The organism is Teichococcus aestuarii (assembly GCF_042651065.1).
Taxonomy (GTDB): domain Bacteria; phylum Pseudomonadota; class Alphaproteobacteria; order Acetobacterales; family Acetobacteraceae; genus Pseudoroseomonas; species Pseudoroseomonas aestuarii.
Genome location: NZ_JBHSCH010000036.1, coordinates 1 through 44,095, shown reverse-complemented (window position 1 = coordinate 44,095; position 44,095 = coordinate 1). Strand labels below are relative to the sequence as shown.

Here is a 44,095-nt window from a genome sequence, read left to right as displayed (position 1 = left end):
GGGGCGCTCCGCGCGGCGGGCGGCCCCGACCGCCGCCGTGCCGCCCCGGCAGGCGCCGCCGGGGCCGAGGCCGCGCTGCTGGACCGCGCTTCCGGCCCGGTGCTCACCGAGCGTGAGGCCAAGGCCGTGCTCGCCGCCTATGGCGTGCCCGTGGTGGCCGAGACGCTGGTGAACGATGCCGAGGCCGCCGTGGCCGCCGCCGAGGCCGCCGGCTACCCGGTGGTGCTGAAGGTCGAATCCCCCGACCTGCCGCACAAGACGGAGGCCGGTGTCATCCGCCTCAACCTGGGCGACGCCGCGGCGGTGCGCGCCGCCCATGCCGAGGTGATGGCCAACGCCGCCCGCGCGGCGCCCGGTGCGCGCCTCAACGGCGTGCTGGTGCAGCCCATGGTGCCGGCTGGCATCGAGATGGTGGTGGGCGCCGTGCGCGACCCGCTCTTCGGCCCAACCGTGCTGGTGGGCCTGGGCGGGATCCTGGTGGAACTGCTGCGCGACAGCGCCGTGGCCCTCGCCCCGGTGGGCCATGCCGAGGCGCGGGCGATGCTGGTGCGGCTGAAGGGCGCGAAGCTGCTGGAGGGCTTCCGCAACCTGCCCGCCGTGGATCTCGACACCCTGGCCGGCATCGTCCAGCGCGTCTCGGAGCTGGCGGCGGACCATGCGGACCGCATCGCCGAGATCGACGTGAACCCGGTGATCTGCAACGGCACCCGTCAGCTGGCGGTGGACGCGCTCATCGCGCTGCGGCCTCCGGAGACGGCGCCGCGTGGGTGAGCAGCACCAGCTTGCCCGTGGCGCGCCGCGCGGCGAGCGCTTCCAGCGCCTCGGCGGCCTGCTCCAGCGGATAGGTGGCGGAGATGTGCGGCGCGAGCCGCCCTGCCGCCACCCAGGCGAACAGCTCGGCCAGCAGCGCGCGGTTGGCCTCCGGCTCGCGCCGCGCGAAGTCGCCGTAGAACACGCCGACGATGGCGCAGCCCTTCAGCAGCGCGAGGTTGAAGGGCAGGCGCGGGATCTCGCCGCTCGCGAAGCCCACCACCAGGTAGCGCCCGCGCCACGCCGTGGAGCGCAGCGCCGGCTCGGCCTGCGCGCCGCCGACGGGATCGAACACCACGTCCACGCCGCGCCCGCCGGTGAGGGCGCGCAATTCGTCGCGCCAGCCCTCGGCGGTGTAGTCGATGGCGGCCTCGGCGCCCTGCGCCAGGCAGGCCGCGCGCTTCTCGGCCGTGGAGGCGGCGGCGATGACGCGCGCGCCGAGCAGCCGGCCGATCTGGATGGCCGCCATGCCGGTGCCGCCCGCCGCGCCCAGCACCAGCAGCGTCTCGCCGGGCTGCAGGGCACCGCGGTCGCGCAGGGCGTGCAGCACCGTGCCGTAGGCAAGGCAGATGGAGGCCGCCGCCGCCGGCGCCACGCCCTCCGGCACCGGCACGATGCGCGCCGCCTCCACCGCCACGGCCTCGGCGAAGCCGCCCCAGGTGATCAGCGCCGCCACGCGGGTGCCGATGGGCGGCCGCGCCACGCCCTCGCCCAGCGCCGCCACGGTGCCGCACACCTCGCCGCCCGGCGCGAAGGGAAGGGGCGGCTTCTGCTGGTATCGCCCCTCGATCAGCAGCGTGTCGGGGAAGTTCACGCCGCAGGCCTCGACATGCAGCAGCACCTCGCCAGGGCCGGCCACCGGCTCCGGCAGCTCCCCGGCGCGCAGGCCGGAAGGGGGACCATAGGCGTGGCAGAGCATGGCTTTCATCGGCGGCGTTCTCCCGGGCGATCCTTGGCGCCCAGCCTGGACACGCGGCGGCATCCGCGCAAGCCTGTGCGCCACACCCAATCGACCTGAACGAAGAGACGGAGCGGAACGGATGGATTTCAGTCACTCGCCGAAGGTGGCGGCGCTGCGGGAGCGGCTGCTCGCCTTCGTGGACGAGCACATCGCGCCGAACGACCACCTGCACCACGAGCAGCAGGCGGCGATGACCGACCGCTGGCAGCCGGTGCCGATCACCGAGGCGCTGAAGCCCAAGGCGCGCGAGGCGGGGCTGTGGAACCTCTTCCTGCCCGAATCGGGCCATGGCGCCGGCCTCACCAACCTCGAATACGCGCCGCTGGCCGAGATCATGGGCCGCTACCCGTGGTCGAGCGAGGTGTTCAACTGCTCCGCGCCCGACACGGGCAACATGGAGACGCTGGAGCGCTACGCGACCGAGGAGCACAAGGAGCGCTGGCTGAAGCCGCTGCTGGCCGGCGAGATCCGTTCCTGCTTCGCCATGACGGAGCCGGATGTCGCCTCGTCGGATGCCACCAACATCCAGACGCGCATCGTGCGGGATGGCGACCACTACGTCATCAACGGCCGCAAGTGGTGGTCCTCGGGCGCGGGCGATCCGCGCTGCGCCATCTTCATCGTCATGGGCAAGACCGACCCGGAGGCGGAGAAGCACAAGCAGCAATCGATGATCCTGGTGCCGCGCGACACGCCGGGCGTCACCATCAAGCGCATGCTGCCGGTGTTCGGCTTCGACGACGCGCCGCATGGCCATGCCGAGATCCTGTTCGAGAATGTGCGCGTGCCGGCCGGCAACATCCTGCTCGGCGAGGGCCGCGGCTTCGAGATCGCGCAGGGGCGGCTTGGCCCGGGGCGCATCCACCACTGCATGCGCGCCATCGGCCTGGCCGAGCGGGCGCTCGAGATGATGTGCCGCCGCTCGCTGGAGCGCCGCCCCTTCGGCAAGCCGCTCGCCGACCAGGGCGTCATCATCGACCGCATCGCGCAGTCGCGCATCCTGATCGACCAGTGCCGGCTGCTGACGCTGCACGCGGCGTGGCGGATGGACACGGTGGGCAACAAGGTGGCGCGCACCGAGATCGCCGAGATCAAGGTGGCGGCGCCGGACATGGCCTGCCAGGTGATCGACTGGGCGATCCAGGCGCATGGCGCGGCCGGCGTCACCGAGGATTTCGGGCTGGCCTACATGTACAAGATCGCCCGCACACTGCGCATCGTCGACGGGCCGGACGAGGTGCACAAGTTCCAGCTCGGCCGCATGGAGCTGAACAAGTACCGCGCCCCGCGCAACGCCCGCCCGGGAGAATCCGTGTGAACACCGCCATGGACCGCTCGCTCTTCGACCTCACCGGGCAGGTGGCGATCGTCACCGGCGCCTCGCGCGGCATCGGCCGCGCCATCGCCGAGCGCATGGCGCAGCAGGGCGCGAAGGTCGTCGTCTCCTCCCGCAAGCTCGATGCCTGCCAGGAGGTGGTGGACGGCATCAACGCGCGCGGCGGCGAGGCCTTCGCCCATGCCTGCAACATCGGCCGCAAGCCGGAATTGCAGGCGCTGGTCGATGCCACCATGGCGCGCTGGGGCCGCATCGACACGCTGGTCTGCAACGCCGCGGTGAACCCCTATTTCGGCCCGGCCATCGACATGCCGGACGAGGCCTTCGACAAGATCATGGGCTCCAATGTCCGCTCCAACCTGTGGCTGGCCCACATGGTGATGCCGGGCATGGCGGAGCGCGGCGGCGGCACGGTGGTCGTCATCTCCTCCATCGCCGGGCTGCGCGGCTCGCCGGTGCTGGGCGGCTATGCCATCTCCAAGGCGGCCGACATGCAGCTCGTGCGCAACATCGCGGTGGAATGGGGGCCGCGCAACGTGCGCGCCAACTGCATCGCCCCCGGCCTGGTGCGCACCGACTTCGCCCGCGCGCTGTGGGAGGACCCCGAGATCTACCGCAAGCGCACGCGGGACACGCCGTTGCAGCGCATCGGCGAGCCGGACGAGATCGCCGGCGCGGCGGTGTTCCTGGCCTCCGCGGCCGGCAGCTTCATGACGGGGCAGACCATCGTCATCGATGGCGGGATCGTCGCGGGCTCGCCGGCCACCGGGGAGGAGTAGGGCCATGCCAGAGAGCGCGCTGGCCGGCACGCCCGCGCTGGTGCCCGTGCTGGAGAACCACCGCTTCGACGAGGCGGCGCTGCGGCGCCACCTCGCCGGGCGGCTGCCGGGCTTCGAGGGGGCGGTGGCCATCCGCCAGTTCCAGGGCGGCCAGTCCAACCCCACCTTCCATGTGGCGACGGATGCGGGCGACTACGTGCTGCGCAAGAAGCCGCCCGGCAAGCTGCTGCCGAGCGCCCACGCCGTGGAGCGCGAATACCGCGTGATGCGCGCGCTGGAGGGCAGCGGCGTGCCGGTGCCCGCCATGCGCTGGCTCTGCGAGGATGCGGATGTCATCGGCACCCCCTTCTTCCTGATGGACCACGTCCCCGGCCGCATCTTCCCCGACCGGGTGATGCGCAGCGGAGACCCGGCCGAGCGCGCCGCCATCTATGCGGACCTCGCCCGGGTGCTGGCGGCGCTGCACGCGGTGGACTGGCGCGCCGCGGGCCTCGGCGATTTCGGCAAGCCGGAGGGCTACATGGCCCGCCAGGTGGCGCGCTGGACCAAGCAGTGGCACGCCGCGCAGGTGGAGGAGATGCCGGAGATGGAGAAGCTGGCCGAATGGCTGCCGCGCCATCTGCCGGCGGATGACGAGACGACGCTCGCGCATGGCGATTTCCGCCTGGGCAACGTCATCATCCACCCCACCGAGCCGCGCGTGGTGGCGGTGCTGGACTGGGAGCTGGCCACCCTCGGCCACCCGCTGGCCGATCTCGGCTATGCCTGCCTCACCTACCACATGCCGCCCGGCCCGAGCGGGGCCACCGGCCTGCTGGGCGAGGATTTCGCCGTGAGCGGGATTCCGGACCAGGAAAGCTTCGTGGCGGAGTACGCGCGGGCGGCAGGGCGGCCGGTGCCGCGCGACCTCGACGTGTTCATCATCTTCTCCATGTTCCGCCTGGCCTCGATCGTGGCGGGCGTCTGGAAGCGGGCGCTGGACGGCAACGCCGCCGACCCCCGCGCGATCGGCTATCGGGACCGCTACCGCGGCATGGCAGAGGGCGGCTGGGCCATCGCCCAAAGGTTGAGCTGACGCTGGGTTGCACTATTTCGCAGTGTGCTCTTGCTCCGTCCCCGTGCGGCATGGCATGGCTGCCCTTGCCCGCTCGCCTGTGTGAATGCGGGCTGAATGTGGCAGATGACGCAGCCGGATCGGCCTGGAGAGCACAAAGCGGGCATTCAGGCCGGGGCGGGGCGGGAACGCTGGCTGCCAGGCCTGCGCGCCTATCTGATCGCCTTCGCCATGGCCCTCCTGCTGCCTGCCCTGGGTATCGGTGGTGCCGTGGCCTGGCAGGCCATCCAGGCCTATCGCGGCGCCTTCGAGGGGCGGCTGCAGGACACGGCACGGGCGCTGGCGCTGGCGCTCGACCGCGAGATCGGCGCCTATGAGGCGACACTGGCCGGCCTGGCCGCGGCGCCGGAGCTGGACGAGGGAGCAGGCGAGGCGGCCCTCGCCCGGTTCCGCGCCCGGGCCCACGCCATCGCGGCGGCCATGGATAGCTGGGTGGTGGTGCAGGGCCCCGGACCCGACTATGCGATGCTGCTGCATACCCTGGCGCCGGCCGCGCAGCCATTGGGCAGCGGGCTGCGCCTGCCGGAGCCGGATGCCCCGGTGCCCCGGGTCTTCCGCACCGGCCGGCCCGCCGTGGGCAGCCTGGCACGGGGACTGCGCTCAGGGCGGCAGGTGGCTTTCGTCTTCGCCCCGGTCACGCGCCAGGGGCGCGTCATCCGCGCCATCGGCATGGCGCTGGACCCCGCCCGCATCGCCCGGCTGCTGGAGCGGCACAACCTGCCCCCCACCGCCTTCGCCGTGGTGACGGACCAGCACGACATGGTCGTCGCCCGTTCCCGCAACCATGCGCGGTATGTCGGGCGCGCCGCGCCAGGCTGGTATGCCGCCGGCAAGGCCGGGCGCACCAGCGGCTTCCTCACAGGGCAGGCCCTGGAGGGGCAGCCCGTGGTGCTCGGCTTCGCCACGCTCGCCGCCGCGCCGGGCTGGAGCATCGCCGTCAGCGAGGCCGCGGCGGCCTATGAGGCGAGCTGGCGCCGGCCGATGCAGGCGTTGGCCGTGGGCGCGGCCCTGGCGCTGCTGCTAGGCCTGGCTCTTGCGCTCTGGCTGGGAGGGCGGCTGCTGCGCCCGGTGCGGGCGCTGACCGCCGACGCGGCGACGGTGACGCGCCCCGGCGCCACGCCGCCGCTGCGCGCGGTGCCGATGGCCGTGGCGGAGTTCGAGACGTTGCGCCGCCACCTCGGCGCGGCCGACGCCACGCTGCGCCTGCAGGCGGCGGAGGCGCGCGCCGGCGAGGCCCGGCTGCGAACCGCGCAGGCGGTGGGGCAGCTCGGCGTGTTCGAATACGATGTCGCCCGCGACCGTTTCTGGCGCTCGGAGGAACAGCAGCGCCTGCACGGGCTGGACGCCGGCGCCCCTCAGCCAGACCTGGCCGGCTATCTGGCGCAGGTGCACCCGCAGGACCGGCCCGGCTTCGCCCGGAAGATTGAGGCGGCCTTTCTGGGAAGGGAGGGGGTCTCCACGGTCCATCACGTCTTCCGCTTCCACCGCTTCGACACCGGCGCCGAGCGCTGGCTCGCCGTGGATGCGGAGGTCACGGAGCGCGACCGCGCGACCGGCCGTGCCCTGCGGGTCAATGGCACCACGCGCGACATCACCGAGCACCAGCGAGCGGTCCTTGCGCTGGCGGCCAGCGAGGAGCGCCTGCGGCTGGCCATCGAGGGCACCGGCATGGGCAGCTGGGATCTCGACATCGCCAGCGGCCGGCTCATCTTCTCGCGCCATGTCTTCCTGATGCTGGGCCGCACGCCGCCGCCGGGCGGCGAGACGACGCTGGAGGCCTGGCGCACCCATGTCCACCCTGAGGATCTACCGGTTCTGCGCGGCGCCTGGCGGCAGGCCGAGCAGGAGGGCAGCCTGTATCACGCCACCTACCGCATCCGCCGCGCCAATGATGGCATGGAGCGCTGGATGGAATCCTATGGCCGCTTCATCCACGCCGCCGGGGCCACCGGCCCGCGCTTCGTCGGCGTCATGTTCGACGTGACGGCGCGGCGCCAGACGGAGGAACGCCAGGGGCTGCTGATGCGCGAGGTGGACCACCGCGCCAAGAACGTGCTGGCCGTTGTGCTCTCCGTGGTGCGGCTCAGCCGCAACGACGATCCGCGTGCCTTCGCGGAGGCCGTGGAGGGAAGAGTGGCCGCGCTGGCGCGGACCCATGAGCTGCTGGCGCGGGAGAAGTGGAGCGGCGCGACCCTGCGGGCCCTGGCCGAGGAGGAACTCGCCGCCTATCGTGGCGCCGCCGCGGGGCGGGAGCGCATCCTGCTGGACGGGCCGCCGCTGCGCCTTGAGGCCTCGGCGGTGCAGCCGCTCTCGATGGCGCTGCATGAGCTGGCGACCAATGCGGCGCGCCATGGCAGCCTGTCCCGCCCGGAGGGGCAGGTGGTGCTGCGCTGGCGGCAGCATGAGGACGGCATGCTCCGGCTGTGCTGGAGCGAACGGGGAGGGCCGGCCATCCCGGGGCGGCCCACCCGGCAGGGCTTCGGCAGCCGCCTGCTGCGCACGGCGATCACCGGGCAGCTGGACGGCACCGCGGAGCTCGACTGGGACGAGGGCGGGCTGCGCTGCACGATCGCCGTGCCCGGCACGCTGGTTTCCCTGGCGGCGGAGGAGCAGGCCGCCTCCCCGGACGCGGCACCGGCGCCGGGGGAGATGCCGCCTGCCGCCCCTGCGCTGCAGGGGGTGCGGGTGCTGGTGGTCGAGGATGAGGCCCTGATCGCCGAGGATACCGCCCAGATCCTGGCCGCGCTGGGCTGCACCGTGCTGGGCCCCGCGGCGACGCCGGAGGCCGCCCTGGGCCTCCTCGGCAGGGAGGCGCGGCCCGATGTGGCGCTGCTCGATGTCAACCTGGCCGGACGCAGCTCGTTTTCCGTGGCGGAGAAACTGGCCTCACAGGGCGTCCCGGTGGTCTTCATGAGCGGCTACAGCGATCTCGGCGACTGGCGGGGCAAGGCGGCCGCCGTCCTGTGCAAGCCGGTGACGCCGGCGGAGATCGCCTCGGCGTTGCACCGCACAGTGGGGCGGATGCTGGCCTGAACGCCCCGGCGGCCGGGCCGGGGCCTCAGCCGCCTGGGAGTTTTCCGGGCGGCAGGAAGCGGAAGGAGACCCGGTGCCGCCCGGTTTCCCCCGGTTGCAGCCAGCGCATCGAGGGCTTCTCGGCCAGCTCTCCGCTGAATCCTTCCGGATCGCCATGCCCGGTCCAGGCTTCCAGGCAGAGGAAGGGCGCGCCGGCCGGGGACCAGAGGGCCAGGTGCGGGAAGTTCTCCAGCCGCAGGGCGATGCGGCCCCGCGCGCCGTTGTGAAAGCACACGGCCCGGCTGCGCAGCCCCAGGAAGCAGAGCGCCTCCCGCGCCAGCAGGCCGGGGCTCAGGCGCAGGCGGCGGCCTTCCAGCGGCACCGGCCGGTGCCGCGCCGAGAACAGCCCGCCCGGGGCGATCTCTGGCACCTCCGGCCGCTCCGCGCGGCTGAAGTGCAGCACATGGCCCCCGGCGCCCGGCACCGTCGGGTCCCAGGCGAAGCCGGGATGCAGGCCCAGCGCATAGGGCAGGGGCACGGCGCCCGGATTGTGGATGGCGAACCCGGCCGAGAAGCCCCGCGCCATCAGCCGGTAGGACACCGTCAGGCAGAAGGCGAAGGGGAAGCGGGCGCGGCTTTCCGCCGTGTCCCGCAGGCGGAGCCGCGCCTCCGCCGGACCTTGCGACACCGCCTCGAACAGGCTGGCGGCGGCGAAGCCGTGCACGCCCATCGGGTAGCGCCGGCCCTCGTGACGGATCTCCCCGCCCCGCGTCCAGCCGACCACGGGGAACAGGATGGGCGAGGTCTGCGGCCACCAGGCCGGGTCGGCGTTCCAGAGAAGCTCCTGTCCCTCCACGCACCAGGAACGCGGCTCGGCGCCATAGCGGGCCAGGGCGAGGCTGGCGCCGCCATGGCGCAGCAGGAGGGGCTTGTCATCCATGGGGCGGTGTCCTTCCGGCGGCGTGAGTCCGCCGGGGCACCGGAAACAGCAACCGCCCGCCGAAGGCAAGACGGCAAGGCCGGGCGACCCCTGCGGTGCCCGGCCCGCCACTTCCCTCAGGCGGCGCGGGCGGCGATGGCGCGGGCACGCGCCAGCAGCGCCTCGGCGCGGCGGATGATCGGGATGTCGATCATCTTGCCGTCGATGGCGAAGGAGCCGCGCCCCTGCGCCGCCGCCTCACGGTCCAGCACGATCATCCGCTCCGCCGCCGCCACCTTCTCGGGCGAGGGGCTGAAGCCGGCGTTCAGCACCGGCACCTGCGCCGGGTGGATCGCCGAGGCGCCGACGAAGCCGAAGGCCGCCGAGCGCCGCACCACCCGCTCATAGGCCGCGAGGTCCGAATAATCGGCCACGGTGCTGATGGTGCCGAGCGGCATCAGCCCGGCGGCCACCGCCGCCTGCAAAATCTGCTGCTTGGGCATCAGCAGCACCTCCTCGGTCGGCTCGCCGCCGATCGCCGTGGCGTAGTCCTCGGCGCCGAGCGAGAGGCCCACGGTGCGCGGCGTGGCGCGGGCGATGGCATGCGCCTGCGCCAGCGGACCCGGCGCCTCGATCAGCGCCACGAAGCGGATGCCGCCCTCCGGCAGGCCGCGCTGCTGCTCCAGGCGCGAGACCAGCTCGTCCAGCAGCCGCAGATGGTCCGGCCCCTCCACCTTCGTCACCATGATGGCGGCGACGCCGGGGATCACCGCTGCCTCGATGTCGCGCACCGCATCCTCCAGCGGCTGGTTGATGCGCACCAGGATGTCGGCGCGCGCCTCGCGCTTCAGCCGGGCCACGGCGGCCTCCACCTTGCGGCGGGCCTCCGGCTTGTCGGCGGGGGCGATGCTGTCCTCCAGGTCGAGCTGGATGGCGTCGGCGCCGCGCTCATGCGCGCGGGCCAGGAAGCGCTCGACGTTCACCGGCACGAACAGGCCGGAGCGCCACACCGGGTGCGGGCGCGGGCTCATGGCGCCATCACCAGGCCGGCGGCGGCGGCGGCCTCGATCTCGGCGGCCGAGAAGCCGCCCGCCGCCAGGATGTCCCGGCTGTGCTGGCCGAGGCGCGGCGCCGGGGCGCGGATGGCGCCCGGCGTGCCGGAGAGGCGGGCCGGGATGGCGTGCATCGGGAACTGCCCCATCTCCTCGTCCGGATACTCGGCCAGCAGGCCGCGCGCCTGCACATGCCGGTCCGCCATGAAGCGGACGATGTCGTTGACCGGGCCGATGGTGACCTCGGCGGCTTCGAAGAAGGCCACGTTTTCCTCCAATGTCTTCTGGGCGACGAAGGCACCGATGATGGCGTCCAGCTCCTCGCCATGCGCCACGCGCTGCTCGTTGGTGCGGAAGCGCGGGTCCTCGACCAGCTCGCCGCGCCCGATGGAGCGCAGCACCCGCTCCGCCATGCCCTGGGTGGAGGCGGAGAGGCAGACCCAGCCGCCATCCCTGGTGCGATACACGTTGCGCGGCGCCGCGCCGGTGGAGCGGCTGCCGGTGCGCGGCTTGGTCTTTCCCGTGAGGCGGTAGTTGGCCGCCTGCGGGCCGAGCGCGGTGAACAGCGGGTCCAGCAGCGGCAGGTCGATCACCTGGCCCTGGCCGCCGCGCATCTCCACCGCGCGCAGCGCCGCCATGGCGGCGAAGGCGCCGGTGAGGCCGGCGATGGTGTCGGCCAGGTACATGGGCGGCAGCACCGGCTCGCGGTCGGCGAAGCCGTTCATGTCGGCGAAGCCGGCGAAGCCCTCCACCAGCGTGCCAAAGCCGGGGCGGCGGGAATAGGGCCCGTCCTGCCCCCAGCCGGAGATGCGGACGATGATCAGCCGCGGCTCCAGCTTCAGCAATTCCTCCGGCGGCAGGCCCATCGCCTCCAGCGTGCCGGGGCGGAAGCTTTCCACCAGGATGGCGGCGCCGGGGACCAGGCGGCGGATCAGCGGCACCGCCTCGGGGTGGCGGAAGTCGATGCAGAGGCTGCGCTTGCCGCGGCCATGCACCTTCCAGGCGGTTTCCACCCCGCGCACCCGCCAGCCGCGCAGCGTGTCGCCGTCGCGCGGCTCCACCTTGTCCACCGTGGCGCCGAAATCGGCCAGGTGCTGCGTCAGCGTGTTGCCGGCGACGAGGCGGGAAAGGTCCAGCACCCGCACGCCGTCCAGCGGGCCGGAGGCGCCGGGCGTGTAGTCGGCATGGGGCAGGCCGGCGGCCCGCGCGGTATCAAGCGGCGACATCGGCGCCTCCCCGGAACAGGATGCCGCCCGCATGGGGCAGCCAGAGATCGAGCCGGTCCTCGGCCGGGGGCTGGCGCGCCTCCAGCCGCAGCGCGGCACCCGCCAGCTCCAGCCCCACCTGCCAGTTGCCGCCGACATAGGAGCGGCTGGTGACGCGCGTGGCCAGCACGGAGCCGCCCTCCGGCGCGGTGCCCGGCGGCGCCACCTGCATCTGCTCGGGGCGGAAGGCGAGGGTGACGCGGCTGCCGCCGGGGGCGGCGCGCTCGGCCACCGCCTCCAGCCGCTGGCCGTCGGCCAGTTCCAGCAGGGCGCGGCCGCCGGCCGGCGCATCGCCCACCACGCGGGCGGGCAGGAAGTTGGTGGTGCCGATGAAATCCGCCACGAAGGGATCGGCCGGCCGCTCGTAGATCTCCTGCGGCGTGCCGATCTGCGCGATGCGCCCGCCATTCATCACCACGATGCGGTCGGAGAGCGAGAGCGCCTCGATCTGGTCGTGGGTGACGTAGATGGTGGTGAGGCCGAGCCGCGTGCGCAGCTCGGCCAGCCAGGCGCGGGCGCGGTCGCGCAGCTTGGCGTCGAGGTTGGAGAGCGGCTCGTCCAGCAGCAGGATGGCCGGGCGGTACACCAGCGTGCGCGCCAGCGCCACGCGCTGCTGCTGCCCGCCCGAAAGCTCGTGCGGGTAGCGGCCGGCGTAGCGCTCCATCTCGACCAGCGCCAGCACCTCGTCGATCCGGCGCTTCCGCTCCGCCGCCGCCACCTTGCGGAGGGTGAGCGGGAAGGCGACGTTGTCGGCCACCGTCATGTGCGGCCACAGCGCGTAGCTCTGGAAGACGAGGCCGCAGCTGCGCGCCTCGGGCGGCAGGTAGATGCCGCGCGCGGCGTCGAAATACACCGTGCCGCCCACCTGGATGCGGCCGCCATCGGCGCGGTCGAGCCCCGCCACGGCGGCGAGGGTGGTGGACTTGCCGCAGCCCGAGGGGCCGAGCAGGGTGACGAACTCGCCATCCGCCACGTGCAGGTTGACGTCATCGACGGCGGTGACGCCGCCGAAGCGCTTGGTCAGCCCCTGGATGGTCAGGTCAGCCATGCAGCTTCACTCCGAAGATGCCGCGCACGGCGGCGACGCAGACGGCGATGACCGCCACCTGGATGGTCGCCAGCGCGGCGACGAGGCCCACCTCCCCCTGCACCCACAGCTGCAGCAGCGTGGTGCCGATGACCTCGCTGCCGGGGGCGAAGAGGAAGATCGCGGTCGAGTATTCCTTGAAGAAGGAGATGAAGAGGATGGTGAAGCAGCCGACCAGGGCGGGGCGCATCAGCGGCAGCAGGATGCGGCGGCTGGTCGTCCACCAATCGGCGCCCTGCACGCGGGCCGCGCGGTCGAGATCGTGGCTCACCTGCAGCAGCATGGGCGCCACGGCGCCGATGCCGGCCGGGATGAAGCGCATGGTGAAGGCGATCACCAGGATCCAGATGGAGTTGCGCAGGAAGCCGAGCCCGGGCAGCAGCGCGAAGGCGTAGAAGAAGCCGATGCCCGCCACCACCCCCGGCACCGCGCGCGGGAACAGCGCCAGGTATTGCAGCGCGCCGCGAAAGCGGAATTCCGAGCGGTGCACGATGATGGCCACCAGCCCGATCAGCGCCGTGGCGATGGCGCCGCCCACCAGGCTGACCACGAAGGAGTTCCACACCGCGCGGGAATAGACGGGGTACTCGAAGATCTGCACGAAGTTGCCGGTGGTCAGCACCTCCGAGAGCGGGATCATCGGCGAGAGGAAGGCGGTGAAGGCGCGCAGCACCAGCACGCCGATCGGCGCGATGACGGTGGCCAGGATGTAGAGCGCGGCCAGGATGAACAGCGGCCAGCGCAGCCCGCCCAGGCGGAAGGGGCGGGGCCGCGTCGCCTTGCCGCCGAGCGTGATGAAGCGGCGCGTGTTGCCCAGCATCCGCCCCTGCAGCCAGACCAGGAAGCACACCACCGCCAGCATCAACGCCGCCGCCGTGGCCACCAGCCCATGGTCGGGCCGCGGCGAGGAGATGCCGTTGTTGAACAGGAAGGTGGTGAGCACGGTGATGCCCGCCGGGTCGCCGAAGATCAGCGGGATGGAGAGCAGCTCCAGCCCCACGGTGAAGTTCAGCACGGCGCTGTAGGCGATGGCCGGCTTCATCAGCGGCAGGGTGATGCGCCACAGCGTGCGGAAGGTGCCGGCGCCGGAGACGCGCGCCGCCTCCTCCAGCGAGGGGTCGGTGATGCTGGCGGAGGAGAGGCAGTAGATATAGGCCAGCGGCGCCTGCGACACGCCGGCGATGACCGCCATGCCGGCCAGCGAATAGAGCGTCCAGGGCGCCTCGCCCAGCACCGACTGCCACAGCATGGTGAGGTAGCCCGCCGGGCCATAGACGGCGTACCAGCCGAAGGAGAGCACCAGCGCCGAGAGGTAGAGCGGCCAGAGGAAGAACTCGCTCATCACCCGCGCCAGGGGCAGGTCGGTGCGGCCGAACAGGATGGCGGCCAGCGTGCCCACGAACTGCGCCACCAGCGTGGTCAGCGCCGCCAGCACGACCGTGTTCAGCAGCACCAGCCCGAAGCCCTCGGTGCGGGCCAAGCGGGCGAAATTGGCGAGCGTCAAATTGTACTCGGCGTCGTAGAGCGCGCCGTCGAGCACCGATTGCAACAGCACGGGCAGCAGCGGCCCCGCCACCAGCACGAGCACCAGCAGCGCGGTGCCGTACTGGATCGGCGCGGCGCGCGGGATGGCCGGCGGCGCGGGCGGCGCCTCCGGCCGGGACATGGCCAGGCTCATCGGCTCAGCTCACGCCGTAGGCCTGCTTCCAGCGGTCGATGAAGGGCTGGTACTGCTCCAGCATCGCCGGGTTGTAGTCGATGAAGGCGATGTTCTTCTCGCCGCCCACCGCCTCGCTGATCGAGCTGAAGGTGTGGCGGATGCCCTCGCCGGGGCGGATGTCGGGGCGCGCCGGCGTCAGCCCGCCGCGGCCGAAGGCACGCTGCCCCTCGGCGGAGGCGATGTAATCCAGCATCAGCTTGGCCGCGTTGACATTGCGCGCCCCCTTCGGGATGGCCATGCCGCGCAGGATGACAAGCTGCCCGTCCTCGATGAAGTTCCAGCCCAGCACGCGCGCCCGCGCCGGGTCGTTCAGCCGGGGCCAGAAGGTGATGGCGGAGACGAACCAGCCGGCGGCGTATTCGCCCGAGGTGACCTTCTCGGTCATCGGCCCGCCGGAGCGTTCCCAGCGCGGCTGGGCGGGGGCGATCTGCTTGAACCACTCCCAGGCCTGATCGCCATGCTTCTGCACGAAGCCGAAATTGGCCGAGTAGCCGAAGCCGCCATTGTGCGCGCCGTAGCTGGTCAGCTTGTTGCGCCAGCGAGCGCGGTTCTCCTGCGCCAGGTTGGCGAATTGCGCGAAGCTCTTCGGCTGCTGCGCCTCCGGCACCAGCATCTTGTTGTAGATGAACACCAGCGGGTCGGCCGAGACGGTGTAGACGCCGGGCCAGGGCTTCGACCAGGCGGGCCAGGCGGCGGCCTCGGGGCTTTCATAGGGCATCACCTCGCCGCGCTGCTGGAACTCGATCCAGCCCGAGGGGTCGGCGGTGGCCAGCAGGTCGGCGGTGCGGCTGTTGGTGCCGCGCTCGGCGAGGTAGCGCTCGAACACCTCGCGCGAGTTCGGCAGGTCGAGCGTCTCCACCTTGATCTTGGGGTAGCGGCGGTTGAACCCCTCCAGCACCGGCCGCCAGTTCTCGGCCGACATGATGGAGGAGATCAGCAGGCTTCCCTCGCGCTCCGCGCCCGCCACCACCTCCTGGTAGCCCTGCGGGTAGCCGGCGGGGGCTCCTGTCGCGTTCGCCTGCGCCCGCAGCCCGGCGGGCAGCAGCAGGGCGGGCAGGGCAAAGGTCGTGCGGCGTCCGATCCGGTTCATGGACATGTCCTCTCCCGATGGGGTCCGCCGGAAACGGCGCTCTCGACCCCGGCGCTCTTTGGCGCAATTATTGGCGCCAATACGCTAGGGCTGCTGTTCCGCCCCTGACAACCCTCTTTCAGCACAGGAACGATCACGAATGGCCCGACCGCCCCGCCCGCGCCGCGCCCTGGCCGCCGAGATCGCGGCCGCCATCCGCGGCGGCGCCTACCGCGCCGGCGAGTGGCTGCGCCAGGTGGACCTGGAGGAGCGCTTCGGCGCCACGCGCTTCGACATCCGCGCGGCGCTGGCCGAGCTGGCGCTGCGGCAGACGGTGGAGCATGTGCCCAACCGCGGCTTCCGCGTCGCCACGCCGGACCGCCAGCGCATCCGCGACATGCTGGCGGTGCGTGCCCTGCTGGAGGTGGAGGCGGCGCTCACCGCCCTGCCGCAGCTGGACGCCGCCGCCCTGCGCCTGCTGGAAGCGAAGGCCGACGCCTTCGACCGCGCCGTGGCCGAGGGCACCCCGGCGAGCCAGAGCGCCACCAATCTCGACTTCCACGACACGCTCTACGGCTTCTCGCCCAACCGCGCCCTGGTGGAGGTGGCGACCGAGACGCGCGACCGCGCCCGGCTCTGGCCGCTGGTGCTATGGCCTTCCATGCAGTCGCTGCGGCGCAGCGCGGAGGGCCACCGCGAGATCCTGGCCGCGCTGCGCGCGGGCGACGCCGCGCGGGTGGCCGCCAGCGTGCGGTCGCACATCCTGGGCTCGGCCGCCAACCAGCCTGTGGAGGAGGGCTGACCCGCGCTACTGCGCGTAGTCGGGCTCCTCGCGGCCCAGGATGCGGTGCCAGGCGTCGAGGTGCAGCCGCGCATCCAGCTTCTCGCCCCAGGGGCCATGGTGGTGGCGGCGCAGCCCCTCGGGCAGGCGGTGCAGCGGCTGGCCGGTCTGCATCGCCGTCATCTGGTACATGGCCGTGCGCTCGGCGATGTAGCATTCGTCGAAGGCATCATGCACGGTGGGGCCGACCACGGTGACACCATGGCCGCGCATCACCATCACGCTCTTCTCGCCCATCAGCCGGGCGATGCGGTCGCCTTCCTCGTTCACATGCACCGGCTCGTCGCCCTCGCGGTCATAGACGATGCGGTCGTTGAGCAGGAGGTTGTTGTGGTGCGAGAGCGCCAGCTCGGCATCCCGCAGCAGCGAGAGCGCGGTGAGCCAGCGCGGATGCACATGCACCACGCAGGCCGCCGCCGGGTTCTGCAGGTGGATGCGCGCATGGATGTGGAAGGCCACCTTGCGCAGCTCGCCGCGCCCCTGCAGCACGCGCCCCTCGAGGTCGCAGACGATGAGGTCGCTCGCCCGAAGCTCCTGGAACAGGTAGCCGCGCGGGTTGATCAGGAAGCGCGTGGCGCTGCCCGGCAGCATCAGGCTGTTGTGGTTGCCGATATGCTCGTTCCAGCCCAGCCGCGCGGCGACGCGGAACACGGCCGCCATGTCGCGGCGCAGGGCCCACTCCGCCTCCTCGTCGGCGCTGCGGCTGAGGCTCTCGATCGTCGCGGCCATGCGGGTCTCCTCCGCGGGCAGCCGGTTCAAGGCGCCCCTGCTGGAATACCGTCCGGGAACGAAAGGGTCCACGAGACGGGAAGGAATGGCAAGGCACAATCGGAGGCCTTCGCAACTTTGCCGGCAGCAGCGGGAACGTTCCCAAATGGCAGGATTCCTTGACGGCCCCTGCGTTCCGGGTCGCCCTGCAATCGGGCAGGCCGTCCAGCCCTTGTGCAATGCAGCGTCCTCACCGGGCGCCGCGGCATCGCTTCCCCGCGCATTCGCAATGAATTCCGGTTGACGGGCCGCACCACTGACCGGCAGCCTTCCGGGCGCCGTGCTCCGGCGATCCCATCCAGCGACTGGGGGAATTGACGATGAAGCGTGCCTTCACGACCGGATGCGCCCTGCCGGCGCTGTTCGCAGCCACCCTCCCGCTCCTGACCGCGGGGCCGGCCGCCGCCGCGCCCTTCGCCTGCCCGAACCGGGGCGGGAACCTGGTGTTCGGCCAGGAGGCCAACGTCAACAGCCTGGACCAGATGACGTCCAGCACCATCTCCACCCGCAACATCGCGATGAACATCTACGAGTCGCTCGTCACGCGAGACGAGAACAACAAGCCCATCGCCGAGCTGGCCGAGAGCTTCGAGGAATCGCCCGACAGGCTCGCCTACACCTTCCGGCTGCGGCAGGGCATCACCTTCCACAACGGCAAGCCGATGACCTCGGCCGATGTGGCGGCCTCCTTCGATCGCTACAAGCGCATCGGGCTGCAGCGCAGCACGCTGGACAACGTGGCGGGCTGGGAGACGCCGGATGCCGGCACCTTCGTCATCCGCATGGCGCGCGCGCAGCCCACCTTCATCGAGGCGCTCTCCTCCTTCAGCGTGCCGATCGTCATCATCCCCGCCGAGCACAAGGATGATGCGCCGCAGCAGCTCCGCCCCGTGGGCACCGGGCCGTTCCGCCTGGTGGAGTTCACGCCCGGCAGCCATGCCCGCCTCGCGCGGTACGACGGCTACAAGCCCAACACCGCCTATGAGCAGGCCACCGGCTTCGGCGGCTACAAGCTGGCCTGCCTGGACAGCGTGACCTTCCGCATCGTCACCGAGGCCTCGGCCCGCGTGGCCGGGCTGGAGACGGGCGAGCTGCAGGGGGTGGAGGACATCCCGACGCAGTCGGTCGAGGCGATGCGGAAGAACCCGAACGTCACGGTGCTGCCGCTGAAGAACTGGTGGATCCAGATCGCGCTGCCCAATGTCGCCCACCCGCCGACCGACAACCTCAAGTTCCGCCAGGCCGTGCAGGCCGTGCTGGGCATGGAGGACATCATGGATGCGGCGACAGACAACAACTACACGCTGAATGTCGGTTTCCAGTTCCCCAACCAGCCCAGCTACACGGATGCGGGGAAGGAGACCTACAACATCAACGACCCGGACCGGGCGAAGCGGCTGCTGCGCGAATCCGGCTACAAGGGCGAGCCCATCGTCATCCTGACCAACCGCGACTATGCGCCGATGTACAATGCGGCGCTGGTCATGCAGCAGCAGATGCAGGCTGTCGGCATCAAGGCCGAGCTGAAGGTGGTGGACTGGCCGACCTCGGTGCAGATGTCGCAGAAGGTGAACAGCACCGAGTGGCACTTCTTCCACAGCGGCTGGGGCACGCAGCCGGCGCTCGGCGCGCTCGCCACCATGCAGTTCCTGGCCGCCCCCGGCGCCAACTACCGCCCGCGCGACGACAAGCCGGACCCGGATGTCGAGGCCGCCTGGTCGGACATGAACACCAAGCCCACCGAGGCCGAGCGCAACGCCGCCTTCGCGCGGATGCAGAAGCTGGTGCTGGAGCGGGCCTATGCCTACCCCTTCGGCTCGCTCACCAAGGTGCAGGCGGTGCGCGCCAATGTGCAGAACTTCCGCCCCTTCCGCATCCCGCGCTTCAGCAATGTCTGGATCAAGCCATGAGGGCTGAGCGGGGGAGGCGGATGCGGTGATCGGCGTCGCCCTGCGCCGCATCGGCAGCGCCGTGCCGGTGCTGCTGCTGGTCAGCCTCATCACCTTCGGGATGATGCGGCTGATCCCGGGCGACCCGGCGGCGGCCATCGCCGGGCTTTCCGCCACCCAGCGCGAGATCGAGCAGATCCGCGCCGATCTCGGGCTGAACGAGCCCTTCCTGGTGCAGCTGCTGCGCTGGTATGGCGGGCTGCTGCAGGGTGATCTCGGCCGCTCCATCCTGATGGGCAAGGGCGTCGTCGCCGTCACCTTCGAGCGGCTCCCGGTGACGCTCGGCCTTTCCGCCTATGCGCTGGTGCTGACGCTGGCCATCGGCCTGCTGGCGGGCATCCTCGCCGCGCTGCGGCAGAACACGCTGATCGACCAGCTGGCGATGATGTTCGCGATGATCGGCATCTCGGTGCCGAGCTTCTTTCTCGGCCTGCTGATGATCATCCTGTTCTCGGTGCGGCTCGGCTGGCTGCCCACCGGCGGCTACATCCCCTTCGGCGAGGACCCGTGGGGCTGGTTCCGCAGCGCCACCATGCCGGCCATCTCGCTGGCGCTGCTGCAGGCGGGGCTGCTGGCGCGCATCACCCGTTCCACCATGCTGGAGGTGATGCGGCAGGACTACATCCGCACCGCCCGCGCCAAGGGGCTGCCGGGGCGGCAGGTGGTGTTCAAGCACGCCCTCGCCAACGCGATGATCCCGATCACCACCGTCATCGGCATCATCATCAGCCTGCTGCTCTCCGGCGCGGTGGTGACGGAGGCGCTGTTCTCCATCCCCGGCATCGGCGGGTTGCTGACGCAGGCGGTGCTGAACCGCGACTACCCGCTGGTGCAGGGCGGGCTGCTGCTGGTCACTGCCTTCCTCGTCCTCGTCAACATCGGCATCGACATGCTCTATGCCTGGCTCGATCCGCGGGTGCGCTATGAGTGAGACGGGTGCCCTGCCGCTGGAAGCCACCCTGGCCGCGCCGGAGACCGAGCCGCGGCGCCGCCATCCGGCCTGGGCCACGCTGCGGCGGCTGTTCCGGCACCGGCTCTTCGTCACCGGGCTGGTGCTGTTCGGCATCATCGCCTTCATGGCCGCCGCCGCGCCGTGGATCACCGACGCCAACCCGAACCGCCTCTCCATGCGCAACAAGTTCCAGCCGCCGGGCGGGGACTGGGTGTTCGGCACGGACAATTTCGGCCGCAGCCTGTGGTCGCGCGTCGTCTGGGGGGCGCAGCTCTCGGTGATGATCGGCCTGTCCGTCGTCGCGCTGAACGCCGTGTTCGGCACGCTGATCGGCGCCCTGGCCGGCTATTTCCGCCGGCTCGACAACATCCTGATGCGGGTCAACGACGCGCTGATGGCCTTCCCCGCCATCCTGCTCGCCATCGGCGTCACCGCCATGCTGGGGCCATCCACCTTCAACGTCATCCTGGCGCTCGGCATCGTCTACATCCCGCGCACGGCCCGCATCGTCCGCGCCTCGGTCATCGTGCTGCGGGAGATGGAGTATGTGCAGGCCGCCGTCGCGGCGGGGGCGGGGCACTGGCGCATCCTGCGCCACCACATCCTGCCCAACGCCATGGCGCCGATGATCGTGCAGCTCTCCTTCCTCTTCGCCTATGCGGTGCTGTCCGAGGCCACGCTCTCCTTCCTCGGCCTCGGCGCGGTGCCGCCGACGCCCACCTGGGGCAACATCATGGCCGAGGGGCGGGACTTCATGCGCGACGCGCCCTGGATCATCGCCATCCCCGGCGTGACGCTGATGATCACCGTGCTCGGCCTCAACATGCTGGGCGACGGGCTGCGCGACGTGCTCGACCCCCGGCTGAGGATCCAGCAATGAGCCTGCTCGACATCCGCGGCCTGACCACCGCCTTCCAGACCGAGCGCGGCGAGATCACCGCCGTCGAGGACATCAGCTTCAGCCTGGAGGAGGGCGAGATCCTCGGCATCGTGGGCGAGAGCGGCAGCGGCAAGAGCGTCACGGCGCTCACCGTCATGGGGCTGCTGCCGCGGCCGCCGGCGCGCATCGTCTCGGGCTCGGTGCGCTTCGCCGGGCAGGAGCTGACCGGCCTCTCCGAGCGGCAGATGCAGAAGGTGCGCGGCCCCGGCATCGCCATGATCTTCCAGGAGCCGATGACCTCGCTCAACCCGGTGTTCCGCATCGGCGAGCAGATCACGGAGACGATCCGCGCGCATGAGCGCCTCTCCACCCGGGCGCTGCGCGACCGCGCGGTGCGGATGCTGGAGAAGGTCGGCATCCCGTCCCCCGCGCGGCGGCTCGACGACTATCCGCACCAGCTCTCCGGCGGGCAGCGCCAGCGCGTGATGATCGCCATGGCGCTGGCCTGCAACCCGCGCCTGCTGATCGCCGACGAGCCGACCACCGCGCTTGACGTGACGATCCAGGCGCAGATCCTCGACCTGCTGATGGACCTGCGCGACGAGTTCGGCATGGCCATCATGATCATCACCCACAACATGGGCGTCGTCGCCGAGACGGCGGACCGGGTGATGGTGATGTATGCCGGCCGCGTGGTGGAGGAGGCGCCGGTCGGCACGGTCTTCGACGCGCCGCTGCACCCCTACACCCGGGGGCTGCTCGATTGCGTGCCCTCGCTCTCGGCCGCGAAGCCAAGGCTGGTGGCCATCCCCGGCAACCTGCCGGAGCCGGCGCGCCGTCCCTCGGGCTGCCGCTTCCGGCCGCGCTGCGGGCTGGCGGTGCCGGCCTGCGCCGCCGCCATCCCGCCGCTCGACCCGCACGGGCCGGAGCACCGCGTGGCCTGTATCCGCGCCACGGCCGAGGTGGCGGCATGACGCGCCCGCTGGTCGAGGCGGCGGCGCTCTCCAAGCACTTCACCCTCGGCGGCGGCGGGCTGTTCCGCCGCCCGGGCGAGACGCTGCGCGCCGTGGACGGCGTGGATCTGCGCATCATGGAGGGCGAGACGCTGGGGCTGGTGGGGGAATCCGGCTGCGGCAAGTCCACCCTCGGCCGGCTGCTGATCCGGCTGATCGAGGCCTCGGACGGCCAGGTGCTGTTCGACGGCGCCGACATCACCGGCCTGCCGCCGGCCAAGCTGCGCAGCCTGCGCCGCGCCATGCAGATCATCTTCCAGGACCCCTATGGCGCCCTCAACCCGCGCATGGCGGTGGAGGACATCGTCATGGAGCCGATGGTGATCCACGGCGCGAAGCCCGACGCCGCGGCGCGGCAGCGCGTGGCGGCGATGCTGGAGCTGGTCGGCCTGCCGCGCCAGGCGGCGCTGCGCTTCCCGCACGAATTCTCCGGCGGCCAGCGGCAGCGCATCGGCATAGCCCGCGCGCTCGTGCTGCGGCCGCGCTTCATCGTCTGCGACGAGGCGGTCTCGGCCCTCGATGTCTCGGTGCAGGCGCAGATCGTCAACCTGCTGCAGGACCTGCAGGGGGAGATGGGGCTGACCTACCTGTTCATCGCGCACGACCTCTCGGTGGTGCGCCACATCTCGGACCGGGTCGCGGTGATGTATCTCGGGCGGGTTGTGGAGATCGCTCCCAAGGCCGCCATCTACGACGCCCCGATGCATCCCTACACCCAGGCGCTGATCGCCGCCGTGCCGGCGCCGCATCCGGCCGGGCGCGCCGCGCGCCGCGCCGCCCGGCTGCGGGTGGAGGGCGAGATGCCGAGCGCGCTCAACCTGCCGCCCGGCTGCCGCTTCCACACGCGCTGCCCGCACGCCATGGCGGTCTGCCGCAGCGTCTCCCCGCCGCTGCGCGAATACGCGCCCGGCCACAGCACCGCCTGCCACCTGCACGACCCGCAGCACCGCCCGGCAGCCACCGAGGAATTCGCCGCATGAGCCAGACCGCCCGCACCCGCATCCTCTGCGATGTCGATTTCGAGCGGGACGGGATGCAGACCGGCTATCTGCGCCTGTTCCACTCCTCGCACGCCTCCGCCTATGGCTTCCTGCCCATCCCGATCGTGGTGATCCGCAATGGCGAGGGGCCCACGGCGCTGTTCGTCTCCGGCAACCATGGCGACGAGTATGAGGGGCAGGTGGCGCTCGCCAATCTCGTCCAGGCCCTGAAGCCCGAGCAGATCCGGGGCCGCGTCATCATCCTGCCCACCGCCAACTATCCGGCGGCCATGGCCGGCAACCGCGTCTCGCCGGTGGACAACCTCAACCTCAACCGCATCTTCCCCGGCGATCCGGATGGCAGCGTCACCCAGCAGATCGCCTGGTTCATCAGCGAGCAGCTCATCCCGCGCGCCGACCTGGTGTGCGACCTGCATTCGGGCGGCTCCTCGCTGCTCTACACGCCCTGCGCGCTCACCGGCCGCACGGCGGACCCGGCGCTCTACGAGAGGCAGCTCGCGGCGCTGAAGGCCTTCGGCGCGCCGCTGGCCTATGTGCAGGGCCGCGCCCAGGGGCAGGGGGGCAACCAGACGCTGGGCGGCATCGCCGAGCGGCACGGCATCCCGAGCCTCGGCACCGAGCTGGGCGGGGCGGGCGCCGTCTCCCGCGAGGGGCTGGCCATCGCCGAGCGGGGGGTGCGCAACCTGCTGGTCCATCTTGGCATCCTGCCGCCCGAGGCGCGGATCGCCGCGCCGGAGACGCGCATCGTCGGCCTGGGCGGGCAGGACCACTTCGTCTATGCCGAGGAGCCGGGGCTGTTCGAGCCGCTGGTGGAGCTGGGCGAGGCAGTGCGGGCCGGCCAGCCCGCGGCCCTGCTGCACACGCCGGAGACGCCGTGGAAGCCGCCGCTGGAGCACCGCTTCCCGATCGACGGCCTGGTGCTCTGCAAGCGGCAGCCCGGCCGCAGCCAGCGCGGCGACTGCCTGTTCGTGCTGGGCGGCGCCCTGCCGGGCTGAGCCCGGCCTTCAGCCGCCGAGGCGGGCGGCGACCTGGCGGATCATCTCCAGCAGGCGCGGGCCAGCCGCCTCCAGCCGCCCTTCCTCCGCCGCGGCGCCGATGGTCGAGCAGCTGAAGCTGAACACGCCCTGGCCGCGCGGGTCGATCAGCGGCGCGCCCACCGCCGCCACATCCGGGCGCAGCTGGCCGATGACGATGCAGAAGCCCTGCCGCTCCAGCTGTGCGAAGGAGTACCGGACCGCCGCCTGCTCCGCCGGCCAGGCCGCGCCGGCCCGCTGCCGCAGCCGCTCCAGCGTCTCCGCCTGCTGGCGGCGCTCCATGGCGAACAGCGCCGCATGGCCCAGCGCCGTGCGGGCGATGGGGAGGCGCGCGCCCATCTCGCTCGCCACCACCACCTGCCCGGCCATCTGCGCCAGTTCGAAATGCAGCATCTCGTCGCCCACCGGCATGGCGAGGTCCACCGGCAGGTCGATCGCCTCGCTCAGCGCCCGCATCAGCGGCGCCGCGACGCTGCGGATGTCGAGATGCGCCAGCCGCGACAGGCCCAGCCGCAGCGCCGCCGGGCCGAGCTGCCAGCCGCCGCGCTCCAGCCGCTCCAGATAGCCCATCGCCGCCAGGCTCAGCGCTAGGCGCGAGAGGGTGGAGCGCGTCAGCCCCAGCCGCTCCGCGAGCGCCTGACCGGAGAGCGGGCGCGGCGCGGCGGCGACGGCTTCCAGGATCTGGAAGCTCTTGCGCACGGCGGTCGGCACGGTGTCGGCGTCAGGGGTGGTCACAGGCGGAGGATAGCAGGCCGGGCCTCGCGGTAAATCCTGTATTTTGGGAAGCGATCCTGCATATTGACATCGTTGTTCAGCCGTCCTGTCCTGTCGCCGCAGCCTCGCATGCGTGAAAGGGCACCATGACCGTCCCGCTGACCGGCTATCTCGACCGCATCTCCGCCCGCCCCGGCGAGAGGCTGGCGGTGAAGGTCTCCTCCACCCTTCCGGGCGATTACGAGGCCGATCTGGTGCGGGTCATCTCGGGCGACCCCAACCCGGCCGGTCCCGGCCTGATCCTGCGGCCGGTGCCGGCGGCTTTCGCGGGGCGCTATCCCGGCCGCTTCCAGCCGACGCATCTCGGCTCCTGCGCCCTGGTGGCGGCGATGGAGGGGATGGCGCTGCCCCCCGACCCGAGACGGGGCCTGACGCTGGGCCTGCGGGTGCAGCCCTGGCTGCTGACCGACCAGCCCGCCGTGCTGATGGCGCGGCAGGATGCGGCCGGCCATGGCTGGCGCCTCAGCCTCTCCAAGGCCGGCCCGGTCTTCGAGGCGCAGTGGCCCGGCGGCCATGCAAGCTGCGCGCTGGCGGCACCGCCGCTGCCCCGCGCCTGGTACGCGCTGACGGTCGAGATCCATGACGGCACCGTGCGCCTCAGCCAGGCGCCGCTGCGCCAGGTCTGGGGCGCGGGCGGCGATGCCGGCGCGGCCGAGGCCGCCGGCTTCCGGCTGGACACGCTGCCCGCCGCGCCGCTCAGCATCGGCGCCGCCTGGCGCGACGGCGCCCCGCAGGCGGTGTTCGACGGCCGCCTCGAAGACCCCTTCCTGTGCACGGGCGAGGCGCCGCCGGCCGGGCCGGCGGAAGGCCCCGGCCTGCTGGCCTGGTGGGATTTCTCCATCGGCATCGACACGCAGTCGGTGGTCGACCGCGGCCCGCGCGGCCTGCACGGCCGGCTGGTGAACCTGCCCACCCGCGCCGTGCGCGGCTCCCGCTGGGATGGCAGCGCCATGGCCTGGACCCAGGCGCCGCGCCACTACGCCGCCATCCACTTCCACGCCGATGACCTCGCCGATTGCCGATGGGAGACAGATTTCCACGTGGAGATCCCCGCCGGCCTGCCCAGCGGCGCCTATGGCGTGCGGCTGCGCGCCGGAGGGCAGGAGGACATCATCCCCTTCTATGTGCTGCCGCCGCGCGGCACGGCGACGGCGCGCGTGGCGTTCCTGGCCTCCAGCTTCACCTACCAGGCCTATGCCAACCATGCGCGTGGCAATGCCGACGCGGCCTACCGCGCCCGCCGGGACGCATGGGGCGCCTATCCGCACAATCCGGACGACCACCGCGACTACGCCCACTCCACCTACAACCGCCACCCGGACAACAGCGGCGTGGCGCTCTCCTCGCGGCTGCGGCCCATCCTCACCTGGCGGCCCGGCTTCCTCACCTTCAACGACGCCCGCGGCTCCGGCCTGCGCCACTACCCGGCCGACACCCACCTGATCGCCTGGGCCGACGCGCTGGGCATCGAAATGGACATCCTCACCGACGAGGATCTCGACAATGAGGGGGTGGCGCTGCTGCGCCCCTACAAGGTGGTGCTGACCGGCTCCCACCCCGAATACCACACCCCCGGCACGCTCGATGCGCTGCAGGAGTATGTCGGCACCGGCGGGCGGCTCTGCTACCTGGGCGGCAACGGCTTCTACTGGCGCGTGGCGCGGCGGCCGGACCTGCCGCATGTCATCGAGGTGCGCCGGGCCGAGGGCGGCATCCGCGCCTGGGCGGCCGAGACGGGCGAGTACTACCAGCAGCTCGATGGCGGCTATGGCGGCCTCTGGCGCCGCAACGGGCGGCCGCCGCAGATGCTGGCGGGCGTCGGCTTCTCCAGCCAGGGGCTGTTCGAGGGCTCCCACTACCGCCGCCTGCCGGATTCCCGCGCGCCGGACATGGCCTGGATCTTCGAGGGGATCGAGGGGGACATCCTCGGCGATTTCGGCCTCTCCGGCGGCGGCGCGGCGGGCTTCGAGCTGGACCGCGCGGACCCGTCGCAGGGCTCGCCGCCCAACATCCGCATCCTGGCGCGCTCGGAGGGGCACCAGTCGCATTTCGTCGCGGTGCCGGAGGAGTTGCTCTCCCACGTCAACACCGTGACGGGTGAGAGGCCGGCGGCGCTGATCCGCGCCGAGATCGTCTATTTCGAGACGGCGCAGGGCGGCGCGGTGTTCTCCACCGGCTCCATCACCTTCTGCGGCAGCCTGCCGCACAACGGCTTCGACAATCCCGTCTCGCGCATGCTGCGCAACGTCGTCACCCGCTTCGCCTCGGAGAGCCTCTCATGAGCCGCATCCTGCACCGCAGCCTGCGCAAGGACCCGCTGCTGGCCGTCTCCGGCCGGGGGCTGATGGTGCAGGGGGCGGAGGGACCGCCGGTGATCGACGCCTCGGGCGGCGCCGCCGTCGCCTGCATCGGCCATGGCGACGAGCGGGTGGTGCGCGCCATCACCGAGCAGGCGCGGCAGATCGCCTATGCCCACACCGTATTCTTCACCTGCGAGGCCGCCGAGCAGCTGGCCGACCTGCTGGTGGGCGAGGCGCCGGGCGGCCTCACCCATGCCTATTTCGTCTCCTCCGGCTCCGAGGCGATGGAGGCGGCGCTGAAGCTGGCGCGGCAGTATTTCCTGGAGACCGGCGAGCCGCAGCGCACGCGCTTCATCGCGCGGCGGCAGAGCTACCACGGCAACACGCTGGGCGCGCTGGGCCTCGGCGGCAACATGGCCCGGCGCGAGCCCTACGAGCCGATCCTGGCCGGCTGCTTCAGCCATGTCTCGCCCTGCTTTGCCTATCGCGGCCAGGAGGCGGGGGAGAGCGACGCCGATTATGTCGCCCGCCTCGCCGCCGAGCTGGAGGCCGAGTTCCAGCGCCTCGGCCCGCAGAATGTCGCCGCCTTCGTCGCCGAGACCATCGTCGGCGCCACCACCGGCTGCGTCACCGCCCTGCCGGGCTACTTCCCGGCCATGCGCGCAGTGTGCGACCGGCATGGCGCGCTGCTGATCCTGGACGAGGTGATGTGCGGCATGGGCCGCTCCGGCACGCTGCACGCCTGGGAGCAGGAGGGCGTCTCGCCCGACATCCAGACCATCGCCAAGGGCCTGGGCGGCGGCTACCAGCCGATCGGCGCCATCCTGGCGCAGGGGAGGATCGTGCGCGCGCTCGCCGAGGGCTCGGGCGCCTTCAAGCACGGGCACACCTACCAGGCGCATCCGGTGGCCTGCGCGGCGGCGCTGGCCGTGCAGCGCATCATCCGCGAGGACGGGCTGCTGGAGAATGTGCGGGCCATGGGGGCGCGGCTCGAGGGCGCGCTGCAGGAGCGCTTCGGCAACCACGCCCATGTGGGCGACATCCGTGGGCGCGGCCTGTTCCGGGCGCTGGAATTCGTCGAGGACCGCGCCAGCCGCCGCAGCTTCGACCCCGCCCGCAAGGTGAACGAGGCGGTGAAGGACGCCGCCATGGCGGCCGGCGTGATGATCTACCCGATGGGCGGCACCATCGACGGTCGCCGGGGCGACCATGTGATCATCGCCCCGCCCTACACGGCGACGGCGGCGGATATCGACCGCATCGTCGAGCGGCTCGGGCAGGCGGTGGAGGCGGCGCTGCCCTGACGCCTCAGGGCCTGACGCCTCAGGGCCTGATGCCTCAGGGCCTGGCCGCCGAGGGCGCGGCGCGGGCCTCCTGCTCGCGCTCGCGCAGGATGCGCAGGGCCACCGCGGCGGCGCTGCGCACATGGGCGCGGCACGCCTCCCAGGCGCCGGCCGCGTCCCGCGCCTCGATCGCCTCCACCACGCGGCGGATCTCGGCCACCGTGTCCGGCAGCCGGCCGGGGTCGGAGAGCGAGGTGGCGCGGAGCTGGGTGTTGCGGTTGATGATGGCCTCGAACATCCGCCCCACCAGCGGGTTGCGGCTGCCGCGCATCAGCACCTCGTAGAAGTCCCGCTTCAGCCCGAGCAGCACCGCCTGGTCGGCGCCGCGCGGCGGCAGGGCGGCCAGCGCCTCGTAGATGCGGCGCAGCTCGGCCCGCTCCGCGGCGGAGGCGCGCAGCGCGAAGCCTTCGCCGGCCAGCGCCTCCAGCACGCCGCGCACCTCGTAGACCTGCTCCGCCTCGGCCGGCGAGAGGAAGCTCACGAAGGGGCCACGGTTGGGGATGGTGGTGACCAGCCCCTCCGCCTCCAGCAGCCGCACCGCCTCGCGCACCACGCTGCGGCTGGCGCCGAACAGCTCGCACAGCATGCGGTCCGGCAGGTGCTGCCCGGGGGCGAAGCGGCCGTTCATGATGGCGTTCCGCAGGCCTTCCTCGACCTGCTTGCGCATCGGTCGCGGCACCACGCGCAACGCCATGTCCTCCGTCATCGGCCTTCCACCGCCCCCTGCTGCCAGAACTCCCCTGCGATCCTAGCCAAGCCGGGCCAGGATCGGAAGATTGACTGACAAACCGGGAGGGGCTCAATCCGCCTTCGCGCCGGTCTCCCGGATGACGGCGCGCCAGCGCGCCGCCTCGCTGGCCATCAGCGCGCTGAGCGCGGCGGGCGTGACCTCGGGGGCGAGCTGCATGCCCTGGCTTTCCAGGAAGCGGCGCATCGCCTCCTGCCGCAGCGCGCCCTCCAGCGCCCGGCGCAGCGCCTCCCGCGCCGGCGCCGGCGTGGCCGCCGGCACCACCAGCCCGAAGAACACGGAGGCGTCGTAGCCCGGCAGCCCCTGCTCGGCGATGGTGGGCGTCTCCGGCAGCACGGCCGAGCGGGCCGCCGTGGTGACGCCCAGCGCCCGCAGCCGGCCGGACTGGATGTGCGGCAGGGCGGTCAGCACATCGGTGAACACCATGGCGATGTGGCCGGCCAGCACGTCGTTCAGCGCCGGGCCGGTGCCGCGATAGGGAATGTGCTCGAAGCGCGTGCCCGCCATGCTGTTGAACAGCGCGCCCGACAGGTGCGAGGAGGCGCCATTGCCCGAGGAGCCGAAGGCCAGCGCCCGCCCGCCCTTGCCCAGCGCCACCAGCTCCGCGACCGAGCGGGCGGGAATGTCCGGATGCACCGCCAGCACGTTCGGGATGCGCCCGAGCGGCCCGACCGGGGCGAAATCCTTCAGCGGGTCATAGGTCTGGCCAGGATAGAGCATCTGGTTGATGGCCAGGGGGCCGGAGGTGCCGAACAGCACCGTCTGCCCGTCGGCGGCGGCGCGCGCCACGTATTCGGCGCCGACATTGCCGCCGGCCCCGGCGCGGTTCTCCACCACCACCGTCTGGCCCAGGACCTCCTGCAGCAGCATGGCGAGGCGGCGGGCGATCAGGTCGGTCGGGCCGCCGGGGGCGAAGGGGACCACCAGGCTCAGCACCTTGCCGCCCGGCTGCGCCAGGGCGGAGAGGGGAAAGGCGGCGAGGGGCAGGGCGGCCGCCGCAAGGGCGGCGCCCAGGGCGCGGCGGCCGATCATGCCACCGCTCCCGCGCCCTGGCCGGGGTCGGCCAGCAGTGGCGCCAGCTCCGCCTCCGTCTCCGGCGTGCCGGGTGCCAGCGGGTCGCGCGGCAGCACGCGGTGCCGCAGCACCAGCCGCGCCAGGGCCAGGCGCTCCGGCAGGCCGAGCTGCCCGGCCTCCCAGGCCAGGGCGGCGGCGGAGGTCAGGTGGTAGAGGGCGGAGGCCGCCTGCCGCGCCAGCTCCGGCCTCTCCTGGGCCTGGGCGGCCAGGGCCAGGGCGCGCTCCAGCGCCGCCGGCGCCTCGGGCAGCGCGCCGGCATTGCCGAGCAGCTCTAGCACGTGCCGTTGCAGCACGGGCAGCGAGCCCTCCCGCTGCGCCGCCCGCAGCACGTCGAGCGCCACGATGTTGCTGGTGCCCTCCCAGATGCTGCCGAGATGCGCGTCGCGCAGCAGCCGCGCGTCGGACCATTCCTCGATGTAGCCGCAGCCGCCGCGCACCTCCATGGCGTCGCCCGTCACCTTGCGGGCGTCGCGGCAGGCGCGGAACTTCAGCAGCGGCGTCAGGATGCGCAGCAGCGCATAGGCGCCCTCCTCCCCGGCATCGGCGCGGCGCAGCGCCTCGGCGGCCTGGAACACCATGCTGCGCGCCTGCTCGGCCGGCAGCAGCAGCTTGAGGAGCTGGCGCCGCATCAGCGGCATCTCCACCAGCCGGCGGCCGAAGGCGACGCGGCGGTGGGCGATGAACAGCGCCTCGGTCGCCGCGCGGCGCATCAGCCCGGCGGCGCGCACGCCGTTGGAGAGGCGCGAGTTGTTCACCATGTCCGCCATCTGGCGGAAGCCGGCCTCCGGCTCGCCCACCAGCCAGGCCGTGGCGCCCTCCAGCCGGATCTCGCCGCTGGCCATGGAGCGGGTGCCGAGCTTGGCCTTCAGCCGCTGGATGCGGTAGCGGTTGGGCCGGCCATCCGGCAGGATGCGCGGCAGCAGGAAGAGCGAGACGCCGCGCAGCCCGGGCGGCCCGCCCTCGCGCCGCGCCAGCACCATGGCGAGGTCCGCATCCGGGTTGGAGCAGAACCACTTGTCGCCGGAGAGCGCCCAGCTGCCATCCGCCTGCGGCGCGGCGGTGACGACGGTGGCCGCGATGTCGCTGCCGGCGCCCTGCTCGGTCATGAACATCGCGCCCTGGTGCAGGGTGTCGAGATCCTGGCTGGTGAGGGCGGGCAGGTAGCGCGCCACCAGCGCCGGTCCGCCGAACTTGCGCAGGGTGCGCGTCAGGCTGTCGGTCATGCTGACCGGGCAGCACAGGCCGAACTCCGCCTGCACCAGCAGGTAGGTGAGGAGGTACTTGGCGGCGGGCGGCATCGGCGCGTCCCAGCCCAGCACGCCGCCGCGGTGGGAGAGCGCCGCCAGCCCGTACTCGCCGAAGGCGATGCGCTCCATCTCCCGGTAGGCCGGATGGTACTCGATGGATTGCGCGTCCTCGCCGCGCCGGTTGCGGCTGTGCAGCACGGGCGGGTTGCGGTCGGCGGCCGCGGCCAGCGTGTCTAGCGGGCCGCCGGCCAGGCCGCCCAGCCGGTCCAGATGCGGCGCCAGATGCGCCAGCAGGTCGGGCGGCAGGTAGAGTCCGGCGAGGCGCTGCAGCACCGGATCGGCGCGCCAGAGATTGAGTCCGTGGCTGTCGGGCACGGCGGCGGCACCGCTCGGCGGCGCCAGGGCGGCTGCGCCGGGAGGCGGCGCGGGAGGGCGGAGATGCATGGCGTTCGCCTCGTTCGGTCGTTTCGTCCCGCGCCGATCCTGGGCAGCGGCCCCCGCGCGCGCCAGCCGATTTCTCCGCAGGGGGTTTTGCGCTAGGCTCACACCCCTCCATGACCTACCGACGCCTGCCCTCGCTTTCCGCGCTGCGCTGCTTCGAGGCGGCGGCCCGCCATGGCAGCCTCAGCCGTGCCGCGGCCGAGCTGCATGTGACGCCCGGCGCCGTCAGCCGCCAGGTACGGGCGCTGGAGGAGGAGCTGCGCGTGGCGCTGTTCCTGCGCGGCCCCGGCGGCGTGACGCCCACCCCGGCCGGCGAGACCCTCTTCGCCGCCGCCCGCGCGGGGCTGGACCGGCTGGCGGAGGGCGTCGCGCAGGCCACCGCGCCGGCACCGCGCCAGGCGCTGACGGTCGGCGCCTATGCCCTCTTCGCCAGCCGCTGGCTGATCCCGCGCTGGCCGCGGCTGCAGGCGCGCCACCCGGGGCTCGACATCACCCTCGTCACCACAGCCGACCCGCTGGCGCTCTCGCCCGGGCGGTTCGACGCGGTGATCGCCGTGGCGGGGCCGGCGGCGCGGCCGGGGCTGCTGGTGCAGCCCCTCGTGCCGATCGAGACGGTGCCGGTCTGCACCCCCGCTTTGGCCGGACCGCAGGGCTTCCGCTGGGAAGGCAAGCCGCTCCTGCATTCCCGCCAGCGCCCGCGGGACTGGGCCCGCTGGCTGGCGGCGGCCGGGGTGGAGGGGCCGGACCCGCGCCAGGGCGCCGCCTTCGAGAGCATCGGCCTCGCCATCGACGCGGCGGCGAGCGGCCTCGGCGTGGCACTGGCGATCCGCGCCCTGATCGGGCCGGACCTGGAGGCGGGGCGGGTGGTCGTGCCGGTGCCCTTCGCGCGGCGCAGCGCGCATGGCTTCGTGCTGCTCTGCGAGGCGGCGCGCGCCGCGGAGGCCGGGCTGGCGGCCTTCCGCCACTGGCTGGCCGAGGAAGCCGGCATGCCCCCCGCCTGAGCGGCGCCCCTACCGGACCAGCACCACCAGCTCGGAATAGGGCGGCAGCAGCGGGTCGGCCGTGTAGAGCCGCACCGGCTCGGCCATGGCCTGGGCGATCAGCAGATGGTCGAACGGGTCCCGGTGGTGCTGCGGCAGCCCGGCGACCAGCATGGCGGCGGAGGCGCGCACCGGCAGCTCGACGAAGCCCGTGTCGAGTGCCGCGCGGAGGATGCGCTGCGGGTCGAAGGCGAAGTCCGCCCGGCCCAGCCGCGCCTTGATGGCGATTTCCCAGAGGCTGGCGGCGCTGAACAGCACCTCGTTCTCCGGCTCCTCCAGCGCGGCGCGGGCCTCGGGGCCGAGCCGGTGCGGCTCGGCCAGCGCCCAGAGCAGGATGTGGGTGTCCAGCAGCAGGCGCATCAGCCCGCCTCGAAGCCGGACAGCACCTCCTCGGGCAGTGGCGCGTCGAAATCCGCCGGGATGGAGAGCTGCCCCGCCAGCCGCCCCAGGCGCCGCCGCGGCCGCGCCGGCGCCTCCTCGAGCGGGACCAGCCGGGCCACGGGCCGCCCGGCGCGCGCGATGAGGATTTCCTCGCCCGCCGCCGCCGCATCGACGAGGCGGGAGAGGTGCGTCTTGGCGGCGTGGATGTTGACCGTCTGCATGGCGGGCCTCCTGCGCTCCTTCATAGCGGGGCCTATCAGACTTAGTCCAGTCTGGTTGCATGTGCGCGGGCGCCTGCCGCCGGGTGGCCTCAGCCCCCGGGCCGCAGCAGGGGCAGCACCTCGCGCTCCGCCCCGGCATCGCCGGCGAAGCGGATCTCTCCCAGCAGGAAGGCCGTGGCGTCGCGGATCTCGCCCTCCAGTTCGCGCGCGGCAGCCATGCCGTCGCCCAGGCGCAGGGCCTGCAGGATCGGCGCGTGGCGGTGGGCGTGCTCGGCCGGGCGGCCCATCAGCACCCAGCGCGCCTCCCAGAAGAGCGGGCCGCGCCGCAGCCACAGGCTTTCGATCATCCCCAGCAGCAGCGGCGCCTCGGCCATGCGGTAGAGGGTGAAGAGGAACTCCCGGTCCACGCGCAGGAAGTCTTCCGGCCGGCCGGAGCCGCGGACCCCGGCATGTTCCTCCAGCAGCCGCTCCAGCGTGGCCAGGGTGGCGGCGTCGAGCCGTGGCGCGGCCAGGCGCAGGGCGAGCGGCTCCAGCGCCGCGCGCACCTCGCCCAGCTCCAGGAAGGCCGCGCGGGTGAGGCGGGGCACGATGGCGGTGCCGGAGGGCGTGAGGTCCAGCGCCTGCTCCGCCGCCAGCCGGCGCAGCGCGGCGCGCACCGGCATCGGGCTGGTGCCGAGCGAGGTGGCGATGCGCCGCAGGGAAAGCTTGTCGCCCGGCGCGAAGGTGCCTTCCACCAGGGCCTGCCGGAGCCGGCGATAGGCCTGTTCCTCCAGGGGCGGCAAGGCGGAATGCGATTCAGGCGGATTCATCGAGATTCCTGTTGCTGGCATTTTGTGATCACAATAGCATCGCTCCTGAGATGGCATATGGTGCTGCGCCAGGCCGTCGCATCCTGTTTAGCGTGCGCCGGCCCGCATGGCAGTCGGGGGGCTGCCGGGCCATCGCCAAGCCCCTGTGGAGAGACCTGCATGAGTTCGGCCACCGCCCTGCGCCGCAACAGCGATCTCGGCACCGCGCTGGAGGAGGCCCGCGCGGCCTATGCCGCCGCGCGGCCGCGCAGCGCCGCCCTGCACGAGCGCGCCAGCGAGGTGATGCCGGGCGGCAACACCCGCTCCGTCCTCGCCTACGGCCCGTTCCCCACCGCCATGGCGCGCGGCGAGGATTGCCGCCTGTGGGACCTGGACGGCCACGCCTATCTCGACCTCTGCGGCGAATACACGGCCGGGCTGTTCGGCCATTCCGAGCCGCGCATCCACAAGGCGCTGCACGCCACGCTGGAGGGCGGCATCAACCTCGCCGCGGTGGGGCAGGGGGAGGAGAGGCTGGCCCGCCTGCTGTGCGGCCGCTTCCCCTCGCTGCAGCGGCTGCGCTTCACCAACAGCGGCACCGAGGCCAACCTGATGGCGCTGACGGCCGCGCGCGGCTTCACCGGGCGCAACACCATCATGGTGATGCAGGGCGGCTACCATGGCGGGGTGCTCACCTTCCCGCTGGCGGGGCCGAGCCCGGCCACCCTGCCGCTGCCCTTCCTGCCCACGCCCTACAATGACAGCGCCGAGGCCACCCGCCTGGCCCGCGCCCATGCGCAGGACCTGGCCGCCATCATCGTCGAGCCGATGCTGGGCGGCGGCGGCTGCATTCCGGCAGCGCCGGAATTCCTCGCCACGCTGCGCGCCCTGGCCGACGAGACCGGCGCCGTGCTGATCTTCGACGAGGTGATGACCTCCCGCATGTCGGGCGGCGGGCTGCAGGCACGGCTCGGCATCACGCCGGACATGACCTGCCTCGGCAAGTATATCGGCGGCGGCATGAGTTTCGGCGCCTTCGGCGGGCGGGCCGACATCATGGCGCAGTTCGAGAGCCGGGTGCCGCATGCCGGCACCTTCAACAACAACGTGCTGACCATGGCCGCCGGCGCCGTCGCGATGGGCGAGATCTTCACCGCCGAGGCGGCCGAGGCGCTGTTCCAGCGGGGCGAGGCGCTGCGCGGGCGGCTGAACGCAGCGGGGCGCGCGGCGGGCGTGCCGCTCGGCTTCACCGGGCTCGGCTCGATGATGACGGTGCATTTCCGCCAGCCCCTGCCGGACCGCCCCTATGCCGCCACCCCCGCCGAGGAGGGCCTGCGGGAACTGTTCTTCTTCGACATGCTGGCGGCCGGCCTCTACCTGGCGCGGCGCGGCATGGTGGCGCTGAGCCTGCCGGTGGGCGAGGCGGAGATGGACCGCTTCGTCGCCGCCGTGGGCGAGTTCGCCGAATCCCGCGCCGCGCTGCTGCGCGCCGGCGGCGTGGCCCCCTAGCAGGAGGCGGAGGAGGAGCGGCCCGCGGCCCTTCCTCCCGCCATCTCCGCCACCCGCTGCAAGACGAACAAGGCCGCCCGCAAGGCCTGGACTGGGGAAACGCCGATCGGCTCGCCGGACGCGACCGGACGCATGGCGATCGGGCTGCAAATCTTGGGAGACCACAGATGCATCGTCGCCGCTTCATCGCGACCGCCGCCGGCCTCGCCGCCGCCGGAGCCGCCCCGCCGCTGCGCGCGGCCGGCTCCGCGGCGCGCGTGCTGCGCTTCGTGCCGCAGGCCAACCTCACGGCGCTGGACCCGATCTGGACCACCGCCGCCGTCACCACCAACCACGCCTACAACGTGTTCGACACGCTCTACGGCCTGGACGACGAGTTGCGCGTGCGCCCGCAGATGGCCGAGGGCCACACCGTCTCGCAGGATGGCCTCACCTGGGAGGTGCGCCTGCGCGAGGGCCTGCGCTGGCACGACGGGGAGAAGGTGCTGGCGCGCGACTGCGCCGCCAGCCTCGATCGCTGGGCACGGCGCGACACCTTCGGCCAGTCCCTGGCCGCGCGCGTCGCGGAATGGGGCACCGCGGATGACCGCACCATCCGCATCCGGCTGCACCGGCCCTTTCCGCTGATGCTGGAGGCGCTGGCCAAGAGCGCCGCCATCATCCCCTTCATGATGCCGGAGCGCCTGGCGCGCACCGATCCGTTCAAGCAGGTGACGGAGATGGTGGGCTCCGGCCCCTACCGCTTCCTGCCCGGCGAATACGTCTCCGGCAGCCGCGTCGCCTATGCGCGCTTCGACGGCTACGTGCCGCGCCAGGAGCCGCCGCAGCGCAGCAGCGGTGGCAAGGTGGCGCATTTCGACCGCATCGAGTGGCATGTGATGCCGGATGCCGCGACCGCCGCCGCCGCCTTGCAGGCCGGCGAGATCGACTGGTGGGACCAGGTGCACCCGGACCTAGCGCCGCTGCTGCAGCGCAACCGCCGGGTGAAGGTCGCCGTCAACGACCCGATGGGCTACATCGGCACGCTGCGCTTCAACTGCCTGCACGCGCCCTTCGACAACGCCGCCATCCGCCACGCCCTCCTCTACGCCGCCAAGCAGGAGGACTACATGCGGGCGGTCACGGCGAACGACCCGGAGCTGTTCCGCCTCTGCCCCTCCATGTGGCCCTGCGGCACGCCCTACGGCACCGAGGCGGGGTCTGAGCCGCTGCAGGGGCCACGCGACCTGGGGCGCGCCAAGGCGATGCTGCGCGATGCCGGCTACAAGGGCGAGCGCGTCGTCATCCTCAACCCGACGGACATGCCCAGCATGGCGCCCTTCGGCCTGGTGACGGCCGACCTGCTGCGGCGCCTGGACATGAATGTCGAGCTGGTGGAGACCGACTGGGGCTCCGTGGTGCAGCGCCGCTCCAGCCGCGCGCCAGTGGAGCAGGGTGGCTGGAGCATCTTCCACACCTGGTGGCCCTCCCTCTCCATCTACACGCCGGCGATCAATCCCGTGCTGCGCGGCCAGGGGGACAAGGGCTGGTTCGGCTGGTACGAGAACGCCGCGGTGGAGCGGATGGCGGAGGAATGGCTCAGCGCCCCCGACGAGGCCACCCGGGCCGCCATCGCCGAGCAGATCCAGCGCGTCTCCTTCGAGCAGGCGCCGATCATCCCGCTGGGCCAGTTCTTCATGCGCACCGCCTACCGCACAGACCTCAGCGGCTTCCTGACCGGCAGCGTGCCGTATGCGTGGAACGTGCGGCGTGGCTGAGGCGGGGCGCGACCCATCGGGCAAGGAGAGAGGGAACGACATGACGAGGCTGACGCGCGACGAGATGCGGGGCAAGGCACAGACGGTGCTGGGGCTGATCGACCCCGCCGGGCTCGGCTCCACCCTGATGCACGAGCACCTGATCTGGAACATCACCCCGCCGCCCGAGCGGGACAAGCCGCTCGGCGAGCTCGACCTCGGGCGGTGGTGGGATCTGCAGACCCGCACGGTGAAGGACTACCGCAACTCGACGCAGCTCGATGTGGGCGTGGCGACGCGCGCGGCGGCGGAGGTGGTGCAGCATGGCGGCCGCACCATCGTCGAGCTGACCATCGGCGGGCTGATGCCGGACCCGGAGGGGCTGGCCCGGGCGTCGCGCGAGAGCGGCGCGCAGATCGTCATGGGCTGCGGCCACTACGTGCATGACTACCAGGACCCGGCGAACGAGGCCCGCGGCGTCGATGAGCTGGCGCAGGAGATGGTGGACCAGATCCAGCTCGGCGCCTGGGGCACCGATGTGCGCGCCGGGCTGCTCGGCGAGATCGGCTGCCAGTGGCCCTGGACCGACCTCGAGAAGAAGATGCTGCACGCCGCCTGCCTGGCGCAGCAGGAGACCGGCGCGGCGCTCACCATCCACCCCGCCCGCGACCAGGACCACCCGTGGATGCTGGTCGAGTTCCTGCGCGCGCATGGCGCCGACCTCGCGCGCACCATCATCGACCATATCGACCGCACCATCTTCGACGACGAGCGGCTGTTCCGCCTGGCCGATGCGGGCGTCATCCTGGAATGGGATCTGTTCGGCCAGGAGAGCTGCTATTACCAGCCGAACCCGGACATCGACCTGCCGAACGACGCGCAGCGCCTGCGCGACATCCGCCGCGTCATCGACCGCGGCCATGGCGACCAGGTCGTCATCAGCCACGACATCTGCCACATCGTGCAGATGACCGAGTTCGGCGGCCATGGCTACGCGCACATCTACAAGAAGGTCATCCCGCTGATGCGCCGGCGCGGCTTCAGCGAGGCGGAGATCGACGCGATCATGGTGGGCACGCCGCGCCGGCTGCTGACCTTCGTCTGACGCGCGCGCGGGGAGGGGGCGTGCCCTCCCCGGAGCGGCATCAGCGGCGCGGACCGCCCGCGCCGCGCCGCGCCGTTCAGGACTGGCCGAGCACGCCGTCCACGCGCCGCCACAGCCCCATCGGGTTGCCGTCGCGCAGCGCCTCCGGCAGCAGCGCCGCCGGCATGTCCTGGTAGCAGACCGGCCGCAGGAAACGGCCGATGGCCAGGGTGCCGACGGAGGTGGAGCGGCCATCGGAGGTGGACGGATACGGCCCGCCATGCACCATGGCGTGGCTGACCTCCACGCCTGTCGGGTAGCCGTTCACCAGGATGCGGCCGACCCGCCGCTCGAGCACCGGGAGCAGCCGGCGCGCCATCTCGACATCGCCCTCCTCCATCTGGATGGTGGCGGTGAGCTGCCCCTCCAGCCCCTCGGCGAGGCGGAGCATGGTCTCGGCATCCGGGCAGCGGATGACGAGGGAGGCGGCGCCGAACACCTCCTCGGCCAGGGCCGGGTCGGCCATGAAGTGCTCGGCCGTGGTCTCGAACAGCGCGGCCTCGCCCTGGGTGGCGGCGCTGGCCACCTGCCCCGAGGCGACCTTGCGCACGCGGTTGTTGCCGGCGAGGTGCGAGATGCCGGCCTGGTAGGCGCCGAGGATGCCGGGGGTCAGCATGGTCTGCGCCGGGGCGCCGCCCAGCGCCTCTGTCGCGGCGCCGAGGAAGGTCTCCAGCTCCGGGCCGTCCAGGGCCAGCACGAGGCCTGGATTGGTGCAGAACTGCCCGGCGCCGAGGGTGAGGGAGCCGACGAAGGCCTTGCCGATGCCGGCGGCGCGGCTGGCCATCGCCTGCGGCAGCAGGAAGACGGGGTTGATGCTGCTCATCTCGGCATAGACCGGGATCGGCTCGGGGCGGGCGGCGGCCGTCTTCATCAGGGCGGTGCCGCCGGCGCGGGAGCCGGTGAAGCCCACCGCCTTGATGCGCGGATCGGCGACCAGCCCCTGCCCGACCACCTGGCCCGAGCCGAACAGCAGGGAGAACACGCCTTCCGGCAGGCCGCGGGCCTTGACGGCGGACTGGATGGCGCGGCCGACCAGCTCAGAGGTGCCGGGATGGGCGGAATGCGCCTTCACCACCACCGGGCAGCCCGCGGCCAGGGCCGAGGCGGTGTCGCCGCCGCCCACCGAGAAGGCGAGCGGGAAGTTGGAGGCCCCGAACACCGCCACGGGGCCGAGCGGGATCATGCGCAGGCGCAGATCCGGGCGCGGCAGCGGCTGGCGGTCGGGCAGAGCGGGATCGATGCGGGCATTGAGGTAGGTGCCGTCCCGCACCTCCTTGGCGAAGAGGCGGAGCTGGCCGACGGTGCGGCCGCGCTCGCCCTCCAGCCGGCCGCGCGGCAGGCCGCTCTCCGCCATGGCGCGGGTGATCAGCGCGTCGCCGATGTCGAGGATGGCCTGGGCGCAGGCCTCCAGGAAGCCGGCGCGAATCTCGGGCGTGGTCTCGCGGTAGCTGTCGAAGGCCTGCCAGGCCAGGGCGCAGGCACGCTCCACATCCGCCGCCGTGCCACCGCCGAAGGCGGGCTCCATCGGCTGGCCGGTGGCCGCCTCGATCGCACGGATGGGTTTGTCGGTGCCGCGCAGGGCCGTGGCGCCGATCAGCATCTCGCCGGAAATGGACATGGACGCTTCCTTTCTGTCCGTCAGAAGGCACCGGGTTCCGCCGCGGCAGGGCCTGCGTCGTTTCGGTCCGTTGCCGACCTGCCTTACAGGCTGCGCGGGAATGGCGCCATACGCACGCCGGCCAGGAGCGGCACGGCCTAGCTTCCAGGCCATGTCTACTTTCCATAATATATATTCTAGGGTTTCTTTGCTCGTGGGGCCGGCACCGTTTTCCACGGGAGCGAAACAGCGGCTTGACCCACCGGGCCGGCTTGAAAACAGTGGCGGGCATGGCCCAGACCGCGCCCCGCCCCCTGCCGCCGAGCCTCTACGCGCGGACCGCCGCCCCGGCGCCGGACACGCCGCCGCTGCCGGGCGATACCAGCACGGATGTCGCCATCATCGGCGGCGGCTTCACCGGCCTGTCCACGGCGCTGCATCTGGCCGAGCGTGGCATCCCCACCACCGTGCTGGAGGCGCATGAGCCCGGCTGGGGTGCCTCCGGCCGCAATGGCGGCCAGGTGAATCCCGGCCTGAAGCACGCGCCGGATGCGGTGGAGGCCCGCTTCGGCCCGGATCTGGGCCGCCGCATGGTCGCCTTCAGCCACGCCGCGCCCGATTACGTGTTCGAGCTGGTCCGCCGCCACCAGATCCGTTGCGAGGCACGGCAGGATGGAACGCTGCGCGTGGCCACCAGCCCCGCCGCGGCGGCGGAGCTGCGCCTTCTGCACCGCGCCTGCCTGGAGCGCGGCATGCCGGTGCGGCTGCTGGAGGGCGCGGCGCTGCAAGAGGCGGTGGGCACGGCCTTCTATCCGCTCGGCTTCCTCGATCCGCGCGGCGGGCATCTCAACCCGCTGGGCTATGCGCGCGGCTTGGCGCGTGCCGCCCAGGCGCTGGGGGCGCGGGTGCATGGCGGCACGCCGGCCACCGCCCTGCGGCGGGAGGCGGATGGGTGGCGGGTGGAGACGCCGCAGGGCGTGGTGCGGGCGCGGCAGGTCCTGCTCGCCACCAACGGCTATTCCGGCGGGCTCTGGCCTGGGCTGGCGGAGAGCATCGTGCCCGTGTTCAGCGCCATCCGCGCCACGGAGCCACTGCCGCCCGGCGTGGCGGCCGGCATCGTGCCGTTCCGGGGCGCGGTGTTCGAGACGGGCCGCATCACCGTCTACTACCGCATGGACGAGGCGGGGCGGCTGCTGATGGGTGGCCGCGGGCCGCAGCGCGAGCTGGCGGACCCGGAGCGGCTGGACTACCTGATGCGCCATGCCGGGCGGCTGTGGCCGCAATTGCGCGGCGCGCGCTGGGCCGAGGGCTGGAACGGCCAGCTCGCCGTGACGCCCGACCACTACCCGCATGTGCACGCGCCGGCCCCGGGCCTGCTCTGCTGCCTGGGCTACAACGGCCGTGGCGTCGCCCTGGCCAGCCATATGGGCCGCCTCCTCGCCGCCCGGCTGGCGGAGGGCGAGGCGGCCGCCTTCGACATGCCCGTGCTGCCGCTGAAGCCGATGCCGCTGCACCGCTTCTGGCGCCTCGGCGTCTGGGCCGGGGTGTGGCGCGGGCGGCTGCTGGACGGGCTGGGGCTGTAGCCGCCCCGCCGTCTCAGGCCGCCAGCGCCATGCCGTCCCGCTGCGGGTCGGCGCCGCCCTCGATGCGGCCATCCGGCAGGCGACGCAGCCCGTGCGGGGCGCCGAAGGCATAGCTCTGGTAGGAGCGGGCGACCGGGTAGCCCATCCCCTCCAGCGCCCGCGCCACGCCCTGCGGGATGCGGTTGGCCACGTCGATCGTGTCGCTCAGCGCGACGATGCGGGGCGCCGCCACGGCCTCGGCCATGCTCATGCCGAAATCGAGCACGTTCATCAGCGCCTGGGCGATCGCCGGCACGATGTAGGTGCCGCCCGGCGCGCTGAGGACAATGGCGGGATGCTCCCCCTCGAAGACCAGGGTGGGCGCCATGGCGCTGCCGCGGCTCTTGCCTGGCGCGATGGAGGCGGCGCGGCCCGGGCGCGGGTCGAAGCCGCTCATGCAGCCATTGTACATGAAGCCGAGGCCCGGGGTGATGACGCCGGAGGGAATGCCCAGCGTGTGCGTCAGCGAGACGGCGTTGCCCGCGCCGTCGATGACGCAGACCACGGTGGTGTCCGGCGGGTCCTTGGCCGCCGGCTCCCCGGCGCGGGGCACATGCGCCACCTCCCCGGCCTTGATGCGCGCGGCGATTTCGGCGGCGTAACCGGCCGAGAGCAGGCGGTCGAGCGGCACATCGACGAAGTCGGGGTCGCCCATGTGGCGGTCCTTGTCGATGGTCATCCACTTCATCGCCTCGGCCAGGATGCGGAGGTGCTCCGGCCCATTGTGCGGCAGGCTGGCGAGGTCGAAATGCTCCAGGATGTGCAGCAGCTCGATCAGCGAGCCGCCGCCCGCCGGCGGCGGGTTGGAGGCGATGCGCCGCCCCCGGTAGCTTCCCCAGACCGGCGCCTTCTCGCGCACGCGGTAGGCGGCGAGATCCCCGGCGGTGATCAGGCCGCCGCGCGCCGCCATGTCCGCCACCATCTCGCGCGCGATGTCGCCGCGGTAGAAGGCTTCCGCACCGCCCTCGGCGATGCGCTCCAGGGTGCGCGCCATCTCCGGGTTGCGCAGCGTGTCGCCGGGGCGCTTCATCCGGCCATCGGCGTGGAAGTAGACCTGCCGCCCCGTCTCGCTGAAGCGCAGCTTGTCCGCCACGTTCACCTGGCCGTCGCCGCCATGGTCGAGCGCCCAGTAATAGTGCATGTAGGGCCGCACCATGACGCCCTGGTGCGCCTGGGCGATGGCGGGCGCCATCACCGCCCGCAGGGGCATGGTGCCGAAGCGCGAGAGCGCCTCCGTGTAGCCCGCCACATTGCCCGGCGTGCCGATGGCGCCGTAGCCGATGTCGTTGCGCTGGTCGTCGAGCAGGAAGACGAAGCCGTCGCGCGACTGGCCGATGAAGCGGCCCTCCCACATGTCCTCGGTCGCCGCCAGGGGCGCGCGGGCGAAGAACTCCAGCACCGTGTGCACCCCCTGCGCCGGCAGGCAGAGCTGCATGGCGCCGAAGCCCCCGATGCCGCACATCTGCGGGTCCACCACCCCCTGCGCGAAGGCGCAGGCGATGGCGGCATCCACCGCGTTGCCCCCCTGGCGGAGGATCTCCACCCCCGCCTCGGCCGCCTCCGGCTGGGCCGCCACCACCATGCCGCGCATCGCGTCTCTCCCTCCTGGTTCCGTCTCTTGGTCAGTCCGGCGTGATGCCGGAGGCCTGGATCACCGGCGCCCAGGCGGCCACCTCCTGGCGCACGAAGGCCTGCGCCTCGTCCAGGTAGAGGCGGCCCGCCGTCGTCGCCGTCTCGGCGAAGCGGCGCTGCACGTTGGCCGTGCCCTGGGCGTGGCGCACCGCCTCGGCCAGCTTCTCCAGCACCGGGCGCGGCGTGCCGGCGGGGGCGGCGAGGCCAGCCCAGCCATCGGCCACCACATCCGGGTAGCCCAGTTCGCGGAAGGTCGGCACCTCCGGGAAGTCGGGCGAGCGCTGCGGCGCCGAGGTGGCCAGCGGCCGCAGGGCGCCGGAGCGGAGATGCGCGCTGGTGGCCGTCAGGCTGTCGAGCACGCTCGGCACCACGCCGGCCATGACGTCGGTGATGGCCTGGGTGGAGCCGCGATAGGGCACATGCTCCAGCACCACGCCGGTGGCCCTGGCCAGCCGCAGCCCGAGCAGGTGCGCGACGCCGCCGACGCCGGAGGTGCCGTAATCCATCGGCTTCGCCCGCGCCGCCGCCAAATACTCCGCCAGGCTGCGGATGGGCAGGCGCGGATCGACGCAGAGCAAATAGGGCGTGCCCATCATGATGGCGACATGCGCGAAGGAGCGGTCCGCATCGTACTGGATGCGGTCGCGGTAGAGGGTCTGGCCGATGGCCAGGCCGCTGATGGTGGTGATGAGCAGCGTGTAGCCATCGGCCGCCGCGCGCGCCACATAGCCGGTGCCGAGGGTGGAGCCGGCGCCGCCCCGGTTCTCCAGCACGATGCTCTGGCCGAGCACACCCGTCATCTCCTGCGCGATGACGCGGGCGGCGATGTCGGTCGCGCCGCCAGCGCCGAAGGGCACGATCATGCGGATGGGCTGGGCCTGCGGCCAGGGCGCCGCCTGCGCCGCCTCCGGCCGCGCCGGGGGGCGGCCCAGCACC

At 72.7% G+C, this 44,095-nt stretch carries 37 protein-coding genes; 19 read left to right on the top strand and 18 right to left on the bottom strand.

Going from position 1 to position 44,095, the window contains the following annotated elements; translation table 11 throughout:
- Positions 1-771 (top strand): acetate--CoA ligase family protein (locus tag ACFOY6_RS14440; protein ID WP_379651451.1); only part of this gene is annotated, 771 nt, incomplete at its 5' end.
- Here the strand turns inward: ACFOY6_RS14440 and ACFOY6_RS14435 are convergent.
- Positions 731-1,738, bottom strand: a complete 1,008-nt coding sequence (locus ACFOY6_RS14435) for an NADPH:quinone oxidoreductase family protein (RefSeq protein ID WP_379651449.1) — start codon at positions 1,736-1,738, stop codon at positions 731-733. The genes ACFOY6_RS14440 and ACFOY6_RS14435 overlap by 41 nt on opposite strands.
- Positions 1,739-1,850: 112 nt before the next feature.
- Between ACFOY6_RS14435 and ACFOY6_RS14430 the strand changes: the two genes are divergently transcribed.
- The 4 genes from ACFOY6_RS14430 (at position 1,851) to ACFOY6_RS14415 (ending at position 8,033) form a co-directional block, all read left to right on the top strand.
- Positions 1,851-3,089 (top strand): acyl-CoA dehydrogenase family protein, encoded by a 1,239-nt coding sequence (locus ACFOY6_RS14430; protein ID WP_109517088.1) that lies wholly within the window; start codon positions 1,851-1,853, stop codon positions 3,087-3,089.
- An 8-nt stretch (positions 3,090-3,097) separates the two neighbouring features.
- A complete protein-coding gene (locus tag ACFOY6_RS14425; protein WP_379651447.1) occupies positions 3,098-3,886 on the top strand; it encodes an SDR family NAD(P)-dependent oxidoreductase in 789 nt (262 codons plus the stop codon).
- 4 nt (positions 3,887-3,890) lie between these two features.
- On the top strand, positions 3,891-4,961 hold the full coding sequence (locus ACFOY6_RS14420) for a phosphotransferase family protein (protein ID WP_379651445.1): 1,071 nt from the start codon (positions 3,891-3,893) through the stop codon (positions 4,959-4,961).
- 105 nt (positions 4,962-5,066) lie between these two features.
- Entirely contained in the window at positions 5,067-8,033 is a 2,967-nt protein-coding gene (locus tag ACFOY6_RS14415) for an HWE histidine kinase domain-containing protein (protein WP_379651442.1), read from the top strand.
- Between the two features lie 25 nt (positions 8,034-8,058).
- Here the strand turns inward: ACFOY6_RS14415 and ACFOY6_RS14410 are convergent, their stop codons facing one another.
- From ACFOY6_RS14410 to ACFOY6_RS14385, 6 genes are all read right to left on the bottom strand, one after another.
- Entirely contained in the window at positions 8,059-8,952 is an 894-nt protein-coding gene (locus tag ACFOY6_RS14410; protein WP_379651440.1) for an aldose 1-epimerase family protein, read from the bottom strand.
- A 116-nt stretch (positions 8,953-9,068) separates the two neighbouring features.
- The gene (locus tag ACFOY6_RS14405; protein WP_379637159.1) at positions 9,069-9,962 is read right to left on the bottom strand and encodes an HpcH/HpaI aldolase/citrate lyase family protein; all 894 of its coding nucleotides are present in this window, start codon (positions 9,960-9,962) and stop codon (positions 9,069-9,071) included.
- Positions 9,959-11,209: a CaiB/BaiF CoA transferase family protein gene (locus tag ACFOY6_RS14400; protein WP_379637161.1), complete on the bottom strand. Its 1,251-nt coding sequence runs from the start codon at positions 11,207-11,209 to the stop codon at positions 9,959-9,961. The genes ACFOY6_RS14405 and ACFOY6_RS14400 overlap by 4 nt, the downstream gene beginning before the upstream one ends.
- Positions 11,196-12,296, bottom strand: coding sequence for an ABC transporter ATP-binding protein (locus tag ACFOY6_RS14395; RefSeq protein ID WP_109517083.1), 1,101 nt, complete (start codon positions 12,294-12,296; stop codon positions 11,196-11,198). Before ACFOY6_RS14395 ends, ACFOY6_RS14400 begins: the two co-directional genes overlap by 14 nt.
- On the bottom strand, positions 12,289-14,013 hold the full coding sequence (locus ACFOY6_RS14390; RefSeq protein ID WP_379651438.1) for an ABC transporter permease: 1,725 nt from the start codon (positions 14,011-14,013) through the stop codon (positions 12,289-12,291). The genes ACFOY6_RS14395 and ACFOY6_RS14390 overlap by 8 nt, the downstream gene beginning before the upstream one ends.
- Before the next feature lie 4 nt (positions 14,014-14,017).
- Entirely contained in the window at positions 14,018-15,145 is a 1,128-nt protein-coding gene (locus tag ACFOY6_RS14385) for an ABC transporter substrate-binding protein (RefSeq protein ID WP_379651436.1), read from the bottom strand.
- Positions 15,146-15,284: 139 nt separating this feature from the next.
- Between ACFOY6_RS14385 and ACFOY6_RS14380 the strand changes: the two genes are divergently transcribed.
- Positions 15,285-15,926, top strand: a complete 642-nt coding sequence (locus ACFOY6_RS14380; protein WP_109517081.1) for a GntR family transcriptional regulator — start codon at positions 15,285-15,287, stop codon at positions 15,924-15,926.
- A 6-nt stretch (positions 15,927-15,932) separates the two neighbouring features.
- Here the strand turns inward: ACFOY6_RS14380 and ACFOY6_RS14375 are convergent, their stop codons facing one another.
- Positions 15,933-16,694, bottom strand: coding sequence for a class II aldolase/adducin family protein (locus ACFOY6_RS14375; protein WP_109517080.1), 762 nt, complete (start codon positions 16,692-16,694; stop codon positions 15,933-15,935).
- Positions 16,695-17,053: 359 nt separating this feature from the next.
- Between ACFOY6_RS14375 and ACFOY6_RS14370 the strand changes: the two genes are divergently transcribed.
- From ACFOY6_RS14370 to ACFOY6_RS14345, 6 genes are read left to right on the top strand one after another with little or no spacing between them, the layout of a single operon-like run.
- Positions 17,054-18,643: an ABC transporter substrate-binding protein gene (locus tag ACFOY6_RS14370; protein ID WP_379637174.1), complete on the top strand. Its 1,590-nt coding sequence runs from the start codon at positions 17,054-17,056 to the stop codon at positions 18,641-18,643.
- 25 nt (positions 18,644-18,668) lie between these two features.
- Positions 18,669-19,613, top strand: coding sequence for an ABC transporter permease (locus ACFOY6_RS14365; RefSeq protein WP_181378106.1), 945 nt, complete (start codon positions 18,669-18,671; stop codon positions 19,611-19,613).
- Positions 19,606-20,514: an ABC transporter permease gene (locus ACFOY6_RS14360; RefSeq protein WP_379651432.1), complete on the top strand. Its 909-nt coding sequence runs from the start codon at positions 19,606-19,608 to the stop codon at positions 20,512-20,514. Before ACFOY6_RS14365 ends, ACFOY6_RS14360 begins: the two co-directional genes overlap by 8 nt.
- A complete protein-coding gene (locus ACFOY6_RS14355) occupies positions 20,511-21,488 on the top strand; it encodes an ABC transporter ATP-binding protein (RefSeq protein WP_379651430.1) in 978 nt (325 codons plus the stop codon). The genes ACFOY6_RS14360 and ACFOY6_RS14355 overlap by 4 nt, the downstream gene beginning before the upstream one ends.
- A complete protein-coding gene (locus ACFOY6_RS14350; RefSeq protein ID WP_379651428.1) occupies positions 21,485-22,507 on the top strand; it encodes an ABC transporter ATP-binding protein in 1,023 nt (340 codons plus the stop codon). The genes ACFOY6_RS14355 and ACFOY6_RS14350 overlap by 4 nt, the downstream gene beginning before the upstream one ends.
- Complete coding sequence (locus ACFOY6_RS14345; protein ID WP_379651426.1) at positions 22,504-23,523, top strand: succinylglutamate desuccinylase/aspartoacylase family protein; 1,020 nt, start codon at positions 22,504-22,506, stop codon at positions 23,521-23,523. The genes ACFOY6_RS14350 and ACFOY6_RS14345 overlap by 4 nt, the downstream gene beginning before the upstream one ends.
- A 9-nt stretch (positions 23,524-23,532) precedes the next feature.
- Here ACFOY6_RS14345 and ACFOY6_RS14340 read toward each other — a convergent pair whose 3' ends face one another.
- Positions 23,533-24,297: an IclR family transcriptional regulator gene (locus tag ACFOY6_RS14340; RefSeq protein WP_379651424.1), complete on the bottom strand. Its 765-nt coding sequence runs from the start codon at positions 24,295-24,297 to the stop codon at positions 23,533-23,535.
- A 125-nt stretch (positions 24,298-24,422) separates the two neighbouring features.
- Here ACFOY6_RS14340 and ACFOY6_RS14335 point away from each other — a divergent pair, with 125 nt between their 5' ends.
- Both ACFOY6_RS14335 and ACFOY6_RS14330 read left to right on the top strand, forming a co-directional pair.
- Entirely contained in the window at positions 24,423-26,618 is a 2,196-nt protein-coding gene (locus tag ACFOY6_RS14335; RefSeq protein WP_379651422.1) for a N,N-dimethylformamidase beta subunit family domain-containing protein, read from the top strand.
- Positions 26,615-27,940, top strand: coding sequence for an aspartate aminotransferase family protein (locus tag ACFOY6_RS14330; RefSeq protein ID WP_379651420.1), 1,326 nt, complete (start codon positions 26,615-26,617; stop codon positions 27,938-27,940). The genes ACFOY6_RS14335 and ACFOY6_RS14330 overlap by 4 nt, the downstream gene beginning before the upstream one ends.
- Before the next feature lie 34 nt (positions 27,941-27,974).
- On the opposite strand, the gene ACFOY6_RS14325 is transcribed toward ACFOY6_RS14330, so the two are convergent.
- The 3 genes from ACFOY6_RS14325 to ACFOY6_RS14315 form a co-directional block, all read right to left on the bottom strand.
- Entirely contained in the window at positions 27,975-28,685 is a 711-nt protein-coding gene (locus ACFOY6_RS14325; RefSeq protein WP_379651418.1) for a GntR family transcriptional regulator, read from the bottom strand.
- Positions 28,686-28,778: 93 nt separating this feature from the next.
- Positions 28,779-29,759, bottom strand: a complete 981-nt coding sequence (locus tag ACFOY6_RS14320) for a Bug family tripartite tricarboxylate transporter substrate binding protein (protein ID WP_379651416.1) — start codon at positions 29,757-29,759, stop codon at positions 28,779-28,781.
- Complete coding sequence (locus ACFOY6_RS14315) at positions 29,756-31,492, bottom strand: acyl-CoA dehydrogenase family protein (protein ID WP_379651413.1); 1,737 nt, start codon at positions 31,490-31,492, stop codon at positions 29,756-29,758. Before ACFOY6_RS14315 ends, ACFOY6_RS14320 begins: the two co-directional genes overlap by 4 nt.
- A 110-nt stretch (positions 31,493-31,602) precedes the next feature.
- Here ACFOY6_RS14315 and ACFOY6_RS14310 point away from each other — a divergent pair, with 110 nt between their 5' ends.
- Entirely contained in the window at positions 31,603-32,490 is an 888-nt protein-coding gene (locus tag ACFOY6_RS14310) for a LysR substrate-binding domain-containing protein (protein ID WP_379651410.1), read from the top strand.
- A gap of 9 nt (positions 32,491-32,499) precedes the next feature.
- Here ACFOY6_RS14310 and ACFOY6_RS14305 read toward each other — a convergent pair whose 3' ends face one another.
- The 3 genes from ACFOY6_RS14305 to ACFOY6_RS14295 all read right to left on the bottom strand — a co-directional run bounded on the left by ACFOY6_RS14305 (position 32,500) and on the right by ACFOY6_RS14295 (position 33,940).
- Positions 32,500-32,889 carry a type II toxin-antitoxin system VapC family toxin gene (locus ACFOY6_RS14305; RefSeq protein WP_109517067.1) on the bottom strand — a complete coding sequence of 130 codons (390 nt, stop codon included), beginning with the start codon at positions 32,887-32,889 and terminating at the stop codon, positions 32,500-32,502.
- Positions 32,889-33,131: a type II toxin-antitoxin system Phd/YefM family antitoxin gene (locus tag ACFOY6_RS14300; protein WP_109517066.1), complete on the bottom strand. Its 243-nt coding sequence runs from the start codon at positions 33,129-33,131 to the stop codon at positions 32,889-32,891. The genes ACFOY6_RS14305 and ACFOY6_RS14300 overlap by 1 nt, the downstream gene beginning before the upstream one ends.
- Before the next feature lie 89 nt (positions 33,132-33,220).
- Entirely contained in the window at positions 33,221-33,940 is a 720-nt protein-coding gene (locus ACFOY6_RS14295; RefSeq protein WP_379637200.1) for a GntR family transcriptional regulator, read from the bottom strand.
- A gap of 159 nt (positions 33,941-34,099) precedes the next feature.
- On the opposite strand from ACFOY6_RS14295, the gene ACFOY6_RS14290 reads away from it, so the two are divergent.
- The 3 genes from ACFOY6_RS14290 (at position 34,100) to ACFOY6_RS14280 (ending at position 38,269) form a co-directional block, all read left to right on the top strand.
- A complete protein-coding gene (locus tag ACFOY6_RS14290) occupies positions 34,100-35,428 on the top strand; it encodes an aspartate aminotransferase family protein (RefSeq protein WP_379651408.1) in 1,329 nt (442 codons plus the stop codon).
- A gap of 167 nt (positions 35,429-35,595) precedes the next feature.
- Positions 35,596-37,185, top strand: a complete 1,590-nt coding sequence (locus tag ACFOY6_RS14285) for an ABC transporter substrate-binding protein (RefSeq protein ID WP_379651406.1) — start codon at positions 35,596-35,598, stop codon at positions 37,183-37,185.
- A 40-nt stretch (positions 37,186-37,225) separates the two neighbouring features.
- Entirely contained in the window at positions 37,226-38,269 is a 1,044-nt protein-coding gene (locus ACFOY6_RS14280) for a phosphotriesterase family protein (RefSeq protein ID WP_379651404.1), read from the top strand.
- Positions 38,270-38,345: 76 nt separating this feature from the next.
- Here the strand turns inward: ACFOY6_RS14280 and ACFOY6_RS14275 are convergent, their stop codons facing one another.
- Positions 38,346-39,926, bottom strand: a complete 1,581-nt coding sequence (locus ACFOY6_RS14275; RefSeq protein WP_379651402.1) for an aldehyde dehydrogenase (NADP(+)) — start codon at positions 39,924-39,926, stop codon at positions 38,346-38,348.
- A 269-nt stretch (positions 39,927-40,195) separates the two neighbouring features.
- Between ACFOY6_RS14275 and ACFOY6_RS14270 the strand changes: the two genes are divergently transcribed.
- Positions 40,196-41,488, top strand: a complete 1,293-nt coding sequence (locus tag ACFOY6_RS14270) for an NAD(P)/FAD-dependent oxidoreductase (RefSeq protein WP_379651400.1) — start codon at positions 40,196-40,198, stop codon at positions 41,486-41,488.
- A 13-nt stretch (positions 41,489-41,501) separates the two neighbouring features.
- Here ACFOY6_RS14270 and ggt read toward each other — a convergent pair whose 3' ends face one another.
- Positions 41,502-43,118 carry a gamma-glutamyltransferase gene (ggt, locus tag ACFOY6_RS14265; protein ID WP_379651398.1) on the bottom strand — a complete coding sequence of 539 codons (1,617 nt, stop codon included), beginning with the start codon at positions 43,116-43,118 and terminating at the stop codon, positions 41,502-41,504.
- A 31-nt stretch (positions 43,119-43,149) separates the two neighbouring features.
- Complete coding sequence (locus ACFOY6_RS14260; protein WP_379651396.1) at positions 43,150-44,094, bottom strand: Bug family tripartite tricarboxylate transporter substrate binding protein; 945 nt, start codon at positions 44,092-44,094, stop codon at positions 43,150-43,152.
- Between the last annotated feature and the right edge of the window lies 1 nt (position 44,095).

Bases quoted from the DNA above. Each gene is read 5' to 3' on its own strand.
- ACFOY6_RS14435 (WP_379651449.1), bottom strand. From the start codon at position 1,738: ATGAAAGCCATGCTCTGCCACGCCTATGGTCCCCCTTCCGGCCTGCGC.
- ACFOY6_RS14430 (WP_109517088.1), top strand. From the start codon at position 1,851: ATGGATTTCAGTCACTCGCCGAAGGTGGCGGCGCTGCGGGAGCGGCTG.
- ACFOY6_RS14425 (WP_379651447.1), top strand. From the start codon at position 3,098: ATGGACCGCTCGCTCTTCGACCTCACCGGGCAGGTGGCGATCGTCACC.
- ACFOY6_RS14420 (WP_379651445.1), top strand. From the start codon at position 3,891: ATGCCAGAGAGCGCGCTGGCCGGCACGCCCGCGCTGGTGCCCGTGCTG.
- ACFOY6_RS14415 (WP_379651442.1), top strand. From the start codon at position 5,067: ATGACGCAGCCGGATCGGCCTGGAGAGCACAAAGCGGGCATTCAGGCC.
- ACFOY6_RS14410 (WP_379651440.1), bottom strand. From the start codon at position 8,952: ATGGATGACAAGCCCCTCCTGCTGCGCCATGGCGGCGCCAGCCTCGCC.
- ACFOY6_RS14405 (WP_379637159.1), bottom strand. From the start codon at position 9,962: ATGAGCCCGCGCCCGCACCCGGTGTGGCGCTCCGGCCTGTTCGTGCCG.
- ACFOY6_RS14400 (WP_379637161.1), bottom strand. From the start codon at position 11,209: ATGTCGCCGCTTGATACCGCGCGGGCCGCCGGCCTGCCCCATGCCGAC.
- ACFOY6_RS14395 (WP_109517083.1), bottom strand. From the start codon at position 12,296: ATGGCTGACCTGACCATCCAGGGGCTGACCAAGCGCTTCGGCGGCGTC.
- ACFOY6_RS14390 (WP_379651438.1), bottom strand. From the start codon at position 14,013: ATGAGCCTGGCCATGTCCCGGCCGGAGGCGCCGCCCGCGCCGCCGGCC.
- ACFOY6_RS14385 (WP_379651436.1), bottom strand. From the start codon at position 15,145: ATGAACCGGATCGGACGCCGCACGACCTTTGCCCTGCCCGCCCTGCTG.
- ACFOY6_RS14380 (WP_109517081.1), top strand. From the start codon at position 15,285: ATGGCCCGACCGCCCCGCCCGCGCCGCGCCCTGGCCGCCGAGATCGCG.
- ACFOY6_RS14375 (WP_109517080.1), bottom strand. From the start codon at position 16,694: ATGGCCGCGACGATCGAGAGCCTCAGCCGCAGCGCCGACGAGGAGGCG.
- ACFOY6_RS14370 (WP_379637174.1), top strand. From the start codon at position 17,054: ATGAAGCGTGCCTTCACGACCGGATGCGCCCTGCCGGCGCTGTTCGCA.
- ACFOY6_RS14360 (WP_379651432.1), top strand. From the start codon at position 19,606: ATGAGTGAGACGGGTGCCCTGCCGCTGGAAGCCACCCTGGCCGCGCCG.
- ACFOY6_RS14355 (WP_379651430.1), top strand. From the start codon at position 20,511: ATGAGCCTGCTCGACATCCGCGGCCTGACCACCGCCTTCCAGACCGAG.
- ACFOY6_RS14350 (WP_379651428.1), top strand. From the start codon at position 21,485: ATGACGCGCCCGCTGGTCGAGGCGGCGGCGCTCTCCAAGCACTTCACC.
- ACFOY6_RS14345 (WP_379651426.1), top strand. From the start codon at position 22,504: ATGAGCCAGACCGCCCGCACCCGCATCCTCTGCGATGTCGATTTCGAG.
- ACFOY6_RS14335 (WP_379651422.1), top strand. From the start codon at position 24,423: ATGACCGTCCCGCTGACCGGCTATCTCGACCGCATCTCCGCCCGCCCC.
- ACFOY6_RS14330 (WP_379651420.1), top strand. From the start codon at position 26,615: ATGAGCCGCATCCTGCACCGCAGCCTGCGCAAGGACCCGCTGCTGGCC.
- ACFOY6_RS14325 (WP_379651418.1), bottom strand. From the start codon at position 28,685: ATGACGGAGGACATGGCGTTGCGCGTGGTGCCGCGACCGATGCGCAAG.
- ACFOY6_RS14320 (WP_379651416.1), bottom strand. From the start codon at position 29,759: ATGATCGGCCGCCGCGCCCTGGGCGCCGCCCTTGCGGCGGCCGCCCTG.
- ACFOY6_RS14315 (WP_379651413.1), bottom strand. From the start codon at position 31,492: ATGCATCTCCGCCCTCCCGCGCCGCCTCCCGGCGCAGCCGCCCTGGCG.
- ACFOY6_RS14310 (WP_379651410.1), top strand. From the start codon at position 31,603: ATGACCTACCGACGCCTGCCCTCGCTTTCCGCGCTGCGCTGCTTCGAG.
- ACFOY6_RS14305 (WP_109517067.1), bottom strand. From the start codon at position 32,889: ATGCGCCTGCTGCTGGACACCCACATCCTGCTCTGGGCGCTGGCCGAG.
- ACFOY6_RS14300 (WP_109517066.1), bottom strand. From the start codon at position 33,131: ATGCAGACGGTCAACATCCACGCCGCCAAGACGCACCTCTCCCGCCTC.
- ACFOY6_RS14295 (WP_379637200.1), bottom strand. From the start codon at position 33,940: ATGAATCCGCCTGAATCGCATTCCGCCTTGCCGCCCCTGGAGGAACAG.
- ACFOY6_RS14290 (WP_379651408.1), top strand. From the start codon at position 34,100: ATGAGTTCGGCCACCGCCCTGCGCCGCAACAGCGATCTCGGCACCGCG.
- ACFOY6_RS14285 (WP_379651406.1), top strand. From the start codon at position 35,596: ATGCATCGTCGCCGCTTCATCGCGACCGCCGCCGGCCTCGCCGCCGCC.
- ACFOY6_RS14280 (WP_379651404.1), top strand. From the start codon at position 37,226: ATGACGAGGCTGACGCGCGACGAGATGCGGGGCAAGGCACAGACGGTG.
- ACFOY6_RS14275 (WP_379651402.1), bottom strand. From the start codon at position 39,926: ATGTCCATTTCCGGCGAGATGCTGATCGGCGCCACGGCCCTGCGCGGC.
- ACFOY6_RS14270 (WP_379651400.1), top strand. From the start codon at position 40,196: ATGGCCCAGACCGCGCCCCGCCCCCTGCCGCCGAGCCTCTACGCGCGG.
- ggt (WP_379651398.1), bottom strand. From the start codon at position 43,118: ATGCGCGGCATGGTGGTGGCGGCCCAGCCGGAGGCGGCCGAGGCGGGG.